At 46.4% G+C, this 57,127-nt stretch carries 60 protein-coding genes, 1 tRNA gene, 1 pseudogene and 1 riboswitch (1 of these 63 cut by a window edge); of the genes and pseudogenes, 28 read left to right on the top strand and 34 right to left on the bottom strand.

All coding sequences use genetic code 11. The annotated features are described in order from the left end of the window. A protein-coding gene (locus L5L77_RS18055; RefSeq protein ID WP_263186304.1) for a DUF1107 domain-containing protein crosses the window boundary here: on the top strand, positions 1-5 show its final stretch. Its footprint begins 205 nt before the window's first position; only the last 5 of its 210 coding nucleotides appear in the window; its start codon lies off the left edge, out of view; it ends in the stop codon at positions 3-5. On the opposite strand, the gene L5L77_RS18050 is transcribed toward L5L77_RS18055, so the two are convergent. Next, positions 2-223: a cell division protein ZapB gene (locus tag L5L77_RS18050; RefSeq protein ID WP_006083484.1), complete on the bottom strand. Its 222-nt coding sequence runs from the start codon at positions 221-223 to the stop codon at positions 2-4. The genes L5L77_RS18055 and L5L77_RS18050 overlap by 4 nt on opposite strands. Positions 224-402: 179 nt before the next feature. Here L5L77_RS18050 and L5L77_RS18045 point away from each other — a divergent pair, with 179 nt between their 5' ends. Both L5L77_RS18045 and L5L77_RS18040 read left to right on the top strand, forming a co-directional pair. Continuing rightward, positions 403-1,896, top strand: coding sequence for a Na+/H+ antiporter NhaC family protein (locus L5L77_RS18045; RefSeq protein ID WP_263186303.1), 1,494 nt, complete (start codon positions 403-405; stop codon positions 1,894-1,896). Positions 1,897-1,977: 81 nt separating this feature from the next. Continuing rightward, positions 1,978-2,331 (top strand): RidA family protein, encoded by a 354-nt coding sequence (locus L5L77_RS18040; RefSeq protein ID WP_173248029.1) that lies wholly within the window; start codon positions 1,978-1,980, stop codon positions 2,329-2,331. Between the two features lie 161 nt (positions 2,332-2,492). On the opposite strand, the gene L5L77_RS18035 is transcribed toward L5L77_RS18040, so the two are convergent. After that, entirely contained in the window at positions 2,493-2,834 is a 342-nt protein-coding gene (locus tag L5L77_RS18035) for a hypothetical protein (RefSeq protein WP_263186302.1), read from the bottom strand. A 1-nt stretch (position 2,835) separates the two neighbouring features. Further along, positions 2,836-3,110 (bottom strand): annotated as a pseudogene (locus L5L77_RS18030) (Rho-binding antiterminator). Between the two features lie 330 nt (positions 3,111-3,440). On the opposite strand from L5L77_RS18030, the gene L5L77_RS18025 reads away from it, so the two are divergent. Then, complete coding sequence (locus L5L77_RS18025) at positions 3,441-4,532, top strand: branched-chain amino acid aminotransferase (protein WP_263182409.1); 1,092 nt, start codon at positions 3,441-3,443, stop codon at positions 4,530-4,532. A gap of 57 nt (positions 4,533-4,589) precedes the next feature. Here the strand turns inward: L5L77_RS18025 and L5L77_RS18020 are convergent, their stop codons facing one another. Next, on the bottom strand, positions 4,590-4,757 hold the full coding sequence (locus L5L77_RS18020) for a YqaE/Pmp3 family membrane protein (RefSeq protein ID WP_006079767.1): 168 nt from the start codon (positions 4,755-4,757) through the stop codon (positions 4,590-4,592). A 259-nt stretch (positions 4,758-5,016) separates the two neighbouring features. Between L5L77_RS18020 and L5L77_RS18015 the strand changes: the two genes are divergently transcribed. After that, positions 5,017-6,186, top strand: coding sequence for a GGDEF domain-containing protein (locus L5L77_RS18015; RefSeq protein WP_263186301.1), 1,170 nt, complete (start codon positions 5,017-5,019; stop codon positions 6,184-6,186). A gap of 26 nt (positions 6,187-6,212) precedes the next feature. Here the strand turns inward: L5L77_RS18015 and L5L77_RS18010 are convergent, their stop codons facing one another. The 4 genes from L5L77_RS18010 to L5L77_RS17995 are packed head-to-tail and all read right to left on the bottom strand — an operon-like array spanning position 6,213 to position 9,504. Then, complete coding sequence (locus L5L77_RS18010; RefSeq protein WP_263223303.1) at positions 6,213-6,905, bottom strand: TIGR01621 family pseudouridine synthase; 693 nt, start codon at positions 6,903-6,905, stop codon at positions 6,213-6,215. A gap of 33 nt (positions 6,906-6,938) precedes the next feature. Further along, positions 6,939-8,195, bottom strand: coding sequence for a sensor histidine kinase (locus L5L77_RS18005; RefSeq protein ID WP_263164950.1), 1,257 nt, complete (start codon positions 8,193-8,195; stop codon positions 6,939-6,941). 49 nt (positions 8,196-8,244) lie between these two features. Further along, complete coding sequence (locus tag L5L77_RS18000) at positions 8,245-8,922, bottom strand: response regulator transcription factor (RefSeq protein ID WP_006079763.1); 678 nt, start codon at positions 8,920-8,922, stop codon at positions 8,245-8,247. A 60-nt stretch (positions 8,923-8,982) separates the two neighbouring features. After that, positions 8,983-9,504, bottom strand: coding sequence for a hypothetical protein (locus L5L77_RS17995; protein WP_131524044.1), 522 nt, complete (start codon positions 9,502-9,504; stop codon positions 8,983-8,985). Positions 9,505-9,988: 484 nt separating this feature from the next. On the opposite strand from L5L77_RS17995, the gene L5L77_RS17990 reads away from it, so the two are divergent. Further along, positions 9,989-10,150, top strand: a complete 162-nt coding sequence (locus tag L5L77_RS17990) for a hypothetical protein (RefSeq protein ID WP_263147846.1) — start codon at positions 9,989-9,991, stop codon at positions 10,148-10,150. A gap of 14 nt (positions 10,151-10,164) precedes the next feature. On the opposite strand, the gene L5L77_RS17985 is transcribed toward L5L77_RS17990, so the two are convergent. From L5L77_RS17985 to moaA, 7 genes are all read right to left on the bottom strand, one after another. Continuing rightward, positions 10,165-11,268, bottom strand: coding sequence for an ABC transporter ATP-binding protein (locus tag L5L77_RS17985; protein ID WP_173497784.1), 1,104 nt, complete (start codon positions 11,266-11,268; stop codon positions 10,165-10,167). Next, positions 11,249-11,929 carry a molybdate ABC transporter permease subunit gene (gene modB, locus L5L77_RS17980; protein WP_263223304.1) on the bottom strand — a complete coding sequence of 227 codons (681 nt, stop codon included), beginning with the start codon at positions 11,927-11,929 and terminating at the stop codon, positions 11,249-11,251. The genes L5L77_RS17985 and modB overlap by 20 nt, the downstream gene beginning before the upstream one ends. Next, positions 11,929-12,732, bottom strand: a complete 804-nt coding sequence (modA, locus tag L5L77_RS17975) for a molybdate ABC transporter substrate-binding protein (RefSeq protein WP_263223302.1) — start codon at positions 12,730-12,732, stop codon at positions 11,929-11,931. Before modA ends, modB begins: the two co-directional genes overlap by 1 nt. 79 nt (positions 12,733-12,811) lie before the next feature. Continuing rightward, complete coding sequence (gene moaE / locus L5L77_RS17970; RefSeq protein WP_263223301.1) at positions 12,812-13,279, bottom strand: molybdopterin synthase catalytic subunit MoaE; 468 nt, start codon at positions 13,277-13,279, stop codon at positions 12,812-12,814. Position 13,280: 1 nt separating this feature from the next. Next, the gene (gene moaD / locus L5L77_RS17965) at positions 13,281-13,532 is read right to left on the bottom strand and encodes a molybdopterin synthase sulfur carrier subunit (RefSeq protein WP_263223300.1); all 252 of its coding nucleotides are present in this window, start codon (positions 13,530-13,532) and stop codon (positions 13,281-13,283) included. 23 nt (positions 13,533-13,555) lie between these two features. Beyond that, on the bottom strand, positions 13,556-14,032 hold the full coding sequence (gene moaC, locus L5L77_RS17960) for a cyclic pyranopterin monophosphate synthase MoaC (protein ID WP_006079755.1): 477 nt from the start codon (positions 14,030-14,032) through the stop codon (positions 13,556-13,558). A 96-nt stretch (positions 14,033-14,128) separates the two neighbouring features. Further along, positions 14,129-15,109: a GTP 3',8-cyclase MoaA gene (gene moaA, locus L5L77_RS17955; protein ID WP_263223299.1), complete on the bottom strand. Its 981-nt coding sequence runs from the start codon at positions 15,107-15,109 to the stop codon at positions 14,129-14,131. Beyond that, a riboswitch (molybdenum cofactor riboswitch) is annotated at positions 15,097-15,230 on the bottom strand. Its footprint overlaps the gene before it by 13 nt. A gap of 247 nt (positions 15,231-15,477) precedes the next feature. Between moaA and L5L77_RS17950 the strand changes: the two genes are divergently transcribed. Then, positions 15,478-17,127, top strand: a complete 1,650-nt coding sequence (locus tag L5L77_RS17950) for an electron transfer flavoprotein-ubiquinone oxidoreductase (protein ID WP_105251081.1) — start codon at positions 15,478-15,480, stop codon at positions 17,125-17,127. A gap of 348 nt (positions 17,128-17,475) precedes the next feature. Next, a complete protein-coding gene (locus L5L77_RS17945; protein ID WP_263207369.1) occupies positions 17,476-19,392 on the top strand; it encodes a methyl-accepting chemotaxis protein in 1,917 nt (638 codons plus the stop codon). 76 nt (positions 19,393-19,468) lie between these two features. Here L5L77_RS17945 and L5L77_RS17940 read toward each other — a convergent pair whose 3' ends face one another. From L5L77_RS17940 to L5L77_RS17925, 4 genes are all read right to left on the bottom strand, one after another. Further along, a complete protein-coding gene (locus L5L77_RS17940) occupies positions 19,469-19,825 on the bottom strand; it encodes a DUF4870 domain-containing protein (RefSeq protein ID WP_105251079.1) in 357 nt (118 codons plus the stop codon). Between the two features lie 36 nt (positions 19,826-19,861). After that, positions 19,862-20,557 carry an MOSC domain-containing protein gene (locus L5L77_RS17935; RefSeq protein WP_198572493.1) on the bottom strand — a complete coding sequence of 232 codons (696 nt, stop codon included), beginning with the start codon at positions 20,555-20,557 and terminating at the stop codon, positions 19,862-19,864. A gap of 135 nt (positions 20,558-20,692) precedes the next feature. Then, positions 20,693-22,153: a sensor domain-containing diguanylate cyclase gene (locus tag L5L77_RS17930; protein WP_263223298.1), complete on the bottom strand. Its 1,461-nt coding sequence runs from the start codon at positions 22,151-22,153 to the stop codon at positions 20,693-20,695. 315 nt (positions 22,154-22,468) lie between these two features. Further along, positions 22,469-23,320 carry a PfkB family carbohydrate kinase gene (locus L5L77_RS17925; RefSeq protein ID WP_263140851.1) on the bottom strand — a complete coding sequence of 284 codons (852 nt, stop codon included), beginning with the start codon at positions 23,318-23,320 and terminating at the stop codon, positions 22,469-22,471. 361 nt (positions 23,321-23,681) lie between these two features. On the opposite strand from L5L77_RS17925, the gene L5L77_RS17920 reads away from it, so the two are divergent. Continuing rightward, positions 23,682-23,864: a hypothetical protein gene (locus L5L77_RS17920; RefSeq protein WP_113941356.1), complete on the top strand. Its 183-nt coding sequence runs from the start codon at positions 23,682-23,684 to the stop codon at positions 23,862-23,864. Between the two features lie 39 nt (positions 23,865-23,903). Here L5L77_RS17920 and L5L77_RS17915 read toward each other — a convergent pair whose 3' ends face one another. Beyond that, the gene (locus L5L77_RS17915) at positions 23,904-24,299 is read right to left on the bottom strand and encodes a hypothetical protein (protein WP_105251074.1); all 396 of its coding nucleotides are present in this window, start codon (positions 24,297-24,299) and stop codon (positions 23,904-23,906) included. 365 nt (positions 24,300-24,664) lie between these two features. Here L5L77_RS17915 and ovoA point away from each other — a divergent pair, with 365 nt between their 5' ends. Then, a complete protein-coding gene (gene ovoA / locus L5L77_RS17910; RefSeq protein WP_263223297.1) occupies positions 24,665-26,779 on the top strand; it encodes a 5-histidylcysteine sulfoxide synthase in 2,115 nt (704 codons plus the stop codon). 141 nt (positions 26,780-26,920) lie between these two features. On the opposite strand, the gene L5L77_RS17905 is transcribed toward ovoA, so the two are convergent. Beyond that, positions 26,921-28,876 carry a methyl-accepting chemotaxis protein gene (locus L5L77_RS17905; protein ID WP_263223296.1) on the bottom strand — a complete coding sequence of 652 codons (1,956 nt, stop codon included), beginning with the start codon at positions 28,874-28,876 and terminating at the stop codon, positions 26,921-26,923. A 355-nt stretch (positions 28,877-29,231) separates the two neighbouring features. Here L5L77_RS17905 and L5L77_RS17900 point away from each other — a divergent pair, with 355 nt between their 5' ends. The 8 genes from L5L77_RS17900 to glnG all read left to right on the top strand — a co-directional run bounded on the left by L5L77_RS17900 (position 29,232) and on the right by glnG (position 36,657). Beyond that, positions 29,232-29,543: a pyrimidine/purine nucleoside phosphorylase gene (locus L5L77_RS17900; protein ID WP_063884943.1), complete on the top strand. Its 312-nt coding sequence runs from the start codon at positions 29,232-29,234 to the stop codon at positions 29,541-29,543. Between the two features lie 311 nt (positions 29,544-29,854). Further along, a complete protein-coding gene (locus L5L77_RS17895) occupies positions 29,855-30,451 on the top strand; it encodes a TetR/AcrR family transcriptional regulator (protein WP_263140859.1) in 597 nt (198 codons plus the stop codon). A gap of 174 nt (positions 30,452-30,625) precedes the next feature. After that, complete coding sequence (locus L5L77_RS17890) at positions 30,626-31,783, top strand: iron-containing alcohol dehydrogenase (RefSeq protein WP_263164932.1); 1,158 nt, start codon at positions 30,626-30,628, stop codon at positions 31,781-31,783. A gap of 59 nt (positions 31,784-31,842) precedes the next feature. Continuing rightward, the gene (locus tag L5L77_RS17885) at positions 31,843-32,535 is read left to right on the top strand and encodes a type 1 glutamine amidotransferase domain-containing protein (RefSeq protein WP_263193027.1); all 693 of its coding nucleotides are present in this window, start codon (positions 31,843-31,845) and stop codon (positions 32,533-32,535) included. A gap of 133 nt (positions 32,536-32,668) precedes the next feature. Next, entirely contained in the window at positions 32,669-33,295 is a 627-nt protein-coding gene (locus L5L77_RS17880; protein ID WP_131525136.1) for a glutathione S-transferase family protein, read from the top strand. 204 nt (positions 33,296-33,499) lie between these two features. Continuing rightward, positions 33,500-34,006 (top strand): DUF4124 domain-containing protein, encoded by a 507-nt coding sequence (locus L5L77_RS17875; RefSeq protein ID WP_263140863.1) that lies wholly within the window; start codon positions 33,500-33,502, stop codon positions 34,004-34,006. A 153-nt stretch (positions 34,007-34,159) separates the two neighbouring features. Beyond that, complete coding sequence (glnL, locus tag L5L77_RS17870; protein ID WP_105251067.1) at positions 34,160-35,206, top strand: nitrogen regulation protein NR(II); 1,047 nt, start codon at positions 34,160-34,162, stop codon at positions 35,204-35,206. 38 nt (positions 35,207-35,244) lie between these two features. After that, positions 35,245-36,657, top strand: coding sequence for a nitrogen regulation protein NR(I) (glnG, locus tag L5L77_RS17865; RefSeq protein WP_198572483.1), 1,413 nt, complete (start codon positions 35,245-35,247; stop codon positions 36,655-36,657). Between the two features lie 137 nt (positions 36,658-36,794). On the opposite strand, the gene L5L77_RS17860 is transcribed toward glnG, so the two are convergent. From L5L77_RS17860 to L5L77_RS17845, 4 genes are all read right to left on the bottom strand, one after another. Then, complete coding sequence (locus tag L5L77_RS17860) at positions 36,795-37,346, bottom strand: porin family protein (protein ID WP_263169682.1); 552 nt, start codon at positions 37,344-37,346, stop codon at positions 36,795-36,797. A 209-nt stretch (positions 37,347-37,555) separates the two neighbouring features. Beyond that, positions 37,556-38,008 (bottom strand): hypothetical protein, encoded by a 453-nt coding sequence (locus tag L5L77_RS17855; RefSeq protein ID WP_263169679.1) that lies wholly within the window; start codon positions 38,006-38,008, stop codon positions 37,556-37,558. A 14-nt stretch (positions 38,009-38,022) separates the two neighbouring features. After that, on the bottom strand, positions 38,023-38,913 hold the full coding sequence (locus tag L5L77_RS17850) for a cation diffusion facilitator family transporter (RefSeq protein WP_219251314.1): 891 nt from the start codon (positions 38,911-38,913) through the stop codon (positions 38,023-38,025). A 51-nt stretch (positions 38,914-38,964) separates the two neighbouring features. Beyond that, complete coding sequence (locus L5L77_RS17845; RefSeq protein ID WP_263169678.1) at positions 38,965-39,474, bottom strand: Spy/CpxP family protein refolding chaperone; 510 nt, start codon at positions 39,472-39,474, stop codon at positions 38,965-38,967. A gap of 284 nt (positions 39,475-39,758) precedes the next feature. Here L5L77_RS17845 and L5L77_RS17840 point away from each other — a divergent pair, with 284 nt between their 5' ends. Both L5L77_RS17840 and L5L77_RS17835 read left to right on the top strand, forming a co-directional pair. Further along, positions 39,759-40,445, top strand: coding sequence for a response regulator (locus tag L5L77_RS17840; RefSeq protein ID WP_105251061.1), 687 nt, complete (start codon positions 39,759-39,761; stop codon positions 40,443-40,445). Positions 40,446-40,459: 14 nt separating this feature from the next. Beyond that, complete coding sequence (locus tag L5L77_RS17835; RefSeq protein WP_113941371.1) at positions 40,460-41,809, top strand: ATP-binding protein; 1,350 nt, start codon at positions 40,460-40,462, stop codon at positions 41,807-41,809. 93 nt (positions 41,810-41,902) lie between these two features. Here L5L77_RS17835 and L5L77_RS17830 read toward each other — a convergent pair whose 3' ends face one another. From L5L77_RS17830 to L5L77_RS17815, 4 genes are all read right to left on the bottom strand, one after another. Then, entirely contained in the window at positions 41,903-42,883 is a 981-nt protein-coding gene (locus tag L5L77_RS17830) for an MDR family oxidoreductase (RefSeq protein WP_263164923.1), read from the bottom strand. Positions 42,884-43,056: 173 nt separating this feature from the next. Continuing rightward, on the bottom strand, positions 43,057-43,563 hold the full coding sequence (locus L5L77_RS17825; RefSeq protein WP_263164920.1) for an ankyrin repeat domain-containing protein: 507 nt from the start codon (positions 43,561-43,563) through the stop codon (positions 43,057-43,059). 177 nt (positions 43,564-43,740) lie between these two features. Continuing rightward, positions 43,741-45,261: a catalase gene (locus tag L5L77_RS17820; protein ID WP_317629655.1), complete on the bottom strand. Its 1,521-nt coding sequence runs from the start codon at positions 45,259-45,261 to the stop codon at positions 43,741-43,743. A 282-nt stretch (positions 45,262-45,543) separates the two neighbouring features. After that, on the bottom strand, positions 45,544-47,445 hold the full coding sequence (locus tag L5L77_RS17815) for a sigma-54-dependent Fis family transcriptional regulator (RefSeq protein WP_263164919.1): 1,902 nt from the start codon (positions 47,443-47,445) through the stop codon (positions 45,544-45,546). Positions 47,446-47,825: 380 nt separating this feature from the next. Between L5L77_RS17815 and L5L77_RS17810 the strand changes: the two genes are divergently transcribed. Then, positions 47,826-49,346, top strand: a complete 1,521-nt coding sequence (locus L5L77_RS17810) for an aldehyde dehydrogenase family protein (protein ID WP_263164917.1) — start codon at positions 47,826-47,828, stop codon at positions 49,344-49,346. Positions 49,347-49,512: 166 nt separating this feature from the next. On the opposite strand, the gene L5L77_RS17805 is transcribed toward L5L77_RS17810, so the two are convergent. After that, complete coding sequence (locus L5L77_RS17805; protein ID WP_263164915.1) at positions 49,513-50,016, bottom strand: hypothetical protein; 504 nt, start codon at positions 50,014-50,016, stop codon at positions 49,513-49,515. Positions 50,017-50,100: 84 nt separating this feature from the next. After that, positions 50,101-50,556: a DUF2809 domain-containing protein gene (locus L5L77_RS17800; protein ID WP_263164914.1), complete on the bottom strand. Its 456-nt coding sequence runs from the start codon at positions 50,554-50,556 to the stop codon at positions 50,101-50,103. Between the two features lie 216 nt (positions 50,557-50,772). Between L5L77_RS17800 and L5L77_RS17795 the strand changes: the two genes are divergently transcribed. The 7 genes from L5L77_RS17795 (at position 50,773) to L5L77_RS17765 (ending at position 55,375) form a co-directional block, all read left to right on the top strand. Further along, on the top strand, positions 50,773-51,360 hold the full coding sequence (locus tag L5L77_RS17795; protein WP_263193025.1) for a cytochrome b/b6 domain-containing protein: 588 nt from the start codon (positions 50,773-50,775) through the stop codon (positions 51,358-51,360). Between the two features lie 53 nt (positions 51,361-51,413). Beyond that, entirely contained in the window at positions 51,414-51,860 is a 447-nt protein-coding gene (locus tag L5L77_RS17790; RefSeq protein WP_263186285.1) for a DUF1924 domain-containing protein, read from the top strand. Positions 51,861-51,963: 103 nt separating this feature from the next. Beyond that, a complete protein-coding gene (locus L5L77_RS17785) occupies positions 51,964-52,527 on the top strand; it encodes a diheme cytochrome c (RefSeq protein ID WP_263186283.1) in 564 nt (187 codons plus the stop codon). Then, positions 52,520-52,786 (top strand): PepSY domain-containing protein, encoded by a 267-nt coding sequence (locus tag L5L77_RS17780; RefSeq protein ID WP_263186281.1) that lies wholly within the window; start codon positions 52,520-52,522, stop codon positions 52,784-52,786. The genes L5L77_RS17785 and L5L77_RS17780 overlap by 8 nt, the downstream gene beginning before the upstream one ends. Continuing rightward, a complete protein-coding gene (locus tag L5L77_RS17775) occupies positions 52,786-53,445 on the top strand; it encodes a response regulator transcription factor (RefSeq protein WP_011787606.1) in 660 nt (219 codons plus the stop codon). The genes L5L77_RS17780 and L5L77_RS17775 overlap by 1 nt, the downstream gene beginning before the upstream one ends. Positions 53,446-53,449: 4 nt before the next feature. Next, the gene (locus L5L77_RS17770) at positions 53,450-54,766 is read left to right on the top strand and encodes a sensor histidine kinase (protein ID WP_263186280.1); all 1,317 of its coding nucleotides are present in this window, start codon (positions 53,450-53,452) and stop codon (positions 54,764-54,766) included. 132 nt (positions 54,767-54,898) lie between these two features. Then, on the top strand, positions 54,899-55,375 hold the full coding sequence (locus L5L77_RS17765) for a GNAT family N-acetyltransferase (protein ID WP_263186278.1): 477 nt from the start codon (positions 54,899-54,901) through the stop codon (positions 55,373-55,375). 97 nt (positions 55,376-55,472) lie between these two features. Here L5L77_RS17765 and L5L77_RS17760 read toward each other — a convergent pair whose 3' ends face one another. The 3 genes from L5L77_RS17760 to L5L77_RS17750 form a co-directional block, all read right to left on the bottom strand. Further along, positions 55,473-55,682, bottom strand: a complete 210-nt coding sequence (locus L5L77_RS17760; protein ID WP_105251048.1) for a hypothetical protein — start codon at positions 55,680-55,682, stop codon at positions 55,473-55,475. Between the two features lie 411 nt (positions 55,683-56,093). Beyond that, positions 56,094-56,606, bottom strand: coding sequence for a DUF1993 family protein (locus tag L5L77_RS17755; RefSeq protein ID WP_063885021.1), 513 nt, complete (start codon positions 56,604-56,606; stop codon positions 56,094-56,096). 379 nt (positions 56,607-56,985) lie between these two features. Further along, a tRNA-Asp gene (locus tag L5L77_RS17750) sits at positions 56,986-57,062 on the bottom strand. Positions 57,063-57,127: the final 65 nt, after the last annotated feature.

Here is a 57,127-nt window from a genome sequence, read left to right as displayed (position 1 = left end):
TTTAGATTTCGCTGTTTAACAAGCCAACAAGGCCAGTCACTTTTTCGTTCCAAGAAGTGAGTTCTTCTTGTAGTTGCTGGTTTTGCGCATTCAATTGTTGATTGTGCTCACTCAGCGTAGACGCTTTTTGCTTCTCTTCTTCAAGCTCCATTTTTAGAAGCTCGATAGTTTCGAGTGCAGCCTGGATTTTGGTTTCCAGTTTGGACAGTAATTCAAGGCTCATCTGGAGAGTCCTATGGTTTCTGGATGGGACTGTGATTCTAGCAGTGCCTAGAACTTAAGGAATAGCGATTCTTGCCGTTTGGTTAAAAAATGCCCTATTACTGGGTTCTAAATTAAGTTTTTTTGCATTTGTTATTAACTCGTTAGTATTCTTGGTTTTATTTTTTATCGGAATGGTCCATGTCGCCTAGTTTGCTCGCCATACTCCCGCTACTGTTGACCTTAACCTTAGCCCTATTTTTACGTCGCACGCTGGTGGCGTTAGGCGTAGGTATTGTCTCTGGTGCCCTATTAATCGCCCAATTTGATCCTCTGCAAACTGGGTTGTATTTGCTTGATATCGGTGCAAAACAATTTTATGCCCAAGGTGCTTGGCAATCGTGGCATCTCAATGTGTTGTTCGCCATGTTACTGCTCGGTAGCATGACGCAATTGTTAGCACGTGGTGGTGCCGTGGGTCAGTTTGGCGATTGGCTATATAGCCGTATTCGTACTGAACGTCAGGCGCGTCTTGGGGTCGTATTTCTTGGTTGGTTAGTGTTTATCGATGGGATTTTCAGTTGTCTTGCTGTCGGCCATGTGTGTCAGCCGCTCAGCCAGCGTTATGGTATTCGCCATGAGCAGCTCGCCTATTTAGTTGATTCCAATGCTTCGCCTTTATGCGCGCTATTGCCTTTCTCCAGTTGGGGCCCCTATGTGATGGCGCTTATCGCGGGGATCAGCTTTTTGCCCGTGTCGCCGTTGGAAGCCTTTATTGAGGTGGCCTTATTTAACTTTTATGCCATAGTGACCTTAGGCTTGTCCGTGCTCGTCGCTTGGTATGGCGTAGGTTTTCACTCTTTTGTTGCTGCTACTGCTGTGGAATCCTCCAATACGGTCGAGGTTAAGGGAAATCCTTGGCTGCTCGCAATCCCTATGCTGACTCTGCTGTCTGCTTCAGTGGGATTAACTTTGTGGTCTGGGGCTCAGCAGGTCTCTTCTTGGGATGTGTCACTCTGGCTTGCTAAGGCTGATATTGGCGCTTCTATGCGCGATGCTTGTTTGTTGGCAACCTTAGTCACTCTTGCCATGTTAGGCTTGTCTGGGCGACGTTTAACGGCATTAGTGGGGGATTTGAGCCACGGAGTTCGCATGATCGCCTTCGCCATTGCGATTTTACTCTGCACTTGGATGATTGGCGCTGTGATCCAAGATCTTGGCGTCGCTAAATTGTTGGCTGCTTGGGCTAAGGCTTATCTTTCTCCGCACCTGCTGGTAGCGGGAATGTTTTTACTCTGCGCGATAATGGCTTTTGCGACGGGTTCAAGCTGGGGAACATTTGCAATTATGATCCCTATTGGCGCAGAGATTGCCCATAACTTGGATCCTCATTTGTTGTTACCTGTACTGAGCGCTGTGATGGCGGGGTCGGTTTTTGGCGACCACTGCTCGCCCATTTCAGATACCAGCGTGCTCAGTGCGACCAGCTCAGGTTGCGCGCCCCATGACCATGTGGTGACTCAGTTGCCCTTTGCTTTGATCGCGGCATGCTCAGCATTAGTCGGATTTCAATTAGTCAATTTAGCCGTGGCGACGCCGTTAGTGTGGCTGGCCGTAGTGAGCTGTAGTCTAGGATTATTTGTCTTGATGGCACGTTTTTATTCACCTTTGCCCAGATTCGTGGCGCAGACATAAAGCCAGTTTATCGCTAAAATGGCCGATTCGGTTCTTGCTGAGCCATTTATTTAAGTGCATCTGATTTAAGAGATTATCAATATGAGTATTACCCGTTTAGATGTAGGTACCCGTATGAGCAGTATAGTGATCCATCAAGGTACTGTGTATCTGTGTGGTCAAGTGGCGAAGGACAAGTATCAAGGCATCACCGAGCAAACTGTCACTATGCTTGAGGAGGTCGATACCTTGTTAGCGCAGGCGGGAAGTTCGCGTGAGCATTTACTGTCAGCGACTATTTATCTGAAAGATATGGGTGATTATGATGCGATGAATGCGGTATGGGATGCTTGGGTGCCTAAAGGTCATGCGCCAGCCCGTGCTTGTGTGCAAGCCGCTATTGCCGAGCCAGAATATTTGGTTGAAGTCTCAGTGATTGCGGCGGTTGCGGTTTAAGCGCTAAGCTATTTTTCGTCCCGTTTAGAAGCCTGTTTCGATCCCTATTTCGAATCCTGTCACCGAGTGTCATGACTCGGTGAAGCTTTTCCGCAATACACCTCGCTAACTAAACCTGTATTGTTCAGCACGCCACTCTCTTCTAACAAAACCCTTTAGCTTTAACCTAATAAGTCTTCAATTAAATGTGCAGGGACAAGCGGCGGATGATCCCCATATTGTTCTGAGAGTGCGCTGGCGATAGTCTCAATATCTTGTTGGGCTAGGCCTTGTTCGATAATGGCAAACGCCCAAGGAGCCTCGGTTTTGAGTTTGAGGAAATAAGGCGTTTCGACAAATTGTGCGAGTGAGTAAGCGAAGCCTCCTAAACCATGCCCCCAACCTTCGCTGACCTGAAAGGGTCTATCCAGATGCGCCATATCAAATTCAATGAGATGGGGGTATTGGCCGTTATGCCCACCGATCCAGTGACCGATATCAACCGATAAAATCATAGTTGCCATGTTATATCCTTTGCTTGGCCGCAATGAGTACTCGACCAAATTCAGCATTAGGCTCGAGGGGGTGATGGCGGCGATATGGTCGAGTCTAAGGGATTGTTTAGTTTGTTGCAGTTGGATGATAAGCCACTCTGTTTTGTCGGCTCTTGTCTGCGTGGTGATGGCTTGACCTTGGCACTGGGTGCCATCAATAAGCTCAATGTTGAGTTGATAACTACGCAGACAGGCGAGTTCGAGATAGTCGTAATGGGCGCAAGGGATCATTTTATAATCTGACATAGAATCATCTCATTGGGAGTTCGACCCTATTGTGGCAAAAATACTTGCCATTGGCATTATTGTGGATTGTTTTATCCTGTCTCTGAGGCCGTGTTGGTTATTTTTAACTTAGCCCGCTAGGTCTGCAAATAACCGCAATCGCCATGAATGGCGTGAATGCCATTTATGCAGGAGCAATAAATGGCCTTGCCTAAAGTGTGTTGCTTAATCATTAAAATCAGCCGCTGAATTCTGCATCTTCAGGTTGTTTGGGTATAGATATGCGCGCCCCTCTTGACTTTATTCCTGTCGCTCCCTAGTCTGCTTGTTCAGTAATCAAGGTGGTATGCGATGGAAATAACTTACAATTTAAAACCTGCGTCCGAGCGCCGTACTGAGCAATTCAAGCCCGAGGGGAATGTGGGCTTTGGTAGCCTCAGAACCGATCATATGTTTTTGATGGATTATCATGATGGACAATGGTGCGATCCGCGCATCGTTCCTTATGGACCATTTGAAATGGCTCCGGGTGCAATGGCGTTGCATTATGGCCAGTCGATCTTCGAAGGCGCTAAAGCCTTTATGCATGAAGACGGCGAGATTTATACTTTCCGTATTAATAAGAATGCCGAGCGGATGAATCGCTCCGCCGATATCGTCTGTATTCCTAATATCGATGAACAAATGCAGATGGATGCGATCAATGCGTTGATCGATGTCGATCGCCTCTGGTTCCCGATGCAAGAAGGCGCGTGTCTGTATATTCGTCCCTTTATTTTTGCGACCGAAGACCGCCTCTCTGTGAGCCCAAGTTCGCGTTATACCTTCTGTGTGGTGTTAAGCCCAAGTGGCGCTTATTACGCGGCTGGCGTGAACAAAGGTATACGCTTGCTGATCAGCAAAACTTTCCATCGTGCTGTATCGGGTGGCACTGGCGCCTCAAAAGCCGCGGGTAACTATGCGGCTTCGTTGCGTGCGGGTAAAGCTGCGGCAGCCTTTGGTGCATCGCAAGTGTTATATCTCGATTCGACCAATCAACAGATTGAAGAAGCGGGCGCGATGAACCATTTCCACATTCTGAAAGATGGCACTGTGATTATTCCAACCTTCACAGATACTATTTTGAAGTCGATCACCTCGCAATCCATTATGGAATTGGGTGAGATGCTCGGTTGTGAAGTGCGCCAAGAGACTGTCATGCTTGATAAATTTATCGCTGATATTAAATCTGGTGAAATTATTGAGGCGGGTGGTTTTGGGACGGCGGCCGTGGTTTCTGCTGTGGGCTCCTACATTTTTGAAGATGGCCATGTTGTCACTGTCGGTAATGGTGAAGTGGGCGAGCATGTTCAGCGTATCTATAAACTGTATACCGAAATCCAAAAGGGCCATATTAAAGGTCCTGAAGGCTGGGTTAAGCGTGTTGAACGTTTAGCAAAGTAAGGAATTTGTGATGATGTTTAAAGGCTCCTAGGAGCCTTTTTTATATTTCAAGGCAAATTATGCCTTGGTCACGACCCAGAGTGCGTGTAATAAACCAGGGAACCAGAACAGTAAACATAACACTATGTTTATTAGCAGATCTTTACCCGCTCCCGCCTTCAAAAATACAGCAACTGGGGGCAATAAAATCGCAATAATGACTAAAAGTAGTTTATTTGTATCCATAACAGAACATCCTCAAAACGGAGATTGTAGGCAAATCAACAAGATCTAACTTCGCAGGAAGACTCAGAATTTGCAAACCTTTTAGTTTGCAAGGCGTAAATAATCCCAGCCGCAGCCTAAATGAAGGCCCTTACCATTCCCTAAAATGAAAAAGGATATTCAACCCATTATCTGTCCAGAGTAGACTAAGATATCCAGTAAACTCCAACCGAAAATCCCTAAAAGCATCTATAGTTAAAGAAAAATATGAAGTAAAAGAATGATATTTGATCCCCAAGCCCTATTACTCATCAAGTTTATTTGCCTGCTGACTAGCACGGCTGCCGTCGCATGGGGACTCATTGCACAACCTTTAAAAATTGCCACTCAAGCCAGTATGCGCTTTTCTCTGGCGAACTTGTTCGTCCTCCTTGGCATCATACTCAACAGCCAACGCACCGAAGCCTCCAGTTACTTTTTTTGGTTCTGCTCGGATATGGCGATTTTATTTGGCTTCATTCTAGCGCGTTGGGGAACGAAGGCGCTTTTCAGACTCAAGCCCAGCGTAAAATCGGATCTTATTCTTTTAGCACTCACCGCTGGTGTGATGCTCTTGGTTCCACCTAATTTCAGCTCCGAACGCATTTTGGCCATCGTATTCTCAGCCTGCGCCGCGCTCATTTTCGCCATGTTAACTCGAGATAACTATCTTGCCATCAAACGCGATACGGGAAATCGAGTTGCCATCGCTATGGTCATGCCCTTAGTCGCCATGGTGGGTATTTTTATCATTCGTATCTTTATCGCCTTACTCTCTCCCGAAGAAAGTTCGATGTTTATCGCCATGCACACGCAAGAAGCCATACCTGTGCTTTGGTTCTATGTATTTCTGGCCCTATTGATCAATATCGTGATGATAGGTAATGCCATGACTCGGCTTGTCAGTAAAATCCGCCTGTTAGCGGAGCGAGACCAACTCACAGGCCTGTGGAATCGCCGTGCTATGCATAAGTTTTTAAACAATATCCATCAACGCTGGCTGCGGGATAAAGTACCTTACAGTATGATTTTATTGGATCTTGATCATTTTAAAGATATCAACGATCAATATGGGCACGATGCGGGCGATCTCGCCCTGCTGACGGCGGCGAGACTGTTTGGATCGGTATTGCGAGAAAATGACGCCCTATGTCGTCACGGTGGAGAGGAGTTTCTGGTGATTTTACCCGCGACTGATGCACCCGCGGCTAGAGTCGTCGCCGAGAAATTACATCAAGTACTTAAGGACAATTCATTTATCTGGCAAGGTGTTACGATTAAAATCCATGCCAGTTTAGGTTACGCCACGATTTATCAAGGATGCCAACCTGACAAACTACTCATTCAAGCAGACCAAGCTATGTACCGCGCAAAATCTGAGGGCAGAGACCGTATTTGCCAAGCTTGCTAGGCTTTCGCAACATAACGCTGCAAAGATTAATCTCCTTTCGCAGGCCAAGCCAAAGTATCGGGCTCACGCCATGAAACTAGCGCCTCAGTGACACCTTCTGCACCAAAATGCTCACCTTGAGTCGGCAAATCCCGATAAGCGTAATCATGCCAACCTGTCACGTCATCACCATAGCGAAAATGCAGACAATAGGCATGCAGATAACACCGATCATCTGCCTCACCGCCGTATAAATCATCCCCTAAAATGGGTACACCTAAACTCGCCAAGGCAACTCTTAATTGATGGGTTTTACCTGAGTGGGGTTTAAGCAAATATAAACGCAACCCCTCACCAACACTCAAGGAGAAAAACTGCGTAATCGCTGGATTCTCTTTAGTCCGCAGTAACTTAAACATGCTACGACGCGACTTTGCCATGTCACCAATCACCCAGCCTTGCTTCTTCTTCGGCTTGCCTTTCGCGAGGGCGAGGTAATATTTCTGCACTTTATGAGCGGTAAACAGCTCAGTAAATTGCTTGGCGGCGACCGCGCTCTTAGCCAGAATCAACAGACCGGACGTGGGTGTATCGAGTCGATGAACAGCAAAAAGCTTAATCCCTAAATCTTGCTCAGCCTGCGCCACCACGCCTGCAGTCCCATTCTGACTGTGGAAATGCACTTTGGCTGATTTGGAAATAACAATAAAATCAGCCTCATCGGCTATGATTCGATACATGGAGTACTCGACGTTGTAATGCGGATCATCGACTTAAAACTGAATAGTGACGACTAAGCCGGGATGATTATCCGTGAGATTAATTTTGGCATTGTGCCGTGAGAGAATCGCTTTGACCATAGATAATCCTAAACCAGTGCCCTGTAAATGCCGGCTAGGGTCGAGGCGCACTAAACGTTCGAACACTCTTTCTTTACTCTCATCTGGAATACCAGGGCCATTATCACGGATCTGAATTTGTGGGCCTGACTGAATAATCTCAATCCGCGCACCTTGGCCAGAATACTTCATCGCATTATCGACAAGATTATATAAAGCTTGGAATAATAAGTATTTATCACCAAAAACCTTATGATCTGTCAGTAACGATAAACTCAAGGTTTGCTCGTTAGATTCAGCCACAGCATCGGCCATATCCAATAAGTCAGTACACAGTTGCGCTAGGCTTAACTCCTGCAAATCGAGTGTCTGCTGACCTTCTTCGATACGCGTGAGCGACAACATGGCATCAAACGTCGCTAAACAATGATCGAGCTCCTCGGTCAAAATGGCGCAACCTTCGCTAATCTCATTGCTCGACTTACTCGCTAACTCTTCAATACCAATACGGATATGTGACAGTGGAGTACGTAAATCATGGGCGATATTATCGGTCGCACCACGCACTGCCATCAGGTTATTTTCGAGAATATCCAGCACATTATTAAACTGCAGCGCCAACATATCGAACTCATCCTGACGCCAACTCAAGGGTAAGCGGGTGTCATAGTGACCGCGTTCAATCTGTTCACTCAAGCGGTTGTATTGCACTAATCGACGTAAAATCGCCTTAGAAAACAGATAGCCGAGCGCTAAAGTCAACACTACGGTAAGCATGACAGCCGTCGCGGCGGCACTGATAAACTTATCAATTAACGTCGCTAAGTTATCGGTACGGGTCGCAATCAACACTGGGCCGTAGCGGGTCATCACTAGGCCGCCAGTAAGAATATGCAGCTTATCCGGGCCACCGGTTAAGATAGGAAAATCCCGCGTTTGCGGCAGCATGGGCATGCCTTCGGGCATAAAGCTCAAGGCACCGACCATATCGTAGCTATTACGCCAAGCGATCAGGGCCGTTTGTGGATCGGCGGCGCGGATTTGAGCGGCAAAACTACGGCGATCAACCGTTAGGGCAAGTTGCTGATAACGTTGGGTCTCTGACTCTAAATATTGAGTCACTTGATACTGCTGCTCGATGATCAACTGCCGATAGAGGGCAAATAGCAACGCCCCGATGATCACTATCACTAAGGTCGAAAAAACGATTGTGATGCGCCAGGCGCTGCTTTGGTAAGGCTTAATGCCTTTGTCGTAAGCGATAACCCGCTCCCCTCACGGTTTCGATAAGCTCGCCATGGCCTAACTCTTCAAATTTACGGCGTAATTTTGCGATATGCACATCGATGACGTTCGTGCGCGGATCGAAGTGATAATCCCACACTGCTTCGAACAATAAGGTGCGGCTAATAACTTGATTAGCATGTTCCATCAGATACTTAAGTAACTGGAACTCTTTTGGCTGTAGCATCAACTCCTGCCCGTCTAAAGTGACATTACGGGTCAGTAACTCCATCTTCAAACCACCAACAACGAGATCAGTTGTCACAGGCACAGATTGCCCACGGTGCATCAGTTTTTCAGCGCGAACTAATAACTCGGAGAAAGCAAACGGCTTAGTCATATAGTCGTCGCCACCTGCCCGCAAGCCTTTTACTCGCTCATCGACGTGCGCTAAAGCGGATAAAATCAGCACTGGTGTTTGATTACCCGTAGCCCTTAAGGCGGCCAGCAATTTTAAGCCATCGAGTTGAGGTAACATGCGGTCGAGGATCACGAGATCGTACTGACTACTCGTCGCAAGTGACAGGCCTTGATGGCCATCGCTCGCCGTTTCGATATTGTGGCCCTGCTCAAGAAATCCTTTGACGATGTAATCAATCGTCGTCGCATCATCTTCAACTAAAAGTATTTTCATCTGTATGTTGCGCTCCTCAATCTTAAGCACTCGTGTGAGCACTCGATTGACTTAGATATTTCAATCCCACTTGAGTAAAGGTAACGGTCGTAAATTTTCGACATCAAAGGCCAACTTAAACTTACCCGTATCGTCTAACAGCTTAAGTTCTAAGTAACTGATACCTAAGTCGTGGTCTAACTTTGCTTCGGTTAAGAAGGCTTTATGATCTTTAGTGGCCTTAATGATTAGACCTGAAAAGGTTTGATCTTTTGCCGCGATCATACGCGTTGCCTCAACCTCACCCAGATCATCGGCGCTTACTTTACTCGCCTTTTGTTTCAGTAACTTACCATCACGGGCACGATATTCAAACCGCGTTATAGAGTTTGCTAAAGGATTAATCAACTCAAATTGATAGACTAATTCACCCTCTTGCTCTTCCATATGAAATTCGGCAATCACACCGGAGAACCCTTTTTCAATCTGCTGCATAACGCTCAACGGCGGTACATAGTCTCCACCCGCAAACATCGAATACATGCTCTGAGCCGCCGTTGCGACACCAGATACCAACATGAATCCTAGCAACCATAGTCTCATGGCCCCTCCATTTAAATCAGCTAAGTTTGTATCTTATGAGACAATCAGTTAGAAGTCGATGGACCTATTGCGCCTGTATGCAATTCCAAGCTAATCCCTCACAATTTACCACTGGATATAGCATCACACTGTGTCAGCGTTAACTCTGGTTCGGCCATCAATTGATCTGAAATCCAACGTCAACAGAACCTAAATCGCTGATAAGCCAAACACTCAATCATTTTGTGGCTAATGTGCTAAGTCTACCTAATACCAACTTAAACGCCGATGGAAACAAGATTAAGCTTTGATCATCTGGGGATTTTTAAACATGACATTTTCAGTGATAACCCTCAATTTCGCCATTTAGAATCAAGAGGATTGAATTTTAGCGGGTATTTTAGTCTATCTGTGTCATTAAAAAGTGGGATTGGCAAATAAATCGCCCTCGACTAAAGTCAGATAACTTAGCATCAGGTAACGGTATTTTTAAATCGGAGCGAAAATGAAACCAGTCATGCGATGGATAAGCTTAAGCTTGTTATTAATAGCAGCATTAAGCGCTTATGCCTATGGCAGCGCCACCAGTGCATTGGTGTTCATCATCTTAGGCATGCTATTGGAAGGGACATTTTGGATTGGATTACTCGGTATAAAACGTTATTAAATTACGATATCACGCTATTCCAAAATATGAATTTGTTCGGATTTGAGTGCCACCGTAGTTTGCATCCCCTTAGTAAGAGCAAGCTTTTGGGCAAAATGCAGCGAGACTTCAGTGTTAAGTTGTAACGGAGTGCCAGTGACGTAGCAGATAAGCCGAACAGATTCGCCCATCACCAGCATAGCGTCGATCGTGACATCTAATTTATTAAAACTGCGGCATAAACGCCCTTTGGATATCGAATTAAAACGAATACCTTGATTGGGGATAACCCAACGGACTCGACTTCCCACAGGGCGATCTTTGCCATAGTCGCAGGCAATTAGCTGCTCACCAAATTTAAGCCAAGTGAGATTTTTAGTGCTGTCTTGAAATACCACTTCACCATCAAAAATATTTCTTAGCCCCATCTGCCTAGCCACAGCTTCATTTCGTGGCCGCGATAACACCTCGAAAGGTGCACCTTGCTGTAGCATCTTGCCTTGGCTGATCAAAATCATCGAATCAGCCAGCAGTAAGGCTTCATTTAAGTCGTGGGTGACCATTATCACTGGGCAAAGTAACTGCTCTTTGAGGCGCGCAAGTTCAAGGTATAAACGCTCGCGAGTTTCCCTGTCCACCGCAGAAAAAGGCTCATCCAGCAACAAAACCGACGGTTCGCGGGCAAGCGCTCTGGCAAGCGCAACGCGCTGGCGCTGGCCGCCCGATAAATGCGCCGGTAATCTATCGGGTAATCCCTGTAGATTGACCCGTTCGAGCCAATCTTTCGCGCGCGGTATGCGCTCAGCCTTGGGAATATGATCAAGCCCAGCAACCACATTCTCTAGGGCGGTAAGGTTAGGAAATAGTCCAAAATGCTGTGGCATATAACCGATATGGCGTTGCTGCGGGCTTAAGGCGATGCGCGCTTTATCATCAAACCAAGGTCGATCGCCAAAGTGGATTTGTCCCGTATCGGGATGATTCAACCCAGCGATCATCCGTAGCAGCGTGGTTTTTCCACCGCCAGACGGCCCTACCACAGCAAGTACTTCACCCGCTTTACAGCGAAAATCGGCGTTGAGTTTAATGTGTTTATGATTTTGGATCTGACACTGCAGATCAGCGATGATTTGCGCCACGCTGACCTCCTAAACGCCGCGATAGACTGGTTGTTAGTGCTAACGCCGTCACGGCAAACAGCAATAAGACTAATGACATAGTGCCAGCAGCATTAAAATCGAATGATTGCACACTGTCATAAATTGCAATCGAAATCGTCTTAGTCTCGCCAGCAATATTGCCGCCCATCATCAGCACAACGCCAAACTCCCCAAGCACATGGGAGAAGCACAGAACTAATGCCGTTAGCACACCCGGCCACACCATAGGCAATTCAATTTTAAGTAGAATTTTAAGTCGACTCATGCCGCAACAAGCGGCTGCGTCGCGAACATCATTCGGCACAGCTTCGAATGCGCGTTGTATCGGCTGCACAGCGAAGGGAATATTGACTAAAACGGAGGCGATAACCAGACCAGAAAAGTGAAACACGAGTTGCTGACCCATGACTTGCTCAATCCATTGTCCGAGCCAACTTTGACAGCCAAGCCCCACCAGCAAGTAATAACCAATCACAGTTGGCGGTAATACTAAGGGCACCATGATCAGCGCCTCGACCCAAGATTTGCCGACAAATTGACGATAGGCTAATGCCCGTCCAGCCAAAATAGCTAAAGGAATCAACACTAAAACTGTGATGCCACTCAGCTTGACCGATAACCAAAGTGCCTGCCAATCCATCATGGTTGCTCTGGCAATGAAAAACCATAATCGGCCAAAACACGACGGGCACTATCGGCTCTTAAATAATCGTAAAAATGCTGAGCAGTTTCACTCGCCTTGGCCATTAATGCCATACGCTGAAACAGTGGGCTATGCATTTTTGCTGGCACTATGGCGTAATCACTATGTTTGGCAAAAGTAGGAGACATAGCTAAAGAGAGCGCAATAATCCCGCCCTGGGTTGAACCACTAATCGCAAACTGCCCTGCTTGGGACACATTTTCCCCAAGGATCAATTTAGGTTGAATCACATCCCACAACTGCACAAACTGCAATGCTTCTTTAGCCTTTTCGCCATAGGGAGCGTGATCAGGATTAGCAATAGCAAAACGGGTAATTTTTCCTGCAGTGAGTGCTTCAGCTAACCCCTTAAGTTCAGGATCAACAGACAAACGACCTGTTTTAGGTACAACAATAGCGAGTTGCCCTTGGGCATAAAGAACGCCGGCATCGCGGGCAACGCCAGCACTATGCAATTGCTGAATATATTTTTCATCCGCAGATAAAAATAATTCATAGGGCGCACCGTTTTGGATTTGAGTAGCAAAATTACCCGATGACCCATAGGATATTTTTACTTTTAGCCCAGTTTCATTGGTAAATTTTTGGCTAATATCATCGAGGGCAAAACGTAAATCTGAGGCAGCGGCAATTGCGGGAATCGCTGTATTATCCGCCGCTCGACTGAACGATGGCACGACCGCCAAGCACCAGAGTAATGCAAAAACACAGGTATGGAAGAAACGGGTCAAACTCTGCATTGGGTCACCTTAGTGCAATATTCGCGCGGGTCTTAAACTGGCAAGCTGCGTTGCGACTACGAGTATCTCAGCCACGCGACTAGTCTTTGTGTTGCCATAGCTTAGCCGCCTGTTCATCGGCATCTTTCGCTTCAACCCAACTTTTACCTTGCTCGCCCGCTTCTAATTTCCAGAATGGCGCTTTGGTTTTTAAAAAGTCGATTAAGAATTCACAGGCAGCAAAAGCAGCTTTGCGATGGGCGCTGGTTACGCCGATAAACACAATCTGCTCACCCAGAGCCATAGTACCGACACGATGAATAACCGTCACTTTATTAAGCGGCCAACGGCTACGCGCCTCGGTAACGATTTGTTCTAACACGGCTTCGGTCATGCCAGGATAGTGCTCTAAGGTTAAGTCTGTCACCGCGGCCCCATCGTTAAAATCACGCACTTTGCCGATAAAAGTGACTACGGCACCATCGCTATCATCTTGAGCTAGCTGGCGATATTCGTCAGAAACACTAAAATCGACCTCTTGCACTCGAACTGTGGGTAACAAACGCATATTAACCTCCTGTAACCGGTGGGAAAAAGGCGACTTCATCACCATCGTTTACAGGTGTATCCCATTGGCTAATGGTCTGATTTACCGCCACCAGCAATTTGTCAGAGGTTAATACTTTGGCCCATTTGTCGTCGGTTGCTGCCAGCGTTGCCCGTAATGCTTCGGCAGTTTGTGTCTGCTCGCCCGCCTCTAGACTTAATTTAGCTGTGCCCAACAATTCTCGAACTTGAGCAAAAAACAACACGTTAATCATAGTCTTCTCTCGTTTTTGATCCGCTAAACCTTAAAATGTCCCGACTTGCCGCCACGCTTTTCTAACAGACGGACTTGGGAGATCACCATATCTTTTTGCACGGCCTTGCACATGTCATAGATAGTTAACGCCGCCACTGAAGCTGCAGTTAACGCTTCCATCTCTACGCCCGTTTTGCCGGATAACTTGCACAGGCTAGTAATACGCACGCGGTTATGTTCAGGTTGTGCCTCTAAATCGACTTCAACTTTCGTTAGCATCAGCGGATGGCAGAGAGGGATAAGGTCTGAGGTTTTTTTCGCGGCTTGAATGCCCGCAATACGCGCGGTCGCAAACACATCACCCTTGTGGTGGCTACCACTCATGATCATCTCGAGTGTCGTGCTCGCCATCTCGATAAAAGCTTCTGCACGGGCTTCGCGCTCGGTAACGGCTTTTTCAGTTACATCGACCATATGGGCATTGCCATCGGCATTAATATGAGTAAATACATTGCTCATTGGAGCGATCCTTTAATTGAGGTCAAAACAGGGTACAAGGGAAATTGAGCTTTTACTCGCGCTAAATTGGCTATAGCCACAGACCTAAAATCAGGTCTAGCCGCCAATAGAGGCAAGATGCTGAGTGACACCTGTGATGCCTTGATGCAAGTAATGGGTTTCTTTCTTCTGGGCTAATTGACCGTGCAGACGCTCAATTAATTCCGCTTGCTGGTTAGAATGCTGTAGCAGATCACGTAAATCGACACCGGATTCCGTAAAGAGGCACAAGTGCAATTTACCCTTAGCAGATACCCGTAAACGGTTACAGGTAGCACAAAAATTATTGGCATAGGGCATGATCAAGCCGATACGGCCCTGATAATCGCTGCGGCTGAAATTTTGGGCTGGACCATCGGAGGCGCTTGGCGTATCTAATTGCCAGCTATCTGCCAGTAACTGCGCTTTGATGTCAGCGCCCGCTAGGTGATGGGCTTCAAAATACTCACGACCAAGACCCGTTTCCATCAGCTCGATAAAACGCAGGTCGATTGGCGTGTGTTTAATCCAGTGTAAAAAACGTGGCAAATCTTTATCGTTTAAGCCTTTAAGCAGTACGGCGTTGATTTTTACTCGCTCGAAACCTGCTGACAAGGCGGCATCAATCCCCCGCATCACTTCATCAAACTTATTTTCGCCAGTGATCTGGTAAAACATTTTGGGATCTAAACTATCCACGGACACATTGATACGACGTAAGCCAGCATCGAACCATTCTTTGGCATGCTTTTCGAGTCGATATCCATTAGTGGTCGTCGCAATAGTATGAATGCGCGGGTTATCAGCGACGACACGAATGATGTCGGTAAAGTCTTTACGCAGGGTAGGTTCACCGCCTGTAATGCGGATTTTTTGGGTGCCGACTTGGCTAAATGCGGAGACTAATTTTTCTATCTCATTGAGAGATAAGAATTTTGATTTACCTTCAGGATGATAACCATCAGGGAGGCAGTAACTGCATTTGAAGTTACAAACGTCAGTGACTGACATCCGTAAATAGTGAAATTTTCGACCAAAGCTGTCTTGTAATTGAGACATGATCACCTTTCCAAGTGTGGGAGGTGAGAGCATTTCTTATCCCACCCCGGTGGCATTATTACCACGGCTACACCTCCATATCTTTCGACTTAGGCAGGCAAGCTCGGAGAACCGTCGTCGGTGATTATAGGCCGAAAGTACTCACTAGCTATACCCCTAAACAGGTATTTATTAACCTAGATCACGCTAGCGTGAATAATCTGTGACAGTCCTCACCTAAAGATTTGTATTGAATTAGACTAAACAGCAGCTTAATCCACTGTGACCTTATCTTATTTTCAGGTAAGGTGGTGCAAGCAATAAAACGCCCGTTTACAAACTACAACACTCGATAAAAATCGGGGAAACGTGAAGGAAGAGGTGAACTGATGGAACGCGAATCAATGGAATTCGATGTTGTTATCGTCGGTGCTGGTCCAGCTGGCTTGGCCACGGCATGTCGATTAATGCAAATATCACAGGATTCAGGTAAAGAAATTACCGTCTGTGTGGTAGAAAAAGGCTCAGAAGTGGGCGCGCATATTCTGTCAGGCGCTGTGTTCGAGACAAAAGTGCTAGACGAGCTATTCAGTGACTGGCGCGAAAAAGATGCTCCAATAAAAACCGCTGTCACCCACGACGAAATTTACCTACTCAGCTCAGCCACCGACGGCAGAGTCATGCCTAATGCTTTTGTGCCAAAAACCATGCACAACGACGGCAATTTTATTATCAGCGTCGGTAATCTGTCCCGCTGGCTTGCCAATCGCGCAGAAGAACTCGGTGTCGAAATATTCCCCGGCTTTGCCGCCAGTGAACTACTATTTAACGCCGATAACAGCGTTAAAGGTATTTTGATTGGCGATATGGGAGTGGGTGCCGATGGCGAACCCAAAGACAGCTTTATGCCAGGCATGGAGTTGCACGCTAAATATACCGTTTTCTCCGAGGGTTGCCGCGGCCACTTAGGCAAGCAACTTATCGAAAAATACCATTTAGATAATGGTAAAACACCACAGCATTACGGTTTAGGCTTCAAAGAAATTTGGAAAGTCCCCGCCGAACAACACGAACAAGGCAAAGTCGTTCACACTGGTGGCTGGCCATTAACCGAGGGCGCATCGGGTGGCGGCTTCCTTTATCACATGGAAGATAACCAAATTGCGGTCGGCCTTATTATTGATTTGAACTACAAAAATCCGCATCTGAGCCCATTTGACGAATTCCAGCGCTATAAAACCCACCCTGTGATTGCTAAGTATTTAACGGGTGGCGAACGCCTTAGTTATGGCGCCCGCGCGATTACTAAAGGCGGCTTAAACTCGCTACCTAAGATGAGTTTTCCTGGCGGTCTTATCATAGGCTGCAACGCGGGTACGTTGAACTTTGCTAAAATCAAAGGCACTCACACTGCGATGAAGAGCGGGATTGTTGCAGCAGAAACCTTAGGTAAAGCCATGATGGCAGGGGTTGAAGGCGGTAAAGATCTCGACTGTTACCAAACCCACCTTGAAGAAAGCTGGCTATACGAAGAATTGCATAAATCCCGCAACTTTGGTCCAGCGATGCACAAATTTGGTACCTATTTAGGCGGCGCATTCAACTATATAGATCAAAACTGGTTTGGCGGAAAGTTCCCTATCACACTGCGTGATGAGCACCCAGACTATGCGCAAATGGCACCTGTGAGCGCTTACAGCAAGATTGATTATCCAAAACCCGATGGCAAGCTTAGCTTCGATAAACTGTCCTCAGTGTATCTGTCGAGCACTTATCATGAGGAAGATCAGCCCTGCCATTTACGTCTCAAGGACAGCAGCATTCCACTGGGCATTAACTTGACTCAGTTTAATGAGCCAGCACAGCGTTACTGCCCAGCCGGCGTGTATGAAATCGTCGAAGAGGCGGGTCAACCCAAGTTTGTAATCAATGCGCAAAACTGCATTCATTGCAAAACCTGCGACATTAAAGATCCGAGCCAAAACATCACTTGGGTTACACCGGAAGGCGGTGGTGGTCCAAACTACCCCAACATGTAACATTTGGATGATAAATGTAAATAATGGCGCTCAGTGGAGCGCCTTTTTTTCACCTTTTACACGAATAGTTCACTTTTTTTGCTTGCCCTTACTCGCGACATTGGCCACAATTGCCACACAAAAAAGAGTTCGTTTTCAATCACCATCTCATTTCCATCTATACTCTACATAATTAGATCTACAGCAAGACCAACAGGTTAGGCCAAATAAGTGTTCTATACGCTGTTTTATTCGGCAACCGGCCTAGACTAAGGTTAACTTTTCACATTTCTGTCCGATAATCTTTTACCGTACAAGAGTGCGTTGACCGATAACTCAAAATAGTCCAACACAGGCATATTGATATTTATGATATTTAATAACCTCACCATTAAGCAGAAAATTCTGTTAACAGTGACATTTGCAGTACTGTTGTCGACCATACTCGTCGGCGTATTAAGCCAACGTAGCGCGAAAAATGTCGTACAACAAAGGATGTTAGGCTCGGAATTACCGAGCTTAATGATGCAAATTCGCAATAAGATCGATCTCGACATTTCCACTTTAATGAATGCTGCAGAACAATTGGCCAGTAGTCGCATGTTACTGCAATGGCTCGAAGACGGTAGACCGCAGGCCCAAGAAACCCAAGTCGTAGCCCAACTCAAAGACATCACTCGTCAATATAAGCTAGCGCAAGCTTCCTACGCAGATAGACAAACTGCCGCCTACTACACTCAGGATGGTTTTTTGCGTGTGCTCACTCCTGCGCAGGATGGCTGGTTTTTTGGTTACCGAGACAGTGGCCAAGAACGTATGTTAAACGTATTTACTGAGGCCAACGGCGAAGTCAAACTCTTCATCAACTACCAACAACCCAATGGTCGCGGCTTAGTCGGGCTCGCTAAATCACTCGATGACATGGTGCGTTTGCTGAGCTCGTTTAAAATTGAAGAAACCGGTTTAGTCTACTTAGTGGATGCTAAAGGTGAGGTAAAACTCCACCCAGATACGAACCAAATTGGTAAGAGCAACCTAAGCAGCTTATACAAGGATGCGAGTTCAAGCTCATTATTAAACCGCAGTGATTTCAATCTGATCAATACCAAAATCAATGGCGAAAACATGCTGGTTGCCAGTAGTTATATCGCATCTATGGATTGGTACTTAGTCGCACAGGTGCCAGAGGCCGAAGTGTTCGCACTATTAACCGAAGCGGCTTATCAGATCTTAATCTGGACGCTGATAATTGCAGCGGGCTTTATTGTACTCGCCATCGTGGTGGCAGGTTCAGTGAGTCGTCCAATCGCCCAAGTTGCCGCCATGTTCCACGACATAGGCGAAGGTGAAGGTGACTTACGCCAACGTCTACCAGTCAATGGTGAAGATGAAATTGCACAGCTCGCTAAAGGATTTAACAGCTTTATCAGTAAGATCCAAGATTCTGTCATCGAAGTGGCACAAACCAGCGAACAGCTTGGTTTCTCGGCTAAGGATGTGTCGAATCAGGCACAGCAAACCTTAGAAGACAGCCACGAGCAGAAAGATCGCACTATGATGGTGGTAACGGCCATTAATGAAATGGGCGCGACGGTTAACGAAATTGCCAGTAATGCCGCCCAAGCTGCGGTTGCCGCCAGAGATGCAGATACTGAAGCCAGCAGCGGGCAAGTTGTGGTAACCCGTGCCCGCGATACCATTAACCAATTGTCAAAAGACGTTGGCCAAGTGGGTGAAGTGATTGAGTCCCTCGCGACCCACACTAAATCCATCGGTGGTATTTTAGATGTGATCCGCGCAATCTCTGAGCAGACTAACTTGTTAGCACTTAACGCGGCCATTGAAGCAGCACGTGCCGGCGAAGCTGGACGCGGATTTGCTGTCGTAGCCGATGAAGTGCGTAACTTAGCCTCACGCACAGCAGCATCGACTAATGAAGTGCAAGGCATGATCGACAAGCTGCAATCGGAAGCCAGCCGCGCGGTTAATGCGATGGCCCAGAGTCGTACCCGCTCCCACGAAGGCGTTGTGGCCGTCGATGAAGCCAGCAAATCGTTAATTGGCATTAGCGATCGCATTGGTCTTATCAGCGACATGAACATTCAAGTTGCTGCGGCAACGGAAGAACAATCCACAGTTGTGGAGGACATCAACCGTAACGTCACTGAAATCAATGACATTACTCAACGTACTGCCAATACTGCACAAGCGGCGGCACAGGCGAGTTTAGCCTTGAATCAACTGTCACACCGCTTAGATACCTTAGTGGCCAAGTTTAAGGTGTAAAACCTTAAAACTTACGCCATAAAAAACGCCTTAGATGTTTCCATCTAAGGCGTTTTTCTTTAACTCGCAGAGGCAATTAATCCATAGCAATAAATTTAATCGTTAATGGATAGCGATACACTTTACCTTCGCTGGCCTTAATAATCGCCAGCACAGTACACACCAGATCGAATATGCCGAGTATGGCTAAAAAGATGAAACCAATGCCGACCAAAGCTAATACGCCACTGATGATCACATAAATCAACAGGCTCAATTTAAAGTTCAAGCAACTACGGCCACATTGATCAACAAATGCGGACTCTTCACGCTTCATCAGCCAAATGATCAAAGGACCAAGAATAGAGCCCAACGGCACTAAGTATCCAATAAAACTTGAGGCGTATACCAGTAAGCCAAAATCTTTATCACTTTTTGTAACGGGTTCAATCATAGGTCATCCCTGTTTTATCATTTTGAATATAAAGCCTTATTTTCCACTCGGCCCATATAAACGCATTTGCCAATCTTCTACTGTCTGTAATGCTAAGCGGCGTTGTAGGCTATTAACCCAACTCAGCGCTAATCCCTCGCAGGAAGCTAAACGATCATAGGCACTGGCATTAAACGTTGGCGAGAAATAGAGTGACATGGCCTCGGCAACACTGATATCAGTACGACGCTCAACTAATTCAATCCTATCGTTTAACTGAATAATCCCTGGGGTTAAGATTCTATAAAACCAACCACATAATTGGCTTTGCTGCATAGCGAGGGCGAATTCTCTGTGGCCAAATTGCAGATTCAATTTAAAACAAGGTGAACGCGGCTGAGTCACTTGCACTTTTACTGCGCCAATTTGCAAGATATCGCCAATATTGACTTGAGTTTCGTTCAGTCCAACTGTGCTAATGTTCTCTCCCATGCTGGGCGCATCTTCGAGCTGGGTGATTAAGTCCCAACGACGATATTGGCCGTAGTGCTCGCGGGGGAAATGATGTAGCACGCGATCAAGGCCGCCATGGTGTTTTGGATCGGCCTGCGCGTCCCCTTCAACATGGTCGATATGCACTAACAGTTGTTGAGCCGCTTGCTTACCATCAATCCCCGTAGCAACACCGGACATTTCTTGAAGATGAGTTCCTAAGTACAATCCAGACAACTTATTAATCAACAACTTTGACATCTGCAACTCCAAATCAATGACCTATCGCGCATTACTGTCAGAGTGTAAACCGCGATACGCCAATAATACAATCAACCCGCGCCATAACCCACAAAGGTAGGCTAAACATTGCTGCCAAGAAGAACCGAGTAGAGTCTATGAATGATTTAACACCACTTGATTTCGGCCCGCTTCTTTTGCCTGATACAAGGCCAGATCGGCACGTTTGATAAGGTCCTCTGCGGGCTCTTGCACTTGATGCTCAGCAACACCAATACTGGCAGTAATAGAAATGTGTAATCCATTCACTTTAATTTCCCGCTGGGAAATGAGGTCACGGATCTGTTCTGCCAGTTCTGCCGCTCGAGATAAATCCATCTCAGGGAGTAAAATTAAAAACTCCTCACCGCCCCAGCGACATAAAATATCCTGTTGTTGTAGTAAACCACGCAGCATATTAGTCATGGTTTTTAATACTAAGTCACCAATCCCATGCCCATAACTGTCGTTCACTTTTTTAAAGTGGTCGATATCCAGCAAGAGTATTGAAATCGGCGATTGTGTCAGCTTAGCTTTATCTAACGCCTGCCTAAAGTACTCATCAAACACCTGACGGTTAGCGGCGCCAGTGAGCTTATCAGTAGACGCCATAATTTCTAGTTTGCGCTGATAACGACCTAAGGTCATGTTGGAGATGAATAAAATACCTAGGGTCACCATTAGGCTTAACGCCAAATTACCCCAAAACGTATTTAACAGTTCCCGCTCTTGTGGCGCATCCTCCTGCTCAACAATCAAATACCACTTAAACTCAGGAACTAAGCGACTATTGAGATAAACCGTTTTCCCGTTTTTCTGATAGCTGAAGACGGCACTTGGGCTGGTTAAAATACGCGTAGCCAAATTATCAAGCCCTACGTTCGTTTGCAGCGAATCCGTACCGTCATATTGATCGCCATGCAAAGTGACATTACCTTGCCGATCGGTAAAGAACACTCGGCGGTTATAACGCTTTTGATATAACTCAATTAAGGCTTTAACCTTTTCAACCGCCAACCCCACACCGGTAACACCAATAAATTTCCCTTCAAAATCAAAAACTTTATAGTTAACAAATACGGTTGTCTTACTGCGGTCTGCCGTATCGGCATCAATATTGACCTCATAATGTTCAGATTCAGGTAAAGAACGCACTCGAAAATACCAAGCATCGTCAGGCTCTACATCTTGGATTTGTTTTAAAATGCCCGTGGAATGGTAATAATTTCGACTTTTCTCAGACACAAAAAAGCTAGTGACTGTACCGTATTTCTCTTGGATTTCCTTAAGGTAACGAATGAGTTTTTCGGGCTCTTGCTCATGACTTAAGGTCCAATCCCGAACAAAGGTATCCTGCGCCATCAAGGATGAAATAAAGATGGGTCGTAACAAATCCTGTTGAATTTCTGAATAAATATTGTCACTTGTGAGCGGTAAGGTATTGCTCTCTATTTGCTGGCTCAGTGAATCATGAGCCACTTTGTAACTGATACCGCTGGTCACTAAAAAGGCGACCAAAAGCAAAACAGACAGAAGCCAAATAAATTTATTTTTATCATTCCAAGCGTTATTGCCCATTCTCAACTCCAAAGACTACAGAACACCTTGAGTGGCTTATTATTTTAATTTAACGATAACTATTTTAGTTGAATAAATGTTAACGCAATTGTGCCATGGCCGCACAAGATTTCTGTCGTATTGGCGTTCTACGATGGAATAACTTTATTTTGAGCAAAAAAATGCCTCGTTGGGGAAACGAGGCAAAAAACATACTAACCAATAAATGGGAGAAAAGTACAAGAAAACGTTAAGAGACAAGCTATGCGCCACAAGACATACTCTAGCAAGGACGTATGACAAAAAGATGACTCAAACTGGTCACAATAGTACTTATTATGTCGTTTGCTTTGTCTCTAAATACTGTTTTAGTGCCTCACCCGGAATAGAACTATCGGTTGCCACCGCAAATGCCGCCCAAATCGCCCCTTCTGCCATGGCCTCAGTAATCGACTGGCCGATGCAGAGACTGTGGATCAACCCTGCCGCATAGGCATCACCCGCGCCAGTGGTATCAACAACTGTGGCAGGGATAGCAGCAACATGCTGCACTTGATCATGCGTGTAAACCTTAGCCCCATTGATACCATCGGTGACAATAAAGTAACGCAGACAATCGCCACCAATGCTTTTGCCATATTCCCAAGATGCGCCATCACAACGCCCCTGAATATCACTCATGGAGGCCAATAAAATATGACAAGGTCTCTGTCTGTCGTCCTTGGCTAATTGCGCGACCACAAGACAATGTTCTAAAGCTGTTTTTGCCCAGCTGACAGAGCCTTCAGCGGAAGTATTAAAATACAACGCGTCCCATGGCTGCCATTTCGGCGGTACAGATAATTCAAATATGGGTCTTTGTGGCCGAATAATGGTGCGCTCGCCGTCTGGCGTCATTACAAGCAGCATTTCGCATGTATTGCCGGTGCGGCGCTGCACTAAGCGACAATCGAGCCCTTGCGTACTGGCTTCTGCAATGAGCCAATCCCCCATGTCATCACGGCCCACTTGACTCACCAGCGCGACGCTATGCCCTGCCCAGACTAAACCTAATCCGGTATTTGCCCCACCGCCGCCGAGCCTTTGGCCGCCATCTTGATAATGGAAACGTCCACCTGTTTTTAAAGGTTTATCAAGCAGTAAGATCCGATCACAGTTGAGATTGGCAACTAACAGAATATTAGCCATTACACGGCTCCAAAGGGCAAAAAAGCATCAAGGCCAGAAGATAAAAACAAAGAAATATCAATCTAGAGCAAAATGCTCACAGGCACAATCCAATCATCAAGATAGAAACATTATAAGGATATGGCAGCGCCTTGATGTAAGCATTTGTCCCGAAGAAGACGAGGAAAACAGTTATACACTCATACGGTATAACATAGATGTTAACTCTAACACTTTGTTTAAAATAGATTTATAGAAAAGATAACGTCTCAGGACAAAATGAAGCGTAACCATTTTGAAGCCGACTCGATTAATTATCAGTAGACATAGTTAAAATGCATGCTGGATACATATATTAAATTTATGAATGGAATCAAACGCTATGCTAATGGAAATATGGGATACCGCCGAAGAAAAATCTGAGCAGCTACGCCGTTATCAGCTCTGTATAGATGAATTTAATGAATTGAATTTTCACGATGTTTATATTGCAGAAATCAAACAAGAATACCAACAACTTGCTGAACAAGTAAAAGTGCAGTCAACCTCGGATCCCGAGCGCTAACTGCACTTTGCCATCTAGTTACTCACGATAAACCTTCAATTACTTTATTGGCGTCAATGGTGATAAAGACGCAAATTGTACTGCTAATGTCCAATCTGTAATGACCATATCTGAAGGCTGCCAACTGTCATCAACCCACTCATAAACCAAGCCAGGGTTTTCCTCTGCGTTGACTAACAAACGCCGTCCATCTTGCAACACAAGCGTATAATCGAGCCCCTGCGCATCGACACTTTCAATGTCCCCCAAGACATTGTGCTTAATGGCCGAAATAGTTCCGGTTGCCTTAACGGCATCGTTTTCCTTTGCACCGCTGTAAAACTTTAACGCCTCGTTTGCGGCAGTCTTGTGAAAAACAAACTCCTCAGTCACACCCACTACGATCGACGGATCAAGCTCATACCAGGCGGGTATCCATAATGCGTTAATTGTCATCCCGTTATATCCTGCATAATAATTTTACGGACGGGATCATTCTGCCTTAACCCCGACAGAGAAAATACTCTTCAGGGATAAAATAATTTTAATCCCTGTAAGGGATAGCATCACTAAATTGAGCGCATCACTTTCTTTGTAAGATAATTCCAAACCAAAGGGTCATACCTGAGATGCTTTAAGCTCCAGCACTGATGTTGGACTCAATTGGGCTTTCTGTTAGTTTGTAAAACACTTTGCCTCAAACCGACACATTAAGCTGACAAAGTGATCCTGAGCTCAGTAATCGCGTATAGAGTCACACACGATAGATTAATCTTCCCATGCTTGCACCGCAGGCCGATAAATACGGAGTTTACTTGTCTATGGATAAGCCCATAACGCAACCCCCTCAAGCCCTTAAGCTCATTGGTGAAACTGAGGCCGGAAAGCGTCAAGAGCTTAAGCAATACTTTAATCAGACATGGGCTTTATACGAGTCTCTGTTTGATTTGATCCAAGAAGATAGCGCCTATTACCTCAAAGCTGAGCCGCTGCGCCATCCGTTAATCTTTTACTTTGGCCATACGGCCACTTTCTATATCAACAAACTCAAACTCGGTAAATTTCTCGATGAACGAGTAAACGACAACTTCGAATCCATGTTCGCCATTGGTGTCGATGAGATGTCTTGGGATGATTTGAACGAACAACATTATCCGTGGCCGGATGTGGCAGAGGTGCGAAGCTATCGCCAACAAGTTAATGCTGTCGTCAATCGTGTTATCGATGAAATGCCTCTAGCGTTACCTATCACTCAAAATAGCCCAGCTTGGATCATTTTGATGGGCATTGAACATGAGCGTATTCATTTAGAAACCTCATCGGTGATCATCCGCCAACTGCCGCTGGAATATGTCGCACCCAACCACCTCTGGCCTGCGTGCCAAGACACCGCCCCTGCCAAGGCCAACAGTTTATTGGCTGTAAAAGGGCAAAAAGTAACCTTAGGCAAAACTGAACAAGACCAAACCTACGGTTGGGACAATGAGTACGGCCATAAAATATTTAACGTTAACGACTTTAAGGCTGCTAAATTCTTAGTCTCGAATCAAGAATATCTCGCATTCGTCGAGGCTGGCGGCTATCGCTCACCCCAATTTTGGAATGAAGAAGGCCAAGCTTGGCTTGCCTATACCCAAGCACAAATGCCGCGTTTTTGGCGCTTAAGACAAGATAAATGGTGGCAACGTAACTTAGTGGAAGAAATTCCGCTGCCATTAAACTGGCCTGTTGAAGTGAATCAGCTCGAAGCTAAGGCCTTCTGTAATTGGAAAGCCGAACAAAAGCAAAGCAATATACGTCTATTAACTGAAGCTGAGTGGTACATCTTACGCGAGAATGTGCCCGCAGATGCGCCCGATTGGCATGAAGTGCCGGGCAATATTGCTTTGGCTTATTACGCCTCTTCTTGCCCAGTGAATCGCTTCGAACATAATGGCTTTTTCGATATTGTCGGTAATGTTTGGCAATGGACAGAAAGCGCAATCGACGGTTTTGACGGCTTCACCGTACACCCACTTTACGATGATTTCTCCACCCCAACCTTCGATGGCAAACATAATCTCATCAAAGGCGGCTCGTGGATCTCTACGGGTAATGAGGCAATTGCTTCATCACGCTATGCGTTTCGTCGACATTTTTATCAACACGCGGGCTTTCGCTATGTGGAATCCACCCAAAATCCAGCTCAAATGGCCGAGGTCAATGTGTACGAAACGGATGAACTGATTTCCCAATACCTTGAATTCCACTATGGCGCCGAATATTTCGGGGTTGCTAACTTCTGCGTCAATGGTGTGCAGCAAGCGCTGAGTGAAATTCAATTGACTCATACAGCTAAAGCCCTCGATATCGGCTGCTCCGTTGGTCGCGCGAGTTTCGAACTGGCAAAAATGTTTGATCATGTTGATGGTATCGACTTCTCGGCGCGCTTTATTCAACAGGCCTATGCGCTGACAGAACAAGGTGAAAAACGTTACACCATACGTACCGAAGGCGACTTACAGGAATTTAAGAGTGCGAGTCTCGCGAAACTGGGATATGAGCTTGAGGCGAAAAAGGTCAACTTTATGCAAGGTGATGCCTGTAATTTAAAGCCCATCTACACAGGTTATGATTTGGTTTATGCCTCAAATCTTATCGACAGGTTAAACGAGCCTAAGCACTTTTTAACCAGTATTGCCCAGCGGATTAATCAAGGTGGATACCTTGTGGTTGCCTCGCCATACACTTGGCTTGAAGATTATACGCCCAAGGATAAATGGTTAGGTGGCGTTAAAGTCAAAGGAGAGAACTTCACCACCTTAGATGGCTTGACCGAAACCTTGATCGGCCAATTTGAGCTGGTCGCAGTGAAAGAAATTCCCTTCGTGATCCGCGAGACTAAACGTAAATTCCAACATTCCATCTCAGAAATGACAATTTGGCGTAAACGTTAATGCTCACTCATGGGATAACCAACTGAAGTCCTGATAAAAATATCCGCCAGAAATCCATTTCTGGCGGATGTGTAACATCCAGCTCAGTCACATTTACAGCACCAACTAAGGTGAGAACACTGTAAATGCAGCGAAAAATATCTACACCTTAAACTGTGCCGTTGTTAAACCAAGCTGATTTGCTAACCCCAACAGACTCCGCGTACTTGCTGCTACTTGGCTGATAGCCGCACTATTTTCCTCCGCCGCCACGCTTAAGCCAGCAATCCCCTGTGCAATCGTCGCCGAAACCGTTGTTTGTTCTTCCGCAGCGGTTGCAGTTTGAATCATTAATGCCTTTAAGGTTTCTAAGCGCAAAGCAATATCATCCACCGCGGTCTGCATTCCATCGGCATCTTCTGCGGTTTTAGAGGCTTCAGTGGAACAAGTCACACTATGCAACGCCAGCACACCTGACTGTTGCTGAATACCTTTTAACACTTGCCCAATATCCTGAGTCGCTAATTGAACCTTCACCGCTAACTGACGCACCTCATCGGCAACCACAGCAAATCCACGACCATGCTCGCCAGCTCTCGCTGCTTCAATCGCCGCATTAAGAGACAAGAGATTAGTTTGTTCCGCAATCGCATTTATCACAGCTAATACTGAGCCGATTTTCTGACTATCCGCCTCAAGACTGCCCACCTGTTGATGAATAGTTGCAAAACTGCTCAAGGTCACTTTTAAGCTTTTACGAGTACTGGCCAAGTTTTGCGAAAGAATTTCACTCGAATGGGTACAGGCGGACACTTCATCGGAGGATCTCATCGTATTCGTGCTGATTTCAGCTGCGGCATAACTCATTTCTTCAACTGCAGTGGCCAACATATCGGTTTCTTTGGCCTGCATCTGAATACTGCAATCGGCTTGGGTCATGGCGGCAGAGTTTTGTTCGGCGGCAGATTCAAGTTCATGCCCAACGCCCACCAGTTGACTGATGATTTCTTTGAGCTTAGTTTGCATCCGCGCCAACCAACTCATCAGGTGATTATCCGTTTGAACATGCGGTAAATTATGAGTTAAATCGCCAGAGGCGATCATACTGGTCAAGTTACACATGTCCTCAGGCTCACCGCCGAGCGGCTTTAATACAAACCCTGTAACTAACTTAGCGGCAGCGAACGCCAACACTAAGGCTACTGCACAAACAGATAAGCCGATAAACATCATACGGTAGGCGGGAGCAGCAATTTCACTCACATCAATTTCAGCCATCAAACCCCAACGCAAACCAAGCTCAACGACAGGAGAATAAGCGGATAAAACGGGATTATTGTTATAGTCATTCACTTGCATCACACCCGATTTACCTGCCAGCGCCTCCTTCACCGCCAGCGTATCAACACCATTCTGAGCTACCGTTCCCGCAAACGAAGCCGTAACAGTGCGATTAATGGGGTCAAGAAAAGAATCAGAACGCATGCGATTATTTGGGCCAATGAGATAAGTTTCACCACTTTGCCCCATACCCTCACGAATTTGCATAACTCTGTTAATGCGATCGATTGATACTTGAGCCGCCACCACCAATCTTTGTTGATTAAACTGAATCGACTGGCCAATAAATGCCGCCGGTTGACCATTTGAAGGCGCGTATGCGGAAAAATCTTGTAGTAATACTGTGCCCGCCGATCCCAATGCCTTATTGAATAACTGTGCTAATCCCGAATCATGGAAGGGTCCAGTACGCAAATTGGTACCGAAATCAGACTCTTTCTCAACTGTATATAAAACGGTGCCATCATCACGAATAATAAACAGATCATAAAAACCGAGAGATTTATTTAAGGACTGCAAGGTTTGATCTATGTCGGTAAGAGTATCGAGGTTTTTTTGGCTGGCGATTACGGCGCTGACGGCCTGAAGATTATCGGAAAAGTCCTGAAACATACTCACAATTTGCCGCTGCTTGATCTCACGCACAGCCACTAAACGAGACTGAGCCTCGGCAAACAATTCATCCCGAGCAATATAAGTTACTATTGCTGTAGCAAAAATGAGGGGTAATAGGACAATTAATAAACTGATAAGCTGAATTTTACGAGTAAAACCCATGGAGGACTCCTTGTCATGCTTCGAATTCTATTCCTTCGCTCTTTACAGAATCAAACCTGCCATAACACTATAGAAGAATCTCAGCGAAACAAAGTAGTACCGACTATTTTCATCAAAAGCTGACTAAAATGCCTCCAAGTCATTATTTTTAAATAAAAATAATGATTAATAACTTTAAATGACAATCAACTGTCGTCGACCACTTCAACTAAAATAATAAAGTGGGAAATTGGCGATAAACCGGACATTAGCATCAACGTATATTGAATGCGTACATCCACGCGGCAAACAACGCATTGAAATTTATCAAAAATGCATATAAATTCATCTAAAGCCAATTTATAGAGGATTAATAATGAGTTTACTCGAGCAAGTGTCAGTATCGAAAAAAGCCAATATCTACTTTGACGGCAAAGTAGCTAGCCGTAGTGTATTTTTTGCCGATGGCAGCAAGCAAACCTTAGGTGTTGTATTACCAGGGGAATATGAGTTCTCAACCTCCCAAGGCGAAATCATGGAAGTGACTAGCGGCCGTTTTGAGGTGTTACTTCCAGAAACAACGACTTGGCAAGAATTTAGCGAAGGAACTCAGTTTGAGCTGGCTGCAAATGTTAGCTTTAAAATTCGTAACACAGCCATTGCCGAATATTGCTGTAGCTACCTCTAATCATCTCGATTGAGTGGCAGTACGATTAATATTTCACATCAATCGTGAATCGAATGCTCACAGTGACGGTTTATCTCAGCACTGTGAGTATGTTGTCCACCCGACCATTTCACCATTTCACCATTTCACCATTTCACCATTTCACCATCAGAATGCCTTATCCGTCTAACATTTATCAATTTGGCAATTTTATTAACTTGGCTCAAGGCAGCGCAAAAGTCACAATGCAAAGCATACTAAATCGAATATGTTGAAATCGTCGATAAAAACAACACTAGACGACCGGTCTAATTTGATTTATCCTAACCCCCATGAAAATTGAAACTCAATCCACTCGCCAGCATATTCTCGACATCGGCTACAAGCTGATCGTACGCAAAGGCTTCTCCAGCGTCGGCTTATCCCTACTGCTGCAGGCGGCCGAAGTGCCAAAAGGCTCGTTTTATCACTACTTCAAATCCAAAGAACAATTTGGCGAAGCGCTTATTACTGATTATTTTGAAAAATATCAATTAGATTTAGACGCATTATTCAATGACTCGACACTAACAGGCCATCAACGCTTGATGCAATACTGGCAACAATGGTTGCACGTACAAGCCGATGGCTGCGTAGATCAAAAGTGTCTGGTCGTGAAACTCAGCGCCGAAGTGGCCGATTTATCGGAAGCTATGCGTGTTGCCTTACTTAAAGGCTCCGCCGGCATCATAGAGAGGTTAACGACTTGCGTTCAAGTGGGCATAACCGATAGATCAATCGCCCAGCAAGATCCGCAATCGACCGCAGAAATGTTGTATCACATGTGGTTAGGCGCCAGCTTAATGAACAAGTTGGGCCACAGCCCTGCGGCACTCGAACGTGCACTCGTAACGACTAAAGCCATTTTAACGCCTAAAACGGCCCTTTAATCTAATACCGACTCAAAACTAATACTGGCTGATATCGATCAGCCAAAGATTTTTTAAAGAATACATTTTCACGCCCCAACATTAGACGACTGGTCTACTAATTTAACGGGCGATTAATAAATGCGGCTCAATTAACGCTGCTCATTTAAAGTAATAATAGGAATAACATCATCCATGCTAAATTTTAACTATTACAACCCGACCCGCATCCGTTTTGGTAAAGACACTATCGCCGAAATTGATTCCCTAGTACCGAGCGATGCTAAAGTGATGATCCTCTTTGGCGGCAGCAGTGCTAGAAAAACAGGCACGTTAGACGAAGTTAAACAATCATTGGGTAATCGTTTCGTTGTCGAGTTCGATGGCATTGAGCCAAACCCAACCTATGAAACCTTAATGAAAGCCGTCGCCCAAGTGCGTGAGCAGAATATCGACTTCCTCCTCGCGGTTGGCGGTGGTTCGGTTATCGATGGCACTAAATTTGTTGCCGCTGCAGCGGTATTTGAAGGTGAACCTTGGGACATTCTCACTAGCTGGGGCGCCAATGTGACTCAAGCTATGCCTTTTGGCTCAGTCTTAACCTTACCTGCTACCGGTTCCGAAATGAACAACGCCAGCGTAGTGACCCGTAAATCACTACAGGCTAAACTGCCATTCCGTAATGATTTGGTTTATCCACAATTCTCAATACTCGATCCGACGAAAACCTTCACTCTGCCAGAACGCCAAGTGGCCAACGGTGTTGTCGATGCTTTTGTACATATCACAGAGCAATACCTCACTTACCCAGTTAACGCCGCCGTGCAGGACAGATTTGCCGAAGGTCTTTTACAAACCTTGATTGAGCTTGGTCCACAAGTGCTAGTTCAACCCGAAGATTACGACATTCGCGCTAACTTAATGTGGGTTGCCACTATGGCACTCAACGGCACGATTGGCGTCGGTGTTCCCCACGACTGGGCAACCCATATGATTGGCCATGAACTAACTGCACTTTACGATATCGACCATGCGCGCACATTGGCAATCGTACTGCCTGCTCTGTTGAAATGTACAAAAGAGGCTAAGCGCGAAAAGTTACTCCAATACGCAGACCGCGTGTGGCATATCAACACAGGTACAGATGACGAGCGCATCGATGCCGCTATTGCAAAAACCAAGGCTTTCTTCGAAGCCATGGGCATACCGACACATTTATCTGCCTATGATCTCGATGCCAGCCATGTTGATACCGTAGTGAAGCAGCTTGAACTGCACGGCATGGTGGCACTAGGCGAACATGGCAACATTGACCCAGCCATGAGCCGTAACATTTTGACCTTAGCCCTATAACGTCAAATGAACTAAACCCAAAGCTCACACGTATTGATGTGAGCAACTTAGGTAAAGGTATGAAAATGAATATATTAATGGTACTCACGTCGCATGATAAACTCGGTGATACCGGTTTAAAAACCGGCTTTTGGCTAGAAGAATTCGCCTCACCTTTTTATGTTTTTAAAGATAAAGGTTTTGACATTACCTTAGCCTCACCCCTGGGCGGTCAACCACCTCTCGATCCAAAAAGTGATGAGCCAGACTTTCAGACCGAAGCCACTGCGCGCTTTAGCAAAGATCCTGAGGCTCAAGCACTGCTAGCGAATACCACTCGCTTAAGTGAAATCAATGCAGCCGATTATGATGCGGTTTTTTATCCGGGCGGTCACGGCCCACTGTGGGATCTTGCCGAAGAGAAACATTCTATCGCCTTAATTGAACAGTTTTATCAAGCCAATAAACCCCTAGGGCTCGTATGTCATGCGCCTGCTGCACTGCAGCACCCTAAAACCAGTGATGGTAAGCCATTGGTCAGCGGCAAGCGTGTTACCGGTTTCAGCAACTCTGAAGAAGAAGCCGTGCAACTCACTCATGTCGTGCCATTTTTGGTTGAAGACATGCTGCAGAAAAATGGTGGCAATTATGTCAAAGGTGATGACTGGACAAGCTTTGTCGTCGCAGATGGCCATTTGATCACAGGCCAAAATCCGGGATCATCCGAAGCCGTAGCCGAAACCATAGTTGCGCAATTGAACGCGAGAGGCTAAGCGATAAATACGCGACGCTCAGCTTGAAATGAACAAAGACAGGCGCACAAGTGTGCTAAATGCGTTAAAAAGAGCTGTTGCACCATAATGGTGCGACAGCCAAAATGTACTCTCACTGTCCAAAGGAAAGCCCATGATCACCTTGCACCATCTCAATAAATCACGCTCTAAACGTATCATCTGGTTGCTAGAGGAACTCGGTCAACCCTATGAAATTAAGAGTTATCAACGTGATAGCCAGACTTTTCTCGCGCCACCCGAACTTAAGCAAATTCATCCGTTAGGCAAATCACCCGTTATCGAAATGGACGGTCAAGTGATAGCCGAATCGGGCGCGATCACCGAATATCTTATTGAAAAATATGCGGCGGATACCTTAGCCCCCGCCAGAGACAGCGCAGACTATGTCAGTTATCTGCAATGGCTACACTTTGCCGAAAGCTCAGCCATGCTGCCTTTGTTACTGCGTATGTTCGTGCAAAAGGACGGTTGTAAAACCAATTTCCTTGAAGGTTATGCCGCGACGGAAGTCAGTAAGATTAGTCATTACTTCAATGATATGTTGGCTGATAAAACCTATCTTGTTGCAGACAAGCTCACGGGTGCGGATATCATGATGTCCTTCGTGGTGGAGCTACTGGCTAACAGTGGCGATCTCGCGAAATTTGAACACATTGAACGCTATGCCACTCAATTATCCCAACATGCCGCTTGGGTCAAAGCGAGTGAGATCGAGAAACAACTCGATGCAAGCCTGTAATTGATGGATCGAATTCGGGCACATGTTAGTGCCCGAGCTTAACCCACTTTAACTAACCCCTGTTTCTGCCTCCCCATTTTCTGTCGACTTTATACCTTCTCAGTGGTGACGTCCTTAACCACTTAGCGCAACAAACACCATGATTTTTGATGTAAAAGAGACTAATCTTGATTAACTCTATCTCAAGGCTACAGGGACTTTAGCATGCGTTCACTCACACTCATCGGCTTAGTGCTATTTAGCATGTTAGCGCAAGCGACTGTTTATAAATGGGTCGATAAAGATGGCAAAGTCCATTACTCCGATGAGCCGCAGCCAAATGCCCAAGTCGTTGAGCTAAAAGATAAGACCTTAAATCAAATTGCCCTTCCTCTGCCCAAAACAGACTTAAACAGCTCAAATCAAGCAATTGAATCTATTAAATATCAAGTCAATATTACCTCTCCGACCGAAGAGGAAACCGTCAGAGATAACAATGGCGATTTCGACGTCGTTGCGACTATCACCCCAGAGCTAAAAAGTCAGTATTTGATGGCCCTCAAGCTCGATGGCAACCCCATAGGTCAGCCACAAATTGGCGGTACCTTCAAACTCAAAAACATCGACCGAGGTGAACATACCTTAGTCGTTGACGCTTTGACTCAAAACGGCAAAGTCTTTGCATCAAGTTCACCAAGAAAGATATTTCTTCATCAAGCAGCTAAGCGTTAATGTCACTATTTGTATAGTAAAAGTTAGTATAAAAACTTTAAATACATGAAGTTAGATTAACTCCTCCTGACTAAACCGTTTGATGAAGACAAGTTGCAGCTTGCACCAGATTGGTGCACCATAGTGGTGCAACCCTATTTCTAGGAACGGTCGATGGATAAAGAGACACTGCTCAATCATTTAGTTACCGCTGTACTTGTCATAGATAAGGATCTCAAGCCTTGTTATGCCAACGCAGCAGCAGAGCAATTATTAGGTGTTGGTAGCCATAGACTCGTAGAACAAACTTTGCCTGAGCACTATCAAATCCTCGGTGTCGACGCCAAGCTATTAATGGATGCAGTAACAGCCGGCCAAGGCTTAACGGTCAATACGGCAGCACTAGTCACGCTCGATGGCCAACATCATACCGTTGATTTAACCCTTATTCCCCTCGATGACGAGGCTGAACTCAGCCTGCTCGAACTGCGCCAAGTTGACCAACAAAGACGCATTCATCAGCAACTGAGTCAAGATGCACAGCAACAAGCGGCGCAGTTTTTGGTGCGCAACTTAGCCCATGAAATCAAGAATCCTTTAGGCGGCCTTCGCGGTGCGGCACAGCTATTATCGCGGGAGCTGGATGATCCGGCGCTGAAGGAATTCACTACGCTCATCATAGAGCAGGCCGATCGGCTGCGTAATTTAGTGGACCGTCTGCTCGGCCCCCAAAGGCCGACACAGCACAGTCTGCACAACATCCATCAAGTGGTGCAAAAGGTCTATAAGTTAGTTGAAATGGCGCTGCCCGCTAACATCCAGCTCAAACGGGATTACGATCCATCCATTCCCGATATCGAGATGGATCCTGACCAAATGCAGCAAGCTGTGCTGAACATTTTACAAAATGCGGTGCAGGCGCTTGAACATACGGGCGGCGAAATTTTGATCCGCACTCGCACTCAACACCAAGTTACCATAGGCTCACAGCGCCACAAGCTAGTGTTAACCCTATCGATTATCGACAACGGCCCCGGTATACCGCCTGAGCTAATGGACACATTATTTTATCCCATGGTGACAAGCCGTGAGCAAGGTTCAGGTTTAGGCCTCTCGATTGCCCATAATATTGCCCGTTTACACTCGGGAAGGATCGATTGCCTCTCCAGCGCAGGGCACACAGAATTTATCATTTCATTACCGATTTTAAGCGCTAAATAATTTCGACAGTACCTACCCATACCGTATGAGGAAGCAAGATGCGAATTAGTGAACAAGTGTGGATCCTCGACGATGACAGCTCGATACGCTGGGTACTCGAAAAGGCACTGCAAGGTGCTAAGCTCAGCACCGCCAGCTTTGCCGCCGCCGAATCCCTGTGGCAGGCATTAGAAATATCGCAACCGCACGTGATAGTGTCGGATATCCGTATGCCCGGCACGGATGGTTTAAGCCTACTCGAACGATTGCAGGTGCATTATCCCCATATTCCCGTGATCATTATGACAGCGCACTCAGACTTAGACAGTGCAGTGAGTGCCTATCAAGCGGGCGCATTTGAGTATCTGCCTAAACCCTTCGACATCGATGAGGCTATCTCTCTGGTTGAGCGCGCACTTACCCATGCCACTGAACAGAGCCCTGCACCCGCGCAAGAAACCCAAGTCAAAACACCCGAAATCATAGGTGAAGCGCCAGCGATGCAGGAAGTGTTTCGCGCCATAGGCAGACTTTCACGCTCATCCATCAGCGTGCTGATCAATGGGCAATCGGGTACGGGAAAAGAGTTAGTGGCAGGTGCGTTACACAAACACAGCCCACGTAAAGACAAGCCATTTATCGCGCTGAACATGGCTGCGATCCCTAAGGATTTAATCGAATCTGAGCTATTCGGCCACGAAAAAGGTGCCTTCACTGGCGCAGCCAATGTGCGCCAAGGTCGCTTCGAACAAGCAAACGGTGGCACGCTCTTTTTAGATGAAATCGGCGATATGCCATTAGACGTACAAACACGGTTACTCAGAGTGCTCGCCGATGGCCAGTTCTACCGCGTCGGAGGTCATAATGCGGTACAAGTCGATGTGCGTATCATAGCGGCGACCCACCAAGATCTTGAATTATTAGTACAAAAAGGTGGCTTTAGAGAGGACTTGTTCCATCGCCTCAACGTGATCCGTGTGCACTTGCCGCCACTATCACAAAGACGGGAAGACATTCCCCAGCTCGCTACCCATTTTCTCGCCTCTGCAGCAAAGGAAATTGGCGTGGAAACTAAGATCATGACCAAGGAGACTGCGGTAAAACTCTCCCAATTACCTTGGCCCGGTAATGTCCGACAACTCGAAAACACCTGTCGTTGGTTAACCGTAATGGCATCGGGGCAAGAAATTTTACCCCAAGATTTACCGCCAGAATTACTGAAAGACCCTGTGAGTGTCACCCACACGGCGAAAGGCAGCCAAGATTGGCAATCGGCACTGACTGAGTGGATAGACCAAAAACTCTCGGAAGGAAACAGCGATCTGTTAACTGAGGTGCAGCCCGCATTCGAGCGCATACTGCTAGAAACTGCGCTGCGCCATACTCAAGGCCATAAACAGGAAGCGGCGAAACGTTTAGGCTGGGGACGAAATACCTTAACGCGGAAATTAAAAGAACTGTCGATGGATTGAGTAGATAAAATAACGTTCTCATCAAGGCTAACTATACAAACGCATTAACCTTAAGCAACAAAAAAGGGATATTCACATATCCCTTTTTTATATCTAGATTGTGCTAACTAACATGACGACCACTAGCCCAAGCAGAATTAGAACTGATAATGCAGACCCACAGCAAACTGTTTAATATCAGTGTCGATATCTATAGAGTTGTGACGATCTGCTTCTAGATCACCCGTAGTCACATCGTAGCTTACGCGGATATTTAAGTGCTCTGTTACCGCCGCATTAACGCCAACACCATAGGTCCAACCGAAACCGGTGAAGTCTTCATCATCGGAGCCGTCATCAATCACCAGCGCCATAGAAGCGATGCCCACTTTCGCATAAGCAGAGAAGATATCATTGATTTGTGCGGTAAATTTAGGCGTGAAGCTTAATGCGCCTGCACCTATATCAACATCTCTGTCGCCAAGATCTCCAGTGGCGAACAGGTTAGCTTCTAAACCAAACCACTCATTGAAGTTGTAACCACCGTAAATGCCAAAGCCAGTACCCGACTCTGATTCATCTAAAACATCGACAGTCACTTTATTGAGGGCTCCGCCCACATAAAAGCCAGTTGTGTCGGTTGCAGCAGAGACTTGAGTCGCCACAAATGCAGATAATAAAGCAGCGGCAACAATTGATAATTTTTTCATCATAATTCCCTAATGATTTAACGAAAGTATTAAACGGCGTGGATATTACAATAAGCAGATCTGGGGTGTCATCGTTTAAATGAGCAAAATACTAGCCGTACAGCATTTATTCAGCTTGAGTCGAAAACGAAAGCTATAGTTGATATTTATAGAGGGAAATCATTCTCACTTTAGACATTATCTTTTTATATCTAAAATCATTAACGGCTTTAACTTAGCACCCGCAACAATCCTATAAAACTTGCATATAGCCAACGGATGAGGGAACGACGCCTTCTCACATCCAAACATTCGGATACGACAACTCTGCCAGACGCCACACAAGTAATACGTGTACGCCAAAGAAATAATGGCCAGACATGGACTCGATAAGCTTGGTTAGCAATGTCGAGATCAATTTTCTGCGGTAGGTAATAAAGATGTTTACGCAGGACTAACTGACTCCAAGCCCCCGCTATCACAGGAGATACGGTACTATCCGCTTGATTTACTATCGAAGGTTTCTGTTCCATCAGGAGCATGATTTCTGTATTCATAGGAATGCTAATGTCAGAAATCACAGATTCGGCTATCAACTCAAAGCGAGTCGATAGCCTATGATAGCGGCATATCAATCGAGTGGAATGATCCCATCTGTGACTTTGCTTCTGCATCCATGCCATAGCTTGCCCTTAATTTATGTTTCGTTTACATCAGGTTTAACCGGATCTTGGTGAATAATCACCTCAGCATCTTCGAAGGCGGCTTTGACTCTTATCCCTGTTGTATCGGCAATATTGTGGGCTTCATTCAAACTCAAATTGCCATCGAGTTCTAAATGAAATTGAATAAAAACAGTTTTGCCTGCTTGACGAGTGCGTAAATCATGCAGCCCTTGCACCCGTGGATCTTCCATCGCGATTTGCGTGATTTGCTGGCGAGTTTCTTCGTCTAGCTCTCTGTCTAACAAGGCTTGAATTGAGCGATAACCTAAGCCAAAGGCTTGATGACCAATATAAAATGCAATCATTACCGCAAATAAACCGTCAGCCCACCACCAACCGTATTGCGCTAAGACTAGTGCCAACAATACCGCACCATTAAGGAATAAATCTGATTTATAGTGCAGCGAATCAGCTTCAACCACAGTACTTTTTGTCGCCGCTAATGCGCGTTTCTGCAACATGACTAAAGCTAACGTCATCACAATCGCTATGATAGAAACAACTACACCTATGGTGGCATTTTCAACCGGAACAGGTGTTAATAGACGCTCGCCACCATAGAACAGTAATAAAAATGCGGAGCCCATAATAAAGGCGGATTGCGCTAGAGATGCTAACGGCTCAGCCTTACCATGGCCATATCTGTGGTCATGATCCGGCGGCACAAGCGCGTAACGAATGGCAATAAAATTGATAATAGAAGCGAGAGCATCGGCAAAGGAATCCGTCAAAGATGCCAACATACTGGCAGAGCCGGAATAAAGCCAAGCGAACATCTTGATAAGAATAAGGATCAAAGCGGTAGCCACGGAAGCGCGGCTAGCCAGTTTGACCCAAAAATCGTATTGGGAAGTTTGAGTCATAAGGGATCTATCTTGGGAAGCTATGACCCTATTGTATATCAGCTAAGACGCTTAACCGCGAGGTTCTTTACCAGCTTGTGCTTCAAATCGCGCTTTAAACTTAGCTTGCTGCTCTGGTGTCAGCAGATTAAATATTTGATTATGCAGCTTCATACGTTCAATGGCTTGAGTTTGACGCTGCTCTTGCTGCTCACTCATCAGTGCCTTTGCTTGTGTTTCATCAAAACTAGGCGCGGTAATTAAGGCCTGCATCTCAGTGCGATGTGCCAAACGTTCCTCTTTCGTTGGACGATTATCAGCGCGCGTGGCTTTCTGATCGGCAAACAACTTTTTGACGTCAGCTTTCTGGGCATCCGTTAAATCGAGCCCTTCAAACATACGATGCATGCCACCATGGTCCATATGTCGGCCGCCATGTTCCATGCGGTCGCCTTTATGGAATTCAGATTTAGAGAAGTCGCAGCCAGCATCCTTAGGTGCTGCATTAACTGCCGTCGCGAAAACCGCAGAACTCGCTAGAATGGCAAACAGGCTCGCTTTCAAAGGTGATAATGTTTTCATAGTGTTAACCTCGATGGTTCAACTTTAATATGGCAAGTAATAAGACACAGTGACGACCCTTTTAAGCCGAGTCACTTTCGACCCTGCCAGTCTAAACCCCTATATGTAAGTGAGGACGTTGCCTGAGTAAATCACTGTAAAGTTGCGGCAATAACTCTATTCTTTACTTTGGCTTACATTGCTACACAGCAATTGACATCAAAACAGGTATACTCAGCCAAAGCGCTAAAAGTGCCTATGATAAACTGGCACACGAGGCCACATTACAGAGATTAAGGAACAGTATGAGTCGGATATTATTAATCGATGACGATCTGGGTTTATCTGAGCTACTAGGGCAACTGCTCGAGTTAGAAGGGTTTCAATTAACCTTGGCCTACGACGGTAAACAAGGTTTAGATCTGGCACTGACTGCAGATTACGATCTGATCCTACTCGATGTAATGCTACCTAAATTAAACGGTTTTGAAGTGCTACGCGCACTGCGCCAACATAAACAAACCCCAGTATTAATGTTGACCGCCCGCGGCGATGAAATCGATCGCGTAGTTGGGCTTGAGATAGGCGCCGACGATTACCTGCCAAAACCATTTAATGACAGAGAATTAATTGCCCGTATCCGCGCCATTATTCGTCGTTCGAACTTAACAACCCAAGAAATCCATGCCGCGCCCGCCCAAGAGTTTGGCGATCTGCGCTTAGATCCATCGCGCCAAGAAGCTTACTGTAATGAGCAATTAATCATACTCACAGGCACTGAATTCACTCTACTGCACACCCTAGCACTACACGCTGGAGAGTTGATGAACAAGGAAGAGCTAAACGAGAAAGTGCTCGGCAAAAAACTCATGCCCTTCGATCGCAGCTTGGACATGCATTTATCGAATCTACGTAAAAAACTCCCCGAGCGTAGCGATGGTCGGCCAAGGGTGAAAACCATCCGTGGCAAAGGTTATATTTGGCTTCCATAACGGCGGTATCGACTGTGCCTAATCGTTTATTTATCAAATTATTGCTCGGATTTTGGCTTTGCAGCTCGCTAATAATTGCCTTAGTGGGTCTGCTACCATTGCTGCAACAAAATCACGACCGTGCGCCACTGCCACCTCACCTTGAAAAAGTCCTATCGACGATAGCTAAGCGCATTCAAGAAAACCCCGCCCTACTGGAATCCGATTTTCTTCGGCGCTGGGAAAGACACAGAGACATGGAAGGCAAACCTCTGCGGGTCTATCTTGTCAACAGCCAAGGCCAAGTGATCAACACCCATAGGGTGAGTCGCGGTGTACGCAGCTTTATGCTGATGGCAGATGAAGAAAAACAACCGATTAGCCATCAGTTTAAAGATGAGCTGGTGTTTGGTCCCTATCAATTTAATCTGGGCGCTGAAACCTATTCACTTTATGGTCGCCTACCAGATAACCATCCACGGCCTTGGTTCTTCTTCTTCGCCGAAAATAAGTTATTAACCTTAAGCCTAGCGATTTTCCTTTCGGGATTATTATGTGGCTTGCTCGCGTGGCATTTAGGTAAGGCATTAAATTCACTTAAAAAGAGTGCTAATGCCCTCGCAGAGGGCGACTTAAGTCACCGAGTCGATAAGTCCACCACTCAGCGCAACGATGAAATTGGTCAGCTCGCCACGGCTTTTAACAGCATGGCCGACTCCATCGAAGCTATGGTTAATAATCAGCAGCGGCTCATGGGGGATATTTCCCATGAACTACGCACCCCATTGACGCGGCTACAGTTATCCCTTGCCCTCGCCCGTAAAAAAGGTCAGCAGACCACCGAAACGGAACGCATAGGTTATGAAGCTGAGCAACTCGAAAAACTTATCAGTGAATTGTTAGAGCTCTCGCGGGTCAAGCTCAGTACTAACGAAACTAAAGTACATTTAGGCTTGGCCGAATCCCTGAGCCAAGTATTGGACGATGCGGAATTTGAAGCAGAACAGCAAGGTAAAAGCATTACTATCGATATCGATGAAGAAATTGAGTTAGCGCATTTTCCTAAATCACTTTCCCGCGCGATTGAAAACCTGCTGCGTAACGCGATCCGTTATGCCGCAAGCGATATTCACCTGCAGGCGAGTGCGACGGCTGATCAAGTACAAATTACCATAAAAGACGATGGACCTGGCATAGATGCCGCCGAACTCGATGCCATTTTTAAACCTTTCTACCGCCCCGACTCGGCAAGACAGAGAGAAAGTGGCGGCTGGGGACTTGGGCTGGCAATCACTGAAGCGGCGATTACCGCCCACAAAGGTAAGATTAAAGCCGAGAACCGTATACCAACGGGCCTTAAAGTGACGATTACACTGCCGAAATAGCCGATATGAAGAACAAGTACAGGAGGCAGAACTAATTAGTCGTAATTGGCAACACCTCAGTGTTGCCATCGTGTTAAAACGTAGGAAACGGGATTACAGCTTAACTAATACACGTCCAGTGACTTGGCCTTGGATAATTTTATTCGCGAAATCAGGCACCTCTGCCAGTGATATCTGCTGACAAGCTTGCTGATAAAAATGTTCGGGTAGTGCTTTAATCACAGCTTCCCACGCCGCTTTTCGCTTCTCAAATGGACAAGAAACGGAGTCGATTCCCAGTAGGCTAACACCCCGTAAAATAAACGGCATAACGGTTGTAGGTAATGCAAAACCGCCCGCTAAACCACAGATAGCGGCTGCACCACCGTATTGCATTTGCGCTAATGCTTTGGCGAGGATCTTGTTGCCAACGGTATCGACCACACCCGCCCAGCGCTGCGCCTCAAGCGGCTTAGCATCTTGTTCAAGCTCACTGCGATCAATCACTTCTGCGGCGCCAAGCTCCTTCAATAAAGGCGCATTCTGTTCAACTCGACCACTGCAGGCGACCACACGATAGCCAGCATTGGCGAGCAAAGTCACCGCCACAGAACCCACACCACCACTGGCACCTGTGACAAGAATATCCCCACTTTGCGGTGTTATCCCAGCCTGTTGCAGCGCTTGCACGCACAACATAGCCGTAAGCCCGGCCGTACCTATCATCATGGATTTAGCGGCATCACAACCTTGCGGCATGGGCACTAGCCAGTCGGCTTTAACTCGCGCTTTTTGCGCCATACCACCCCAGTGGTTTTCGCCCACGCCCCAGCCCGTCAAAATCACCTGATCGCCAACTTGGTATCTTGCATCCGTCGATTCGCGCACCACGCCCGCAAAATCGATGCCTGGTACCATAGGAAACTGACGAATGATTTTGCCAGCACCAGTAACAGCTAAACCATCTTTATAATTCAGCGAGGAATAGGCGACATCAACCAAGACTTCCCCTTCTGGCAAATCAGCTTCTGTGATTTGTGAAACTTGAGCAAACGTACGTTTATCTTCTTGCGTCAGTAGTAAGGCATCAAACATAAATCGCTCTCCGAAGGCCAAACCGTATTAAACGATATTCAAAAAGTTACCATAAAAGGCATAGACATCATTAACAAGCAGACTTATTGCTAATAGTAAATGCTGAGATCTAAACAGATTAAAGATAATGACCAAGAGTGATCGAGCGCAAGAGATGGCAAGATCTAGCGTCTTTATTGCTTTAAACTCGCCTGCTGTAAAGCGCCGCTTTGACCCCAGTAGCGGGCAAACTCAGTCAAGGTCATTCCGGCATTATTCGTTAGGTTCGCATCGCATTCTTTCGCGTATAGCCGCTTTACGATAGTGAATTCGGCCTTAATCACAGCGCCCATCATTGCCGTATTACCACGCTTATCTTGCAAACAAGCATTAGCACCATGCTCAAGCAATAAATCCGTTGCAGCCTCTTGGCCGTTATAAGCCGCCACCATTAGCGCGGTATAGGTTTGACTATTTCTCTGGTCAATAGGGAAGCCCGCATCGAGAAAATGCTCAAGCACTGTGATATCGCCGGTACGCGCTGCAGCAAAAAAGTAGTCCACCAGCAATTGTACTTGTGCGGTATCGGGCTCGTCCGTTTGACTCACAGTTGCGGGTGTCTGAGCCGAACCGGCCCCCATTGCCACCGACATACTCAGGGCCACAATAATCAATAATAAGATAGCAATAGTGTGTTTCATCAATGGCTTCCAGCACAGCTAAAATAGAGATTTAAACAATAAGAGGTGACGAAATGCCCGCAAGACGCCCTCTTAAACTGGGCAGAAAAGAGCTTGTTTACGTCTTGCGGGACTTACTGGGTTCGGACTGTTAACGCGCAAATCTCTGCGACCCAAACTGTCCTAAAAATAACGACATCAGATTGAACGCTGTTTAACCTCGGCCAGATCACCCTTTACGGCCTTGGTTAAACGCTCGCCAAACTCTGGGTCTGCACGATAAAAGTGACTGAGCATCTGATGTTTCACATTGGTATCGTTCACTTTGCCTAAGTCACCGGCCAAGTTAGTGATCAGATCTGCTCTATCTTGCTTGCTCAAGCTGCGATAAAATACGCCCGCTTGGCTAAAGTTATCCTGCTTGCTAATAGCCGTTTGTTGCACAGTCCCCGTCAGCGCAGTTGTTACCGCACGATAACGATTATCTTCGGCCAAGGCTAAATGTACGCTCGGTTGATAGTTCACATCGGACTGGGTATGCCCCATATTGCCCGCACCTTCTTGGTTGTGGTTTGCCACCGCCACTAAGGGTTTATTAATCGGCAATTGCGACAAATTCGCGCCGAGTCGATACAGCTGAGTATCGGCGTAGGAGAACATGCGGCCTTGCAGTAATCTGTCTTCCGAAGGCTCAATCCCTGGGATCAAATTCGATGGCGCAAATGCCGCTTGCTCAGTCTCTTGGAAGAAGTTTGCAGGCATGCGGTTCAGCGTCATAGTGCCCACTTTTTGTTCTGGCACATCTAGCCACACCTTAGTGGCGTCTAACGGGTTGTAATCAAACTTATTAAGCTCAGTCGGGTCGAGTAATTGAACGTACAGATCCCACTTAGGATAGTTACCCTTGTTGATCTCACTATAAAGATCATCGGTTAAATGGTTAAAGTTTTGCCCTTGGACTTTAACCACTTCATCGGGACGTAAGCCTTTAACACCTTGCAGACTCTTCCAGTTAAATTTCACGTATTTAACTTGGTTATCTCGATTCACAAATTTGTACGCATGCACACCGAAACCGTCCATTTCACGATAACTGGCAGGTACACCTAAGTTACTGTAAACCTGAGTCAACATATGGGTTGAACCCGCTTCGTGACTGAAAAAATCGAAGAAACGATTCGGATCTTGCATATTAGTCACTGGCGATGGTTTGAGTGAATGCACCATGTCAGGAAACTTGACCGCATCGCGAATGAAGAATACGGGTAAGTTATTACCTACTAAGTCCCAGTTACCTTGGTCCGAATAAAATTTGGTCGCAAACCCACGGGGATCACGCAGCGTTTCTGGCGAACCTTTCGAGTGGATCACGGTAGAAAAGCGCACAAATACGGGCGTCACTTTACCTTTTTGTGCAAAGGGTGCCGCTTGGGTTAGGTTACTAAAATCGCCACTCGATACAAACTCACCATGAACACCTGTGCCTCTGGCGTGGACGACACGCTCAGGAATACGTTCACGGGCAAAGCGTTGTAGCTTCTGGATAAGCTGCACATCTTGCAATAACACGCTGCCATTACTGCCCGCTGTGGCCGAGTTTTGGTTATCACCCACAGGTGCACCATTGTCACGTGTCAGGGTATTTGTTGGTAAAGTTTGAGCCTGTACATTCAATGTCAGACCCATAGAAATAATTAAAAGGCTTTTAGTAAGATGCATAACAGTTCCTCTTCTATGCATAACGCCAAGCTCTTTTCTGCCTGCCCGCAGTATAGTTCTGAATTTGTAATTAGAAGAAACGATCTTTATCGATTATACGAATCAATAAAACCTATTAGACATAAATTGGCAACAACAAAAAGTCACATTGTCAGATACTGAAGCTAGAGATTGTTGACTAAAACCCCTCGGTTTTAGTCTATTGCGAAGTGGATAAACGTGGGGTGATTAAGAGATATTTAGCGATTGATTGAGCTTCACAACAAGAGCCGTAAGCTAGCATTAATCCTTAAGCCCCATCTGTTTTAATCGACGGTACAAGGCATTACGGCTGATCCCTAAGCGTTTAGCGCATTGGCTCACATTGCCATTACAGGCCTGAAATGCCTGCAGCACATTGCTATAAATCGCCTCATTTAGGGAATCCGATTGAACCTGTGTGACATTCGGCTCCACTGCGAACTTACCACTTGGCAGGGGTGATGCAGAAGGTTGACCACTTACCTCTTTAAATTCTTCACATAAAGATGCAGCTTGTAACAGGTCTCCTTTTAACGGCTCGCATGTGAGTTTGGCCGCCAGATAATCGGGTAAATGTTGCCAATTGAGGGTATTGTCCCCTTCTGCCATCAAGCAAGCGACTTGCATGAGGTTATCCAGCTCACGCAAATTCCCCGGCCAGTCGTATTGCATCATTTTCCCTAACAGTTCTGGGCAGATATCCTGCGCGGCGATACGATGTTTACGGTGTAATTTGTGGATAATACGCTCGATATCCAGCCGCTCCCGCAGCGCAGGCAAGCGCACTTGCAAGCCATTGAGTCGGTAGAACAGATCCTGTCGAAACAGCCCTTGAGCCACCTGTTGTTCTAATTCCATATGGGTTGCGGCAATGATTTGGATATCGACTTTAAAGCTTTGATTACTGCCAACGGGTACCACTTCGCGCTCTTGCAATACTCTGAGTAAACGACTCTGGGCCGCCAGCGGCATTTCACCGATCTCATCTAAAAATAAAAAGCCGCCGTGGGCTTGGCGAATTTTACCGATAAATCCAGTGCGGTTTGCCCCAGTAAAAGCGCCTGCCTGATAACCAAAAAGTTCAGATTCGACTAATTCAGCGGGCAATGCGGCGCAGTTCACTGCCACTAAAGGCTCGGTGCGACGCGCACTCTGGGCATGGAGCTTTTTAACAAACTGCTCTTTACCGACGCCCGTTTCTCCGAGCACTAACAGCGGAATTTGCTTGGTGATCACCTTATTGGCATGTTGCCATGCGCGCTCAAGTTGAGGATCGCGAAACCGCACCCCCAATTGATTGAGCGATTTATTGCTAATCGCAACTCGACCCTTAGCGCTGGGAATATTTAAGGATTGAGTCTGTAAATGCAAAGCTAAATGTTGATTAAAGCCACCCGCACGGCTCCAATTATCGCCTAAGTACTGTTCGACGGCATCGCCCACCTTGGCATGATTAAGCAATTGTTTCGCCATGGGATTACAACCCACGATGCGACCATCACTATCGGCAATCACTATGCCCTGCCAACCCGAATTCAACAGATTTGGCTGCGCCGCTAAATCGATTCGATAATGACTATCGGGCAGATGGCACAAAAGCGCGGTCTCGACCTGCTGCGCCAAACTGGACACTAACATCAGCGTCTGCTGGGTGTGCCTTTGCTGCTCGCTGGTGATATCAATCACCCCGAGCATCTCACCTTGGGGGGAAAATATAGGGCAAGCAGTGCAACTCATAAAACGATTCTGGCGAATAAAATGTTGCTCACCCACTACAGATACGGCTTGTTTGGCGGTAAGTGCCGTCCCTATCGCATTGGTGCCCTTGTGCTGCTCAAGCCAATTCACCCCAATATCCAGAGCTACATTCGCCAGTTTTGTGGAGTAACGGCTCACGCCCCAATGCCTGAGCACATAACCCTCGGCATCGCTGAGCAAGAGTCGGCTATTAGAATGCGCCATCAACTGATTGAACAAGGGCAAGGCATGAGATTGTACTAATGCTATGAGCATCTGATATTGCTCATGTTTCTGCTTTAGTTCGCAGGCATCGAGCCTTAGCTCCTGGGGTAACTGAAATTCTGACAAGCCAGCGCCAATGCTGCGCTGCCACGAATCGGCCAACCACGCCTGTGTCGATGGTAAATGCGGTTTAACTGCCATAGCCGTGCTCCCCAGAGCTGTGTTCCGTTTCGGCACAATTGCTGTGTGCCACTCAATGACAAAGTAACCACAGGACACACTTCTCTCCCTGAGTGCCCATACTTATTCAAATCTGCAAAATTAGCTTTTCATCATACTGTTAGCACAACAAGTGTACAACTCCTGCCAGTTTGGCACTCTCCTTGCGATGCACCCTTGGTATGCAAGCCTCAGGTGTTGCATAAGAGAACACTAAGTCAATCAATAGGATTGGCTTAAAGCAAAACGAAAATATTTAAAAAGGCATCCAGCAGAGATGCATCAACAAGACTCCCTTGCTGAAGCCAAGAGCGTAAAAATCGCCAACGCCCAGCATGCCATCCACAAGAAGGAATGATTCTATGATTTATGCTCAACCCGGAACCGCAGGCGCAATCGTTAACTTCAAAGAAAAATACGCCAACTTTATCGGCGGAAAATGGGTCGCCCCAGTCAATGGCAAATACTTCGACAATCGCTCCCCCGTGAATGGCCAAAATTTTTGCCAAATCCCACGCTCCGATGCCCAAGATATTGAATTAGCATTAGATGCAGCCCACGCAGCGAAAGAAGCATGGGGTAAAACCTCAGTCACCGAGCGCTCAAACCTGTTACTGCGCATTGCCGATCGGGTCGAACAAAATCTCGAATACTTAGCCGTCGCCGAAACCTGGGAAAACGGTAAAGCGGTGCGTGAAACCTTAAATGCCGATTTGCCCTTATTCGTCGATCACTTCCGCTACTTTGCCGGTTGCATCCGCGCACAGGAAGGCAGCGCCGCCGATATCGACGGCAACACAGTCAGCTATCACTTCCCAGAGCCTTTGGGCGTGGTCGGGCAGATCATTCCTTGGAACTTCCCGCTCTTGATGGCGGCATGGAAAATCGCTCCTGCGCTGGCGGCGGGTAACTGTGTGGTACTCAAGCCTGCGGAGCAGACGCCAGTCTCGATTCTGGTCTTGCTCGAGCTGATTGAAGACCTATTACCCGCGGGTATTCTTAACGTAGTCAACGGCTTTGGCGCCGAAGCAGGACAAGCTTTGGCCACCAGCAAACGCATCGCTAAATTGGCCTTTACGGGCTCCACCGAAATTGGCTATCACATTTTAAAATGCGCCGCCGAATCCTTAATTCCATCGACCGTTGAGCTTGGCGGTAAGTCGCCTAACGTGTTTTTTGCCGATGTGATGGACCATGAGGACGAATATTTAAATAAAGCCGTCGAAGGTATGTTGTTGGCCTTCTTTAACCAAGGTGAAGTCTGTACCTGCCCATCTCGGGTGCTAGTCCAAGAATCGATTTTCGAGCGCTTTATCGAAAAAGTGCTCGCCCGTGCGCAAACCATTAAGCAAGGCGATCCCTTGGATACCGACACTCAAGTTGGCGCTCAAGCCTCTAAAGAACAGTTCGATAAAATCTTAAGTTACTTAGCCATAGGTAAGGCTGAAGGTGCAGAAGTGCTACTGGGCGGCACACTTTGCCAACTCGATGGAGGCCAAAGCGAAGGTTATTACATCAGCCCGACGATTATGAAAGGCCACAATAAGATGCGTATCTTCCAAGAGGAGATCTTCGGCCCCGTCATTTCGGTCACCACCTTTAAAGATGAAGCCGAAGCCTTAGCGATCGCGAACGATACTGAGTACGGCCTAGGTGCTGGTGTGTGGACACGGGACATGAACACGGCTCAACGTATGGGACGTGGCATTCAAGCTGGCCGCGTGTGGATTAACTGTTACCACGCCTATCCTGCCCATGCCGCCTTTGGTGGATACAAAAAATCCGGCATTGGCCGCGAAACCCATAAAATGATGCTCAACCACTATCAAAATACCAAGAATCTCTTGGTGAGTTACGATGTTAATCCTTTAGGTTTCTTCTAAGGTTTTTGGGGCTCAAACAAGCTGATGTGAGGAAGCTTTTATTAGGTTTTTAAACGTCTTTGCAAGCAAGCTTATAAAACTTTCCGCATGAGTAATCGATACAAGTGATAAACATGAAAGGGCGAATAGCCCTTTCTTTTTTAACTGAATTTAATTCAAACCTCACTCAGTTTATATTATCAATCCGCGCTAAACGCTGAGCTAATTCAGCAAGAGATGAGGCTGTTTGTGGATCGCTTTGGGGATCGACAACTTCAACCAGTTTAAGTTTTGGCTGAAAAGGTAACCAAGAACTGCCCGTTGTCATCACTAAATCCAGCACAAACTGACCGTAATAGTGCAATCTCAGTCGGTTATCCGTCATAGGCCAATGGGCATAAAGCAGAAAAGAATCGTACATTTGCGCCAAAGAGGTTGTCGCAATGAGCTGAAACCCTTCATCAAGCAGACTAAACTCGGTCGATTCTTCGAAGGGACAATCGAAAGAAGTGATGACCAAATACCCCAAGGTTTTATTGGGTAAAACGCAGCGGTATTGGCCTTCAATCACTAGGCCTGCAATAAAAGTGTGAGTAGGTTTACCATTGAAATACAAGGGTATTTTCAGTGGATTAGGCTCAAACCCATCGGCATGCTCTGTTAGCAGTGAAAACCCCGTTATCGGCTGCATCCCTTACCCCACTTAGCTCGCCTACCTATCTCGCCTACCTATCCGCGAAAACACACGTCACGCGGCTCTTGCGGATTCAAATCACTAGGACTGACGGCTTTTCCAATAACAGCCCAGTAAGATCAAATAGCCGACAAAATACGCCACGAGATCAAGTGGATCAAAATGGCTACCTATCACTATTCGCGCCAAGCGATTTCCGCCCAAGCCCAGCTTATCGACTAAGCCCCAATATTGGCCAAACTCGATGGCAAAGGCAAACAGCAATACCGCCAACGCCAGCCAAGGCGTTTGAAAAAAGCGTTTAATACCCTCGTCTTTACTATTGGCTACCAGATTGACTACTGGGGGTACAACAACGCGCACCATGCAAAACAGTAAGATCACCACCAATACATCGCCCACAAAACCACGGATAAAACCCGCAGGTGCATATAAGGCGATTAAGACTTCGGTCAAAAATAATAAAACGGCATAAATACAAAAGGATTTACGACTCGAATTGCGGCTGATGAAAGCGCGCATAACGGCGGTAGACATAAATAAGTTAATCCCTTCACTCAGTTGAGATGGCAGAATTTACCGTAATACCAATAGGTTAACAAGTGAGTTTTCGTTGACATTTAAGACTCGCCACACGAGCAAGCGCACCACTCACCCCCATCAATTAGATAAATGTTTGCGCCTCAAAATTTAAGCGAGGTTTAAGTTTGGGTTAAGTAGCCTACACCTAAACCCACTTAGGAGCGTCACACCATGTCATCAAACACACTGCAAACCATCAAAGTCTGGGACCTGTTGATCCGCATATTCCATTGGTCACTCGTCGGCTTTTTTACCTTAGCCTACCTCACTGAAGGCGAAGACGAGTGGATGACCATCCACAGTTACGCAGGTTATAGCATCTTAATTTTACTGGTGTTTCGCCTGCTGTGGGGCGTGATGGGTACCCACAATGCGCGCTTTAGCAACTTTATCACTCGCCCTAAAGAAGTACTGGTGTACCTCAAAGGACTCGTCACAGGCAAAGCCAAAGACTACATAGGCCATAACCCCGCAGGGGCAATGATGATAGTGGCCTTGATTGCCAGCATAGCCATCACGGGATTCTCAGGCATGGCGCTGTACGCCACCGACGGACACGGCCCATTAGCTACGAGCTTTTTCGCCACTTGGCCCGAAGGCGCCATAAAAGAAGTCCATGAATTCTTTGCCAACTTCACCGTGTTCCTTGTGGTCATCCATGTTGGCGGCGTCATCGTCAGCAGCCTGTTACACAAAGAAAACTTAGTCAGAGCCATGGTCACGGGCAAGAAACAACGCCCTGTGGAACAAAAAGATTAATCCATTAGCCATTTTGCTTAGCAATAAGATATCCAGCCCAAAAGGAATGCCCTATGAACAGATTAACCAGACACACGAATAAAAGTCGCCTTGCTATCGTCGCAATTTCCACCTTGCTGCTGACTAGCCTTAGCGTTAGCGCCGTCAACAGTAAAGTGCAAAGCCTGCCACTTAGCGCCGAGCGCATCGGCACGCAACTGCAACGCTATCAAGCCCAAGGCGCAGGACCCTTTAGCGCCGCCGCAGGACAAAAGCTTTGGCTACAGGACATGGACGGTCGCAGCTGCGCCAGTTGCCATACCGCCAAAGTCACCGACATGGGCATGCACCAAAATACCCGTAAACCCATTGACCCTATGGCGCCGTCGATTACCGCAGATCGGTTAACCGACTCAGCCAAAATCGAGAAATGGTTTACCCGTAACTGTAACTGGACCTTTAAACGCGACTGCACGCCGCAGGAAAAAGGCGATGCCTTACTCTGGTTAAGCCTGCAATAACCGCCAAATGTCGACCGTATCACTCATTCAATTAGCTCATTTAATTAGATCAATTAATTTCAATACCTTCCACAGAAGGTAACGGCACAAAAAGGAAGATGTCATGACTCAACAAGCACACCCTATTAGCTGGCTCCTCGGCTCATCACTCACAGCCGCGGCATTAGCCATTGGCGTTATCGGCATCAGCCTAACCTTAACTGGCACAGGCTATGCGGACGATGGCCGCGAGCTCAGCCGCGCCATTCCACAGAATGCGGAATACACGGCGGAATGTGGTAGCTGCCACATGGCTTATCCCGCAAACTTACTCCCCGCCGACAAGTGGCGCGCCATTACCGCAAATCTTGATAATCACTTTGGTGACAACGCCAGTCTAGAACCTCAAGTCACTGCCAGAATTGAGGAATATCTGGTTCAACATGCAGCGCAAAATGGTAAGGTGATGAAAAACAGCACGCCGCTGCTCGTAGGTTCTGGGCCGCAGAAGATCACAGAACAGGCATTTTTTATTCGCAAACACGATGAGATCCCAAGACGTATGGTGCAAGATAACCCCAAAGTCGGCTCATTCAGTCAATGCAGCAATTGTCACAACCTCGCAGAAAAGGGCATATTCGATGAAGATACCGTTAATATTCCTGGCTTTGGCCGTTGGGATGATTAGCAGCCCCAGCTGCAATGCCCACGACGATGACCTTTCAAACAAGGTGGTCGTGTGGGTTAAGGAGGGCAAAGTTTTGCCCTTCGACACCATAATGCAACGCTATGAATCACGCCTGCAGGGACGGTTACTCGATCTCGAAGTCGAGCAAAAACATGGAAGGATCATCTACGAGCTCGAAATCCTTCGTGACGATGGCATAGTGTATGAAATCAAGATTGACGCCAAAACCGGCGAGTGGCTAAAGGAAAAGGTCGACTGATGCGTTTGCTATTAATTGAAGATGATACCGATCTGGTCGCGCGCCTCATTCCCGCCCTCAACAAGGCGGGTTATACCGTCGAGCACGCCGATAACGGTATTGATGGCGCCTTTTTAGGCGAAGAAGAAAACTTCGAAGCCGTGATCCTCGATCTCGGTTTACCCGGCAAACCCGGTTTACAAGTCCTCGGCCAATGGCGACAAAAAGGCTTAGCCATGCCAGTGCTGATCCTCACCGCACGTGATGCGTGGCACGAGCGGGTCGATGGCCTCAAGGCGGGTGCCGATGATTACCTCGGCAAGCCTTTTCACATTGAAGAACTACTCGCAAGGCTCGAAGTGTTGATCCGCCGCCACTTTGGCCGTGCCGACAATGTGTTGCAGCATGCAGGCGTCTCCCTCGATGTCGACAAACAAGCCGTCACTAATGTTGATGGTGCAGTGATAGAACTGACTAAGATTGAATATCGTCTGCTGCATTACTTAATGGTCAATCCCAGCAAAATCGTCTCTAAGTCAGAGCTCAGTGAACGCATTTACGAAGAAGATCAAATCAAAGACAGCAATGTCATCGAAGTGTACGTCAACCGCCTGCGCCAACGCTTAGGCAAGGATTATATCGAAACCCGCCGCGGCCAAGGTTATCGACTCAAGGAGTAAAGGCGTGTATTCACTCAAGGGTTATCTGACGCGCAATCTGCTGATCACGCTCACCTTTGCCATGGTGCTGTTATTGTATTTTCTATACCAAGGCATCCAAATATTAACCCAAGACTTTGTCGCTTCGCGTCTACAACACGATGCCGACAGCCTGATCTCCGCCCTGAATCATAATCCCGATGGTACATGGGCGCTCACCACAGACCGCTTGCCCAATGTGTACCACAGGGTTAATTCTGGGCATTATTTTGCGATTCAAATCGGCGAGCAAACTCTGCGTTCACGCTCCCTATTCGACCATAACGTGAACATGCCTAAACTGACCGCTGGTGAGCAACACCAAGCCACTGAGTTTGTCAGCAAAGAGCATTGGCTGATGTTCAGTCAGGCCGTTATCAAAGATGATCAATTAGTTACCCTGTGGGTGACAGAAGATATTAGCTCGCTTGAACAAACCCAAGTGCAGTTTTTAGCCTTTGCCAGCGCAGCCGTGTTGCTCACGATTGTCATTCTATTAATAGCACAGTATCAATTACTTAAACGCGGTTTTAAACCCTTAGAGCAGATGCCAGAAGCTATCCGGCAAATGCGCACCCAAGGGCAAGAAATCAATCCTGACCAAGTGCCAAGCGAGATAGTCCCACTGATCGAAGAGATAGATCGTTTAGTCAATCAATTGGGCCAGCGAGTACAACGCTCCCGTAATGCCTTGGGTAACTTAGCCCACGAAATGAAACGTCCGTTACAAGGGCTGCAGTCCTACCTAGAAAGCCTTCCACTAGAACAGCGGAGCGAGGGCAGCAAGGTGCTCGCAAACCTGCACCACATCATCGAGAGAGAGCTTAAGCGCACTAAGATTGTCGGCCTGTCCACTCCAGGGCGTTATACCGTACTCGATGACGATCTTGCGCCGCTGATTCAAGTAATGCAGCGCATTTACCCAGACCGCATTATTCACAGCCATTACACGAGCGGCTTAGTAATGCCGTTTGATCGGGATGACTTACTCGAACTCTTAGGCAACTTGCTGGATAATGCCTGCAAGCATGGCCGCAAGAACATTGAGATCCGTATAGTGCATCAAACGGCTCCCACCGCAGGTTATGGGATCATAGTCAGCGATGATGGCGAAGGCGTCTCTGATGCCGCATTGTCGATTATCATCGAGCGCGGCATTAGGCTAGATGAAAGCATTCAAGGCAACGGCTTAGGATTATCAATCTGTAAAGATATCGTCGACAGTTATCAGGGCGAACTCAGCTTTAGCCACGCACAACAAGGTGGACTCGAAGCCAGCGTATTTCTGCCGATCCCAAGTTAAGCGGTATACTCAGCCAAACCGTGCTTAATTAATCCTGCCGCCAAATCATTCAGACCAGCGAACGGACTTAATTATTCGTGCCACTATGTCGCACCATTAAGCCCTTTGCATAACACAAGTCCAGAGATTTATATGAAAGTTATCGACCTAAAATCGGCCCCGCAGCACATTCCACAGCTGGCACAATGGCATCATCAAGAATGGGCACATTTAAGTTCTGCGGACGCCACAGTCACCACACTCATTGAGCAGATGAGCGAGTACCTTACTGACGCCGCCATCCCCAAGATGTTTATCTGCGAACAGGCAAATCAAGTGATGGGATCATCTTCATTAATCGTCGCAGATATGGACAGCCGAACTGACTTAAGCCCGTGGCTCGCCAATGTGTATGTGAATGCAGACCATCGAAATAAAGGATTAGGTAAGTTGCTAGTCAATGCCGTCATTGAGCATGCTAGAGCGATTGGTTTACAGAAAATCTATTTATTTACTGCAGATAAAGCCGATTTTTATCGAGCGCTGGGTTGGTCAATGATTTCACATGAAGATTATAAAGGCGAGATGGTCACGATAATGGAGTATGAATTGAGTCAGCAAAGTTGCTAAGTTAAGAGAGCAAGCTTCACGACGGACGTCGTGAAGCTGTACATGCGGGCTAAATATCTAAATGTGATATCCAATACTTAGCGACAAGCCAATGGCTTTAGTCAATTTCAATATCCACACCGAAACGATTGGATAGTTGGCGTTGCTCGTGCAGAATTTCAATTCGGCGGCGAGTGTCTTGGGTCAACTTGTCTTTGAGACGCAAACCACTGGTAATGGCGGCTTTTTTGGCTTTCTTGCTCTTCATCGGTAAATCAGTTGTCGTTGCATCCGTAGGACTCTCGACGGCTTGAGATTCGATAGACATAGCTAACTCCTTTAATTAGAACCTTAAATAGGCTCTTCCAGTAAATCCCTGCTCAAAACGAACAAACAGGTCATCTTTATAATGAGTCAATTCGCCATTCACTATTTAAGTAATAGATAATTTGGCGACTCATAAACTTACGGCCCATATCATTCACCTAAGCCAACAAGATTAAATACATGCTGATAGGATGAAGACGATCGAGACATAAGGTCGAAATGAAAAACTGAGTATTGATTTACTTCATCGACGCAACAGAACCCTAACGAGTCCTAAATTTTCCGGCGACAAAGCGGCATAACATAGGTAGAGAAAGAACAGGTAGTAATGCAGAAAGGTTGGTAAGCTCGAGCGGCAAAGCGCTGCTGCGCAACAATTAGGCTACGCAACAGTACTACATCTAGCCTAGATTTACGACTTATATGGCATAGCGCCGAGGTAATCTTTCTTGCCAATTTCAACACCGTTGTGGCGCAAAATCGCGTAGGCTGTTGTTACATGGAAGTAAATGTTCGGAATAGCGTGCTCAATGGCAAACTCATAACCTGTAAGATATTTTCCTTCCCATCGTGGTTGTGAGACATGGATCGTGGCCGCATTAGCAAAATCATCCGCTTTAAACGTCGCTAAATAATCCAAAACCGAGCTAATACGCGCTTGCAACTCAGCCAGCGTCGTCTCGCTATCATCATGCTTTGGTACTGTATCTAAGTTATCAGTCAAACGTGCTACGCCAATTTTGGCAGTATCGCAGGCAATTTGAACTTGGCGAATAAGATTGAATTGATCCGGCGCTAAACGTGAGTTTAATAGAACCGCCATATCAACTTTCTTGAGGTTTGCGAAGCATTCGCCTTTTTCAAGAATAACGCTTAAATTTTTCAGCATCTTGCTAAATTGTACAACCGTTAAATCATAAAGCATGGCATAGACCTCATTGATGGACGCTACAAAACTGCAGCACTTAAGACGATCTTGGGGCAAATTACTCAATTTCAATCATTCTTGGAATTTAAGTGTCTGCTTAATAATAAATACTTCAATATAAACGATATTAAGTCAATTAGGACAAGAAAAAGATAGACGTTACCAGTAGGGATAGAGCGTCAGCTACAAGCTAAGAGATTAAAATTATCTCGGACTGATCCGAATAACAATAACGTACACTCGTAGGAATTGGGATGGCCGAGTATGAGGATAACCATGTACTTCGAGCCCGAAGCATTAGCGTCACTGACACGAATTATCCACGACGCCATAACGAAAAAAGCCTCATCTTTCGATGAGGCTTATCTCTTAATGTTGGCGGAGCGGACGGGACTCGAACCCGCGACCCCCGGCGTGACAGGCCGGTATTCTAACCAACTGAACTACCGCTCCTTTAGCTTAACGTCTACACGTTAACCTAAATTAGGCGCTTGGCGATGACCTACTCTCACATGGGG

The organism is Shewanella sp. SM29 (assembly GCF_025654245.1).
Taxonomy (GTDB): domain Bacteria; phylum Pseudomonadota; class Gammaproteobacteria; order Enterobacterales; family Shewanellaceae; genus Shewanella; species Shewanella oncorhynchi.
The sequence above is the reverse complement of the archived record's forward strand: the minus strand, read 5'-3'. Positions and strand labels throughout refer to the sequence as shown.

Bases quoted from the DNA above. Each gene is read 5' to 3' on its own strand.
- L5L77_RS17775 (WP_011787606.1), top strand. From the start codon at position 52,786: ATGCGTTTGCTATTAATTGAAGATGATACCGATCTGGTCGCGCGCCTC.
- L5L77_RS17830 (WP_263164923.1), bottom strand. From the start codon at position 42,883: ATGTTTGATGCCTTACTACTGACGCAAGAAGATAAACGTACGTTTGCT.
- L5L77_RS17905 (WP_263223296.1), bottom strand. From the start codon at position 28,876: ATGGGTTTTACTCGTAAAATTCAGCTTATCAGTTTATTAATTGTCCTA.
- L5L77_RS17760 (WP_105251048.1), bottom strand. From the start codon at position 55,682: ATGTCTATCGAATCTCAAGCCGTCGAGAGTCCTACGGATGCAACGACA.
- L5L77_RS17785 (WP_263186283.1), top strand. From the start codon at position 51,964: ATGACTCAACAAGCACACCCTATTAGCTGGCTCCTCGGCTCATCACTC.
- L5L77_RS17950 (WP_105251081.1), top strand. From the start codon at position 15,478: ATGGAACGCGAATCAATGGAATTCGATGTTGTTATCGTCGGTGCTGGT.
- L5L77_RS17885 (WP_263193027.1), top strand. From the start codon at position 31,843: ATGAAAATGAATATATTAATGGTACTCACGTCGCATGATAAACTCGGT.
- L5L77_RS17880 (WP_131525136.1), top strand. From the start codon at position 32,669: ATGATCACCTTGCACCATCTCAATAAATCACGCTCTAAACGTATCATC.
- L5L77_RS18050 (WP_006083484.1), bottom strand. From the start codon at position 223: ATGAGCCTTGAATTACTGTCCAAACTGGAAACCAAAATCCAGGCTGCA.
- moaD (WP_263223300.1), bottom strand. From the start codon at position 13,532: ATGATTAACGTGTTGTTTTTTGCTCAAGTTCGAGAATTGTTGGGCACA.
- L5L77_RS18015 (WP_263186301.1), top strand. From the start codon at position 5,017: ATGATATTTGATCCCCAAGCCCTATTACTCATCAAGTTTATTTGCCTG.
- L5L77_RS18020 (WP_006079767.1), bottom strand. From the start codon at position 4,757: ATGGATACAAATAAACTACTTTTAGTCATTATTGCGATTTTATTGCCC.
- L5L77_RS18040 (WP_173248029.1), top strand. From the start codon at position 1,978: ATGAGTATTACCCGTTTAGATGTAGGTACCCGTATGAGCAGTATAGTG.
- L5L77_RS17890 (WP_263164932.1), top strand. From the start codon at position 30,626: ATGCTAAATTTTAACTATTACAACCCGACCCGCATCCGTTTTGGTAAA.
- L5L77_RS17990 (WP_263147846.1), top strand. From the start codon at position 9,989: ATGAAACCAGTCATGCGATGGATAAGCTTAAGCTTGTTATTAATAGCA.
- L5L77_RS17800 (WP_263164914.1), bottom strand. From the start codon at position 50,556: ATGTCTACCGCCGTTATGCGCGCTTTCATCAGCCGCAATTCGAGTCGT.
- L5L77_RS18025 (WP_263182409.1), top strand. From the start codon at position 3,441: ATGGAAATAACTTACAATTTAAAACCTGCGTCCGAGCGCCGTACTGAG.
- L5L77_RS17900 (WP_063884943.1), top strand. From the start codon at position 29,232: ATGAGTTTACTCGAGCAAGTGTCAGTATCGAAAAAAGCCAATATCTAC.
- L5L77_RS17895 (WP_263140859.1), top strand. From the start codon at position 29,855: ATGAAAATTGAAACTCAATCCACTCGCCAGCATATTCTCGACATCGGC.
- L5L77_RS17940 (WP_105251079.1), bottom strand. From the start codon at position 19,825: ATGATTGAACCCGTTACAAAAAGTGATAAAGATTTTGGCTTACTGGTA.
- glnG (WP_198572483.1), top strand. From the start codon at position 35,245: ATGCGAATTAGTGAACAAGTGTGGATCCTCGACGATGACAGCTCGATA.
- L5L77_RS17845 (WP_263169678.1), bottom strand. From the start codon at position 39,474: ATGAAAACATTATCACCTTTGAAAGCGAGCCTGTTTGCCATTCTAGCG.
- L5L77_RS17925 (WP_263140851.1), bottom strand. From the start codon at position 23,320: ATGGCTAATATTCTGTTAGTTGCCAATCTCAACTGTGATCGGATCTTA.
- L5L77_RS17850 (WP_219251314.1), bottom strand. From the start codon at position 38,913: ATGACTCAAACTTCCCAATACGATTTTTGGGTCAAACTGGCTAGCCGC.
- L5L77_RS18035 (WP_263186302.1), bottom strand. From the start codon at position 2,834: ATGGCAACTATGATTTTATCGGTTGATATCGGTCACTGGATCGGTGGG.
- moaE (WP_263223301.1), bottom strand. From the start codon at position 13,279: ATGCGTTTGTTACCCACAGTTCGAGTGCAAGAGGTCGATTTTAGTGTT.
- glnL (WP_105251067.1), top strand. From the start codon at position 34,160: ATGGATAAAGAGACACTGCTCAATCATTTAGTTACCGCTGTACTTGTC.
- L5L77_RS17920 (WP_113941356.1), top strand. From the start codon at position 23,682: ATGCTAATGGAAATATGGGATACCGCCGAAGAAAAATCTGAGCAGCTA.
- L5L77_RS17825 (WP_263164920.1), bottom strand. From the start codon at position 43,563: ATGAAACACACTATTGCTATCTTATTATTGATTATTGTGGCCCTGAGT.
- L5L77_RS18010 (WP_263223303.1), bottom strand. From the start codon at position 6,905: ATGTATCGAATCATAGCCGATGAGGCTGATTTTATTGTTATTTCCAAA.
- L5L77_RS17930 (WP_263223298.1), bottom strand. From the start codon at position 22,153: ATGGGCAATAACGCTTGGAATGATAAAAATAAATTTATTTGGCTTCTG.
- L5L77_RS17780 (WP_263186281.1), top strand. From the start codon at position 52,520: ATGATTAGCAGCCCCAGCTGCAATGCCCACGACGATGACCTTTCAAAC.
- L5L77_RS17995 (WP_131524044.1), bottom strand. From the start codon at position 9,504: ATGAGACTATGGTTGCTAGGATTCATGTTGGTATCTGGTGTCGCAACG.
- L5L77_RS17945 (WP_263207369.1), top strand. From the start codon at position 17,476: ATGATATTTAATAACCTCACCATTAAGCAGAAAATTCTGTTAACAGTG.
- moaC (WP_006079755.1), bottom strand. From the start codon at position 14,032: ATGAGCAATGTATTTACTCATATTAATGCCGATGGCAATGCCCATATG.
- L5L77_RS17840 (WP_105251061.1), top strand. From the start codon at position 39,759: ATGAGTCGGATATTATTAATCGATGACGATCTGGGTTTATCTGAGCTA.
- L5L77_RS17875 (WP_263140863.1), top strand. From the start codon at position 33,500: ATGCGTTCACTCACACTCATCGGCTTAGTGCTATTTAGCATGTTAGCG.
- L5L77_RS17805 (WP_263164915.1), bottom strand. From the start codon at position 50,016: ATGCAGCCGATAACGGGGTTTTCACTGCTAACAGAGCATGCCGATGGG.
- ovoA (WP_263223297.1), top strand. From the start codon at position 24,665: ATGGATAAGCCCATAACGCAACCCCCTCAAGCCCTTAAGCTCATTGGT.
- L5L77_RS18000 (WP_006079763.1), bottom strand. From the start codon at position 8,922: ATGAAAATACTTTTAGTTGAAGATGATGCGACGACGATTGATTACATC.
- modB (WP_263223304.1), bottom strand. From the start codon at position 11,929: ATGGATTGGCAGGCACTTTGGTTATCGGTCAAGCTGAGTGGCATCACA.
- L5L77_RS17860 (WP_263169682.1), bottom strand. From the start codon at position 37,346: ATGAAAAAATTATCAATTGTTGCCGCTGCTTTATTATCTGCATTTGTG.
- L5L77_RS17795 (WP_263193025.1), top strand. From the start codon at position 50,773: ATGTCATCAAACACACTGCAAACCATCAAAGTCTGGGACCTGTTGATC.
- L5L77_RS17815 (WP_263164919.1), bottom strand. From the start codon at position 47,445: ATGGCAGTTAAACCGCATTTACCATCGACACAGGCGTGGTTGGCCGAT.
- L5L77_RS17810 (WP_263164917.1), top strand. From the start codon at position 47,826: ATGATTTATGCTCAACCCGGAACCGCAGGCGCAATCGTTAACTTCAAA.
- moaA (WP_263223299.1), bottom strand. From the start codon at position 15,109: ATGTCTCAATTACAAGACAGCTTTGGTCGAAAATTTCACTATTTACGG.
- L5L77_RS17915 (WP_105251074.1), bottom strand. From the start codon at position 24,299: ATGACAATTAACGCATTATGGATACCCGCCTGGTATGAGCTTGATCCG.
- L5L77_RS17790 (WP_263186285.1), top strand. From the start codon at position 51,414: ATGAACAGATTAACCAGACACACGAATAAAAGTCGCCTTGCTATCGTC.
- L5L77_RS17820 (WP_317629655.1), bottom strand. From the start codon at position 45,261: ATGCATCTTACTAAAAGCCTTTTAATTATTTCTATGGGTCTGACATTG.
- L5L77_RS17765 (WP_263186278.1), top strand. From the start codon at position 54,899: ATGAAAGTTATCGACCTAAAATCGGCCCCGCAGCACATTCCACAGCTG.
- L5L77_RS18045 (WP_263186303.1), top strand. From the start codon at position 403: ATGTCGCCTAGTTTGCTCGCCATACTCCCGCTACTGTTGACCTTAACC.
- L5L77_RS17855 (WP_263169679.1), bottom strand. From the start codon at position 38,008: ATGGCATGGATGCAGAAGCAAAGTCACAGATGGGATCATTCCACTCGA.
- L5L77_RS17755 (WP_063885021.1), bottom strand. From the start codon at position 56,606: ATGCTTTATGATTTAACGGTTGTACAATTTAGCAAGATGCTGAAAAAT.
- L5L77_RS17935 (WP_198572493.1), bottom strand. From the start codon at position 20,557: ATGTCAAAGTTGTTGATTAATAAGTTGTCTGGATTGTACTTAGGAACT.
- modA (WP_263223302.1), bottom strand. From the start codon at position 12,732: ATGCAGAGTTTGACCCGTTTCTTCCATACCTGTGTTTTTGCATTACTC.